Origin of the sequence: Synechococcus sp. LTW-R (genome assembly GCF_014217875.1) — a bacterium.
Lineage (GTDB): Bacteria > Cyanobacteriota > Cyanobacteriia > PCC-6307 > Cyanobiaceae > Vulcanococcus.
Map to the genome: position 1 here is coordinate 2299184 of NZ_CP059060.1, position 54550 is coordinate 2353733.

Annotated in this window: 56 protein-coding genes (2 of these 56 cut by a window edge); 29 read left to right on the top strand and 27 right to left on the bottom strand. The window is 63.0% G+C overall.

The window, feature by feature from the left end:
• Positions 1 to 255, top strand: partial view of a preQ(1) synthase gene (queF, locus tag H0O22_RS12680; protein ID WP_185186972.1) — the 3' portion only. Its footprint begins 150 nt before the window's first position; 255 of the gene's 405 nt are visible here — the last part of the coding sequence; its start codon lies off the left edge, out of view; its stop codon occupies positions 253 to 255.
• On the opposite strand, the gene H0O22_RS12685 is transcribed toward queF, so the two are convergent.
• The 7 genes from H0O22_RS12685 to H0O22_RS12715 form a co-directional block, all read right to left on the bottom strand.
• Positions 243 to 1523, bottom strand: a complete 1281-nt coding sequence (locus H0O22_RS12685) for a cytochrome c biogenesis protein ResB (protein ID WP_185186973.1) — start codon at positions 1521 to 1523, stop codon at positions 243 to 245. The two genes, queF and H0O22_RS12685, sit on opposite strands and share 13 nt — an antisense overlap.
• 46 nt (positions 1524 to 1569) lie before the next feature.
• Complete coding sequence (locus H0O22_RS12690) at positions 1570 to 2280, bottom strand: cytochrome c biogenesis CcdA family protein (RefSeq protein WP_185186974.1); 711 nt, start codon at positions 2278 to 2280, stop codon at positions 1570 to 1572.
• 23 nt (positions 2281 to 2303) lie between these two features.
• Entirely contained in the window at positions 2304 to 3506 is a 1203-nt protein-coding gene (locus tag H0O22_RS12695; RefSeq protein WP_370521453.1) for an FtsW/RodA/SpoVE family cell cycle protein, read from the bottom strand.
• An 82-nt stretch (positions 3507 to 3588) separates the two neighbouring features.
• Positions 3589 to 3789 (bottom strand): phycobilisome linker polypeptide, encoded by a 201-nt coding sequence (locus H0O22_RS12700; protein ID WP_010315303.1) that lies wholly within the window; start codon positions 3787 to 3789, stop codon positions 3589 to 3591.
• Positions 3790 to 3821: 32 nt separating this feature from the next.
• Positions 3822 to 4310 (bottom strand): allophycocyanin subunit beta, encoded by a 489-nt coding sequence (gene apcB / locus H0O22_RS12705; protein ID WP_185186975.1) that lies wholly within the window; start codon positions 4308 to 4310, stop codon positions 3822 to 3824.
• A 43-nt stretch (positions 4311 to 4353) separates the two neighbouring features.
• Positions 4354 to 4839, bottom strand: coding sequence for an allophycocyanin (locus tag H0O22_RS12710; protein WP_185186976.1), 486 nt, complete (start codon positions 4837 to 4839; stop codon positions 4354 to 4356).
• Positions 4840 to 5242: 403 nt separating this feature from the next.
• Positions 5243 to 8173: a phycobilisome rod-core linker polypeptide gene (locus H0O22_RS12715; RefSeq protein WP_185186977.1), complete on the bottom strand. Its 2931-nt coding sequence runs from the start codon at positions 8171 to 8173 to the stop codon at positions 5243 to 5245.
• A gap of 162 nt (positions 8174 to 8335) precedes the next feature.
• Between H0O22_RS12715 and H0O22_RS12720 the strand changes: the two genes are divergently transcribed.
• The 18 genes from H0O22_RS12720 (at position 8336) to H0O22_RS12805 (ending at position 22269) form a co-directional block, all read left to right on the top strand.
• Positions 8336 to 9541 (top strand): class I SAM-dependent methyltransferase, encoded by a 1206-nt coding sequence (locus H0O22_RS12720; protein WP_185186978.1) that lies wholly within the window; start codon positions 8336 to 8338, stop codon positions 9539 to 9541.
• Between the two features lie 266 nt (positions 9542 to 9807).
• The gene (locus H0O22_RS13470) at positions 9808 to 10098 is read left to right on the top strand and encodes a hypothetical protein (protein WP_370521454.1); all 291 of its coding nucleotides are present in this window, start codon (positions 9808 to 9810) and stop codon (positions 10096 to 10098) included.
• A 49-nt stretch (positions 10099 to 10147) separates the two neighbouring features.
• A complete protein-coding gene (atpB, locus tag H0O22_RS12730) occupies positions 10148 to 10876 on the top strand; it encodes a F0F1 ATP synthase subunit A (RefSeq protein WP_185186980.1) in 729 nt (242 codons plus the stop codon).
• A gap of 170 nt (positions 10877 to 11046) precedes the next feature.
• The gene (atpE, locus tag H0O22_RS12735) at positions 11047 to 11295 is read left to right on the top strand and encodes an ATP synthase F0 subunit C (RefSeq protein WP_010315318.1); all 249 of its coding nucleotides are present in this window, start codon (positions 11047 to 11049) and stop codon (positions 11293 to 11295) included.
• A 129-nt stretch (positions 11296 to 11424) separates the two neighbouring features.
• The gene (locus tag H0O22_RS12740; RefSeq protein ID WP_185186981.1) at positions 11425 to 11886 is read left to right on the top strand and encodes a F0F1 ATP synthase subunit B'; all 462 of its coding nucleotides are present in this window, start codon (positions 11425 to 11427) and stop codon (positions 11884 to 11886) included.
• A complete protein-coding gene (locus H0O22_RS12745) occupies positions 11883 to 12401 on the top strand; it encodes a F0F1 ATP synthase subunit B (protein ID WP_185186982.1) in 519 nt (172 codons plus the stop codon). The genes H0O22_RS12740 and H0O22_RS12745 overlap by 4 nt, the downstream gene beginning before the upstream one ends.
• Entirely contained in the window at positions 12401 to 12949 is a 549-nt protein-coding gene (atpH, locus tag H0O22_RS12750) for an ATP synthase F1 subunit delta (protein ID WP_185186983.1), read from the top strand. The genes H0O22_RS12745 and atpH overlap by 1 nt, the downstream gene beginning before the upstream one ends.
• Before the next feature lie 52 nt (positions 12950 to 13001).
• Positions 13002 to 14519, top strand: coding sequence for a F0F1 ATP synthase subunit alpha (gene atpA, locus H0O22_RS12755; protein WP_185186984.1), 1518 nt, complete (start codon positions 13002 to 13004; stop codon positions 14517 to 14519).
• A 31-nt stretch (positions 14520 to 14550) separates the two neighbouring features.
• Positions 14551 to 15504: a F0F1 ATP synthase subunit gamma gene (locus H0O22_RS12760; RefSeq protein ID WP_185186985.1), complete on the top strand. Its 954-nt coding sequence runs from the start codon at positions 14551 to 14553 to the stop codon at positions 15502 to 15504.
• A gap of 96 nt (positions 15505 to 15600) precedes the next feature.
• Entirely contained in the window at positions 15601 to 16302 is a 702-nt protein-coding gene (locus tag H0O22_RS12765) for a putative 2OG-Fe(II) oxygenase (protein ID WP_185186986.1), read from the top strand.
• Positions 16303 to 16343: 41 nt separating this feature from the next.
• Positions 16344 to 16667 carry a 2Fe-2S iron-sulfur cluster-binding protein gene (locus tag H0O22_RS12770; protein ID WP_185186987.1) on the top strand — a complete coding sequence of 108 codons (324 nt, stop codon included), beginning with the start codon at positions 16344 to 16346 and terminating at the stop codon, positions 16665 to 16667.
• Positions 16664 to 16867 (top strand): hypothetical protein, encoded by a 204-nt coding sequence (locus H0O22_RS12775; RefSeq protein ID WP_185186988.1) that lies wholly within the window; start codon positions 16664 to 16666, stop codon positions 16865 to 16867. Before H0O22_RS12770 ends, H0O22_RS12775 begins: the two co-directional genes overlap by 4 nt.
• Positions 16864 to 17910, top strand: a complete 1047-nt coding sequence (locus H0O22_RS12780) for a DUF3326 domain-containing protein (protein WP_185186989.1) — start codon at positions 16864 to 16866, stop codon at positions 17908 to 17910. Before H0O22_RS12775 ends, H0O22_RS12780 begins: the two co-directional genes overlap by 4 nt.
• Positions 17910 to 18329, top strand: coding sequence for a YchJ family protein (locus H0O22_RS12785; protein WP_185186990.1), 420 nt, complete (start codon positions 17910 to 17912; stop codon positions 18327 to 18329). The genes H0O22_RS12780 and H0O22_RS12785 overlap by 1 nt, the downstream gene beginning before the upstream one ends.
• Positions 18330 to 18704: 375 nt before the next feature.
• Entirely contained in the window at positions 18705 to 19784 is a 1080-nt protein-coding gene (gene psbA / locus H0O22_RS12790) for a photosystem II q(b) protein (protein ID WP_185186296.1), read from the top strand.
• A 456-nt stretch (positions 19785 to 20240) separates the two neighbouring features.
• Positions 20241 to 21197: an orange carotenoid-binding protein gene (locus H0O22_RS12795; protein WP_185186991.1), complete on the top strand. Its 957-nt coding sequence runs from the start codon at positions 20241 to 20243 to the stop codon at positions 21195 to 21197.
• Positions 21198 to 21235: 38 nt separating this feature from the next.
• Positions 21236 to 21904 carry a fatty acid desaturase gene (locus tag H0O22_RS12800; protein ID WP_185186992.1) on the top strand — a complete coding sequence of 223 codons (669 nt, stop codon included), beginning with the start codon at positions 21236 to 21238 and terminating at the stop codon, positions 21902 to 21904.
• A gap of 44 nt (positions 21905 to 21948) precedes the next feature.
• A complete protein-coding gene (locus H0O22_RS12805) occupies positions 21949 to 22269 on the top strand; it encodes a hypothetical protein (protein WP_185186993.1) in 321 nt (106 codons plus the stop codon).
• Positions 22270 to 23291: 1022 nt separating this feature from the next.
• Here the strand turns inward: H0O22_RS12805 and ald are convergent.
• The 4 genes from ald to H0O22_RS12825 are packed head-to-tail and all read right to left on the bottom strand — an operon-like array spanning position 23292 to position 28055.
• Positions 23292 to 24425: an alanine dehydrogenase gene (gene ald / locus H0O22_RS12810; RefSeq protein WP_185186994.1), complete on the bottom strand. Its 1134-nt coding sequence runs from the start codon at positions 24423 to 24425 to the stop codon at positions 23292 to 23294.
• Between the two features lie 47 nt (positions 24426 to 24472).
• A complete protein-coding gene (locus H0O22_RS12815) occupies positions 24473 to 26158 on the bottom strand; it encodes an NAD+ synthase (RefSeq protein WP_185186995.1) in 1686 nt (561 codons plus the stop codon).
• Positions 26158 to 26742 (bottom strand): nicotinate-nucleotide adenylyltransferase, encoded by a 585-nt coding sequence (locus H0O22_RS12820; protein WP_185186996.1) that lies wholly within the window; start codon positions 26740 to 26742, stop codon positions 26158 to 26160. The genes H0O22_RS12815 and H0O22_RS12820 overlap by 1 nt, the downstream gene beginning before the upstream one ends.
• Positions 26739 to 28055, bottom strand: coding sequence for a GTP-binding protein (locus H0O22_RS12825; protein ID WP_255439340.1), 1317 nt, complete (start codon positions 28053 to 28055; stop codon positions 26739 to 26741). The genes H0O22_RS12820 and H0O22_RS12825 overlap by 4 nt, the downstream gene beginning before the upstream one ends.
• A gap of 68 nt (positions 28056 to 28123) precedes the next feature.
• Between H0O22_RS12825 and H0O22_RS12830 the strand changes: the two genes are divergently transcribed.
• A complete protein-coding gene (locus H0O22_RS12830; RefSeq protein WP_185186998.1) occupies positions 28124 to 29446 on the top strand; it encodes an aminopeptidase P N-terminal domain-containing protein in 1323 nt (440 codons plus the stop codon).
• On the opposite strand, the gene H0O22_RS12835 is transcribed toward H0O22_RS12830, so the two are convergent.
• Positions 29443 to 30156 carry a TIGR01548 family HAD-type hydrolase gene (locus tag H0O22_RS12835; RefSeq protein ID WP_255439589.1) on the bottom strand — a complete coding sequence of 238 codons (714 nt, stop codon included), beginning with the start codon at positions 30154 to 30156 and terminating at the stop codon, positions 29443 to 29445. The two genes, H0O22_RS12830 and H0O22_RS12835, sit on opposite strands and share 4 nt — an antisense overlap.
• 101 nt (positions 30157 to 30257) lie before the next feature.
• Between H0O22_RS12835 and H0O22_RS12840 the strand changes: the two genes are divergently transcribed.
• Positions 30258 to 30734 (top strand): 30S ribosomal protein PSRP-3, encoded by a 477-nt coding sequence (locus H0O22_RS12840; RefSeq protein WP_185186999.1) that lies wholly within the window; start codon positions 30258 to 30260, stop codon positions 30732 to 30734.
• 56 nt (positions 30735 to 30790) lie between these two features.
• Here H0O22_RS12840 and H0O22_RS12845 read toward each other — a convergent pair whose 3' ends face one another.
• The 6 genes from H0O22_RS12845 to H0O22_RS12870 are packed head-to-tail and all read right to left on the bottom strand — an operon-like array spanning position 30791 to position 35892.
• Positions 30791 to 31726: a hypothetical protein gene (locus H0O22_RS12845; RefSeq protein WP_185187000.1), complete on the bottom strand. Its 936-nt coding sequence runs from the start codon at positions 31724 to 31726 to the stop codon at positions 30791 to 30793.
• A 26-nt stretch (positions 31727 to 31752) separates the two neighbouring features.
• Positions 31753 to 32874, bottom strand: coding sequence for a protein phosphatase 2C domain-containing protein (locus H0O22_RS12850; RefSeq protein ID WP_185187001.1), 1122 nt, complete (start codon positions 32872 to 32874; stop codon positions 31753 to 31755).
• Complete coding sequence (locus H0O22_RS12855; protein WP_185187002.1) at positions 32874 to 33605, bottom strand: tellurium resistance protein; 732 nt, start codon at positions 33603 to 33605, stop codon at positions 32874 to 32876. The genes H0O22_RS12850 and H0O22_RS12855 overlap by 1 nt, the downstream gene beginning before the upstream one ends.
• 3 nt (positions 33606 to 33608) lie before the next feature.
• Entirely contained in the window at positions 33609 to 34931 is a 1323-nt protein-coding gene (locus H0O22_RS12860; RefSeq protein WP_185187003.1) for a protein kinase, read from the bottom strand.
• Complete coding sequence (locus tag H0O22_RS12865) at positions 34928 to 35620, bottom strand: FHA domain-containing protein (protein WP_185187004.1); 693 nt, start codon at positions 35618 to 35620, stop codon at positions 34928 to 34930. The genes H0O22_RS12860 and H0O22_RS12865 overlap by 4 nt, the downstream gene beginning before the upstream one ends.
• Positions 35617 to 35892, bottom strand: coding sequence for a hypothetical protein (locus tag H0O22_RS12870; protein ID WP_185187005.1), 276 nt, complete (start codon positions 35890 to 35892; stop codon positions 35617 to 35619). The genes H0O22_RS12865 and H0O22_RS12870 overlap by 4 nt, the downstream gene beginning before the upstream one ends.
• Positions 35893 to 35908: 16 nt before the next feature.
• On the opposite strand from H0O22_RS12870, the gene H0O22_RS12875 reads away from it, so the two are divergent.
• Complete coding sequence (locus H0O22_RS12875) at positions 35909 to 38215, top strand: transglycosylase domain-containing protein (RefSeq protein WP_255439342.1); 2307 nt, start codon at positions 35909 to 35911, stop codon at positions 38213 to 38215.
• On the opposite strand, the gene H0O22_RS12880 is transcribed toward H0O22_RS12875, so the two are convergent.
• The 3 genes from H0O22_RS12880 to atpD form a co-directional block, all read right to left on the bottom strand.
• Complete coding sequence (locus H0O22_RS12880) at positions 38190 to 39293, bottom strand: rhomboid family intramembrane serine protease (RefSeq protein ID WP_185187006.1); 1104 nt, start codon at positions 39291 to 39293, stop codon at positions 38190 to 38192. The two genes, H0O22_RS12875 and H0O22_RS12880, sit on opposite strands and share 26 nt — an antisense overlap.
• A gap of 74 nt (positions 39294 to 39367) precedes the next feature.
• Positions 39368 to 39778 (bottom strand): ATP synthase F1 subunit epsilon, encoded by a 411-nt coding sequence (gene atpC, locus H0O22_RS12885; RefSeq protein ID WP_185187007.1) that lies wholly within the window; start codon positions 39776 to 39778, stop codon positions 39368 to 39370.
• Positions 39779 to 39794: 16 nt separating this feature from the next.
• Positions 39795 to 41255 carry a F0F1 ATP synthase subunit beta gene (gene atpD / locus H0O22_RS12890; RefSeq protein WP_185187008.1) on the bottom strand — a complete coding sequence of 487 codons (1461 nt, stop codon included), beginning with the start codon at positions 41253 to 41255 and terminating at the stop codon, positions 39795 to 39797.
• Between the two features lie 270 nt (positions 41256 to 41525).
• On the opposite strand from atpD, the gene groES reads away from it, so the two are divergent.
• The 6 genes from groES to H0O22_RS12920 all read left to right on the top strand — a co-directional run bounded on the left by groES (position 41526) and on the right by H0O22_RS12920 (position 48214).
• Positions 41526 to 41837, top strand: a complete 312-nt coding sequence (groES, locus tag H0O22_RS12895) for a co-chaperone GroES (RefSeq protein WP_185187009.1) — start codon at positions 41526 to 41528, stop codon at positions 41835 to 41837.
• Positions 41838 to 41885: 48 nt separating this feature from the next.
• Positions 41886 to 43520, top strand: coding sequence for a chaperonin GroEL (gene groL / locus H0O22_RS12900; protein WP_185187010.1), 1635 nt, complete (start codon positions 41886 to 41888; stop codon positions 43518 to 43520).
• 275 nt (positions 43521 to 43795) lie between these two features.
• Positions 43796 to 44155: a hypothetical protein gene (locus tag H0O22_RS12905; RefSeq protein ID WP_255439344.1), complete on the top strand. Its 360-nt coding sequence runs from the start codon at positions 43796 to 43798 to the stop codon at positions 44153 to 44155.
• A gap of 59 nt (positions 44156 to 44214) precedes the next feature.
• Positions 44215 to 44580 (top strand): MscL family protein, encoded by a 366-nt coding sequence (locus H0O22_RS12910; RefSeq protein ID WP_185187012.1) that lies wholly within the window; start codon positions 44215 to 44217, stop codon positions 44578 to 44580.
• A gap of 126 nt (positions 44581 to 44706) precedes the next feature.
• Positions 44707 to 46032: an ammonium transporter gene (locus H0O22_RS12915; protein ID WP_185187013.1), complete on the top strand. Its 1326-nt coding sequence runs from the start codon at positions 44707 to 44709 to the stop codon at positions 46030 to 46032.
• A 394-nt stretch (positions 46033 to 46426) separates the two neighbouring features.
• On the top strand, positions 46427 to 48214 hold the full coding sequence (locus H0O22_RS12920) for a hypothetical protein (protein WP_185187014.1): 1788 nt from the start codon (positions 46427 to 46429) through the stop codon (positions 48212 to 48214).
• Between the two features lie 519 nt (positions 48215 to 48733).
• Here the strand turns inward: H0O22_RS12920 and msrB are convergent.
• From msrB to gpmI, 3 genes are read right to left on the bottom strand one after another with little or no spacing between them, the layout of a single operon-like run.
• Positions 48734 to 49207, bottom strand: a complete 474-nt coding sequence (msrB, locus tag H0O22_RS12925; protein ID WP_185187015.1) for a peptide-methionine (R)-S-oxide reductase MsrB — start codon at positions 49205 to 49207, stop codon at positions 48734 to 48736.
• Positions 49208 to 49444, bottom strand: a complete 237-nt coding sequence (gene secG, locus H0O22_RS12930) for a preprotein translocase subunit SecG (protein ID WP_185187016.1) — start codon at positions 49442 to 49444, stop codon at positions 49208 to 49210.
• 20 nt (positions 49445 to 49464) lie between these two features.
• Positions 49465 to 51036: a 2,3-bisphosphoglycerate-independent phosphoglycerate mutase gene (gene gpmI, locus H0O22_RS12935; RefSeq protein WP_221625486.1), complete on the bottom strand. Its 1572-nt coding sequence runs from the start codon at positions 51034 to 51036 to the stop codon at positions 49465 to 49467.
• A gap of 239 nt (positions 51037 to 51275) precedes the next feature.
• Here gpmI and pyrR point away from each other — a divergent pair, with 239 nt between their 5' ends.
• The gene (pyrR, locus tag H0O22_RS12940) at positions 51276 to 51824 is read left to right on the top strand and encodes a bifunctional pyr operon transcriptional regulator/uracil phosphoribosyltransferase PyrR (RefSeq protein ID WP_185187017.1); all 549 of its coding nucleotides are present in this window, start codon (positions 51276 to 51278) and stop codon (positions 51822 to 51824) included.
• A gap of 3 nt (positions 51825 to 51827) precedes the next feature.
• Here the strand turns inward: pyrR and H0O22_RS12945 are convergent, their stop codons facing one another.
• The 3 genes from H0O22_RS12945 to H0O22_RS12955 form a co-directional block, all read right to left on the bottom strand.
• Complete coding sequence (locus H0O22_RS12945; RefSeq protein ID WP_010315371.1) at positions 51828 to 52049, bottom strand: ferredoxin-thioredoxin reductase variable chain; 222 nt, start codon at positions 52047 to 52049, stop codon at positions 51828 to 51830.
• A 42-nt stretch (positions 52050 to 52091) separates the two neighbouring features.
• Positions 52092 to 52922, bottom strand: coding sequence for a hypothetical protein (locus tag H0O22_RS12950; RefSeq protein WP_185187018.1), 831 nt, complete (start codon positions 52920 to 52922; stop codon positions 52092 to 52094).
• A gap of 80 nt (positions 52923 to 53002) precedes the next feature.
• Positions 53003 to 54550, bottom strand: partial view of an Hsp70 family protein gene (locus H0O22_RS12955; protein ID WP_185187019.1) — the 3' portion only. It continues 9 nt past the right edge of the window; only the last 1548 of its 1557 coding nucleotides appear in the window; its start codon lies off the right edge, out of view; it ends in the stop codon at positions 53003 to 53005.

Here is a 54550-nt window from a genome sequence, read left to right on the forward strand (position 1 = left end):
GGGTACCCCGATTTCGCGACCCTCCGCCTGATCTATCAACCCGGTCCGCGGGTGATGGAGCTCAAGGCGATCAAGCTCTACGTGAACAGCTACCGCGACCAGTCGATCTCCCATGAGGAGGTCACCAACCGCATCCTGGATGACTTCGTGGCGGCCTGCGCTCCGGTCTGGATGCAGTTGGAGGCCGATTTCAACCCCCGCGGCAATGTCCACACGGTGATCCGGGCCAGCCACGGCACCCGTCAGCCCTGCTGAACCTCAGCGATCAGCAGCGGCAGTTCGTTGGCGAGGGCGGTCAGGTTGCGGTTGCAGAGGCCGGCCACGTGCAGCTTCTGGTTGCCGGCTTCGGCGATCGCCCAGATCTGACGCGTTGCGATCAGGCTCAGGGCGCCGCCGGCCAGGGCGATGGCAAATCCGCCGTAGACCAGGGGAACACCCGGGTCCCGTTTGAGCAGGATGCCACTGGCCGGGATGACCCCCGCGATCCGGAGCGGGATCCCTTCGACCTCAACGGCTTCCCCGCCGGGGATGAGGTTGGCCAGGATCTCGGCCTCGGCCGAATAGGCCGTCACTGGACCCTGCTCACTGGAGAGGGCCAGCAGCACCGGGTTACTGCCATCGGGTCGCGTCGGCAAGACGATCCCCCAGACCTGTTCCCCGAGTTGGGGGAAGCTCTGGAGCGGGAGCTCAAGGATCGGGCTTTTGCCGAGTTGCACCTGCAGGGCGGAGAGGGCCCAATCCGCCTGGTAAAGGGTCATGCCGCGGTAACGCAGCGGATGGTTGACGCTGATCTCGGCGTTGGAGGCCTCCTGGCCCTGGCCGGGGGTCAATTTGAGGAGGGAGCTGAATTGCTCCGGCCGTCCCGCCGGGTCCCGCTCCACGCCAAAGCGCTCCAGGCTGACGCTGACCTGGGTTTCACCGCGGCTGTTCAGCAGCTCCAGTTCATTCCCGGGGGCGAGAAAGCGTTCCATCCGCTGGCCGCCTAGGGAGCCCCAGGCGGCACCGACCATCAGCACGACCAGTCCAGCGTGGACAAGGAGGGGGCCGACTCGTCCCAGTACACCCTTGCGGGCGGCCAGGCGGTCCCCGTGGGGTTGCAGTTCCCAGCCCTGGGATTGGAGCAGTCCCTCAAGCCGCGACAGGCTGGCGTTGGGGTCGCTGACGCTGATGGTCTCGGCCAGGGTCAGCTTGCTCAGCTGTCTGGGCGTTTGGTAGTCGATCCAGCGCAGGGCGGCCTGCAGCGCCGGCCACTGGCGGCGCCAGCTGCACAGGATCAGGGCGAGGCCCAGCCAGGCCAGCAGAGCCAGGAACCAGCTGCTCGAATAGACGTGATCGAGCTGGAGCGACAGGATCGCGTCGCCATCGAAGAGGCCCAGCCAGGGCTCCGCGTCGTAGACCCGGCGGTAGAGCGCGGCGGCTTCCTTCTGGGGCACAAAGGTGCCCAGTCCGCTGGCCGCGGCGATCAGGATCAAGAGGCCGATGGCCACCCGCAGGTCGGAGATCCAGGCGATCAGTCGCTTCATCAGGGGGTAGAAGAGCCGGAGGGAGGGTGTTGGCGGAACAGGAGGTTCAGGTCCAGCGGGCCAAGAGGGTCAGGCAGCCGGTCACGAGCAGAACGACCCCGCTGATGGGCGGGACCCATTGGCCAACGGAGCGCAGAGCGAGCAGTCGGGGTGCCCAGGCTGCGGCGGTGCCGGCCAGCAGCAGCGGCATGACCTGGCCCGCCGCGAAGGCCGTGAGCAAGACGGCCCCGGTCAGGGGGGTGCCCGATTGGGCGATCCAGGCCAGCAAAACCGCCAGGACAGGAGTGGTGCAGGGGGACGCGGCCAGGCCGAAGGCGAGCCCCGCGGCGATCGGGGCGAGGGCCGGCGGGACCCGCTGACGCCATTGCTCTGGGTCGGGGCCCGCCGGAAGCTGCAGCGGCACCAGGCCGAGCAGATTCAGGCCCATCAGGACCGCGAGGAGGGCCACCAGGGTTGGAACCACGCCGGGGACCTGGCCATAGATCCGGCCCAAGGCGCCACTGCCGAGGCCGAGGAGGACCAGGGAGCCGACGATGCCGCTGCAGAAGCTCAGGCTGCGGGCCCAGGGACGCTGAGCTCCTCCGTCAAAGCCAGCCAGGTAGGCCAGCGTCACCGGCAGCAAGGACAGCGAGCAGGGACCCAGGCTCGTGATCAGACCGCCAGCAAAGACCAAACCGATGGTGAGCGGCCCCGGATGGGCCAGGGAATCGCTTAGCAGCTGCTCACCACTGCGGGCCCATTCCGCCAAGGCCAGCATCAAGAGGTCCGCCGCGCAAGGGGTCAGCCTATCGGCATGCTTCGCCGCTTGGCTTGCAGGCGGCGGTTGCGATGGGGCTTGCTGGGCTCTAGTCCCGCTCCTTCCAGGGAGCAGCGCAGCAGCAGACCGGCGGTGAGCAGGCTGGAGAGCAGGGAGTTACCGCCATAGCTGATCATCGGCAGCGGTAGGCCAGTGGTGGGCATCGCACCACTGGCCACGGCGATGTTCAGAATCGACTGCCCCACCAGCAAAGTGGTGCAACCGATGGCCACCAGCCGCTGTTGGTTGCTCCTGCAACTCAGGGCAATGCGCAGGCCAACGAAGCCAAACAGCAGCAGGAAGACGAGCAGGAGCAGGGAGCCGACATACCCGAACTCCTCCGCAAAAACCGCGAAAATGAAGTCGGTGGTCTGGATGGGCAGGTACTGGAGCTTCTGGGTGGAGAGGCCATAGCCCTCGCCCCAGAGCCCACCCGATCCGATCGCGAGCAGGCTTTGCACCAGCTGATAGCCATCACCCTGGGCGTCCTTCCATGGGTTCAGGAAGGACGTGACACGAATGCGCTGGTATTCGTTGATCGAGATACTGCCGATGGCTACAGCCAGACCGGCCCCGGCGGTGCCCAACATCCCCCAGAGCGGCAAGCCTGCGCCCAGGGCCATCAGCCAGAGCAAAATCCCGCAAAGGGAGGCCGTGCTCAGGTTGGGCTGTTTCAGGATCAGGCCCAAGGTCACCGCAAAGACCCCAAGCCAGAGCAACTTTTGATCGGTGGCGATTCGATTCCAGTGGGAGAACAGGACGGCCCCCTGGAGGACGAGAAACGGTTTGATCAGTTCGGTCGGTTGGATCTGAATCGGCCCGAGGACCAACCAGCGGCTGGCGCCATTCACCGTGCTGCCGATCACCAGGGTGAGGGCCACCAGCACGCTGCCCATGAGCAGCACCGGTCCCGCCATCCGTAGCCAGCGTCTCAGGTTGATGCTGATGCCTGCATAGAGCAGGCCCCAGCTCGCCACCATCCAGATGGCCTGCCGTTTCAAGTAGTAGCTGGCGTCCCCCATCTCCCGGGCGGCCACCCACCAACTGGCTGAGCCCAGGACAGCGAGGCCCAGGAGACACCAGATCGCGATCATCCCCAGCAGCAACCGTGCTTCTGCCGGCCAGTGCTCAAACGGCACGGGGAGCAACGGTCGCTTTGCGGCCAAGGACCTGTGGAAATCAGACACTGACTATCCCGTACTTCCAGTTTGCTTGCCAATAAAAAAGCCCGGCTATGCCGGGCTTGTGGGAAGAATTGTCCTGAAGGAATCAGTTACCCAGGTTCACCTGACGGCGACCAGCAACGAGTTCAACTTTCAGGATTTTTCCCCCTTGCTTCATGATCCGCTGCTGCTCAGCGAACCAGCTTTCGTAGGGCACCCACTTGGTGAAGAAGGTGTTCTGCAGCTCGCGCTGAGTACGAGTCTTCTCGGGAGAAGGGATGCAGGCGGTGATTTTGAAGAGGCGCATGGCTTGATCCTCAGGTGTGCCAGAGGCAGGGATCAGTTACCCAGGCCGGAGCTGATGTAGTCGAAGTACACGCCCATTTCACGACCAGCGTCGGGGCCCACCAGGGAGGCGGTGGCTTCCTTCATGGCCTGGATGGACTGGACGGTTGCACCGATGGGCACACCCAGGGAGTTGTAGGTCTCCTTGAGGCCGTTCAGAACACGCTCGTCGAGGATCGAGGTGTCACCAGCCAGCATGGCGTAGGTGGCGTAGCGCAGGTAGTAGTCCAGGTCGCGGATGCAGGCTGCATAGCGACGGGTGGTGTACATGTTGCCGCCGGGACGGGTGATGTCGGAATAAAGCAGTGCTTTAGCGACGGCGTCCTTGATGATGGCGGAGGCGTTGGCGCTGATGGTGGCAGCGGCACGAACGCGCAGTTCGCCGCTGGCGAAGTACTGCTCCAGACGGCCCATGGAGGTGCTGTCCAGATACATGCCCTGAACGTCAGCCTGGTTGATGACGTTGGTGATTGCGTCTTGCATGGAATCTTGTCTGAGGGGCGGTTATGTCAGGGAGAGAGCAGCCTCAGGAGAGGGCGCCAACGACGTAGTCGAAGTAGAAGCCGGCTTCTGCGGCGTCTTCGCCGGTCAGAAGGCCCATGGCGGCAATTTTCATTTCCCGAACGGACTCAGCAAGAGCGTCCAGGGGGGTGCCAAGGGAGCGATACATCTCCTTGGCGCCAATGATGCCGATCTCTTCGATCGGGGTGACATCGCCTGCGATCAGGCCGTAGGTCACGAGGCGCAGGTAGTAATCCATGTCGCGCAGGCAGGTCGCGGTCATGTCCTCGCCGTAGGCGTTGCCGCCGGGGGAGATGACATCAGGACGCTTCTGGAAGAGGGCGCCGCCTGCGGTCTTAACGATGCGCTCACGGCTCTCGCTCAGGACCTGAGCGACGCGAAGACGACGCTGACCACCGCTGACGAAGGACTTGATTTGGTCCAGTTCGCCAGGGCTGAGGTAGCGGGCTTCGGCGTCCGCGTTGATGATCGAGTTGGAGACGATGCTCATGCAGTTCTGCCTCGAAACAAGCGGCCGCCTTGCGGAGACCGGTATCCGGTGGGTGGGTTAAGGGGGTGATCCGATTTGGATCGAGCCTCAGGGTAAGAGCTGAGGGTGACTCGCGGAGTCGGTTGGGCGACCAGGTTTACAACGGTCAACACTGACCCTTGCAAGTGGAATGCCCGCTCTGGAGACGCTGAAGATTCTCGGGCTCAAAGCGACCCTGGATCTGCTGCGGGTAACAGTTCTTCACTCCGGCCTTATTTTTCTGGGACCCCCTGCGGGGCAACGGTTTCCTGGAATTGTTTGTTGATCTTTTCTCCATGAAAAAGCCGCCCTTGCTAGCAGCGAGGGCGGCAACTGTTGTTTAGTTCCAGGCCTCGTAAAGAGGCTCTTGGATGTACTGATGCCGTTAGATCTTGTCCGTCGTAGGCGGGTTCATTCCCGCATTGCCGCGGTAGAGGGCTGCGGTGCGCTGCATGGTGGCCTGGGTCGTGCCAGTCGTGGTTTCCATTCCACCCACCCTCGGGACCGATTGGTCTCGATCAGCCAGCAGCGCTTTGACAGCAGCAGGTTGACCTGCACTTGCCCGCAGTTGGAGGAACGCGGTGGTTTCCTCAGGCGTTGTTGCGCGGCCTAGCAGTGCAAGGCCAGCTGCAGAGGCTGCCCGGAGGGGCGCCATCTTGGAGAGTCGGCTTTGGAAGGCTTCGCCCATGGCAACGGCTTCGATAAAGCCCTTGAGATCGATGTCTCGGTTGCGCAGTTTCGACTCCGCGCTCGCCAAGCGTTCGGACTCAAGAGGAACTTTGTTGAGCAGCTGTTTGTAGGTGGCGTTAATGGCCGCGGTCAGTTCGGACTCGGTGCTGTTCGGCTCGAGTTTGGTGATCGCCGGGATGCCACCGCGCTTGAGATAGCCGCTGGCGTCGCTGGTGCGCAGCGCATTGGCCATCCGCGAGATGGGGGCTGCGCCGGCTGCCGATACAGCCGGCTTCCAGGCGACCTGCGCAGCATTGCTCTGAGCGTTTTTGGGTGCCGACGGTGTCGAGATGGAGAACGGTGTGCCGGTGCCCTGTGTCCGCAGCAACCCAGCCCAGCGTGAATCGGGAGCGTTGGTGCTCACGTCCGCGCTCCAGCTGCCGCGCACGGCCTGCTCACGGTTGACCAGGTTGCGGGCCGTGATGTCCGCCGTGGTTTTCAAGCTGTCCTTGACCCGTGCCATGGGCCTTTGCCCAAGGCTCAGATCGGGCTGGGCAATGTCCTCAAACGCAGTCGCGAAGGACGGGACGCGACGTTGGTTGACATCGGTCGGAGTGATGAAGCGCTCGTAGGGGACGGTGTCCAGGCCGAAGGCTTCTTGATATTCCGGGCTGTTGAGCATGGCGTCGACGACGCCATAGAAGCCCTGACGTGCTGCAACGTCGAAGTAGCTGTCGATTTCCCAGCGTCCGAAGGTCGGCCGTCCGAGAAGTCGGCGGTGCATCACTTCAACGGCCTTACAGATGTAAAGACCACTCCAATAGCGGCGGCGGAAGGCGTCGCTGCGCGCGACCTCACGCACAAAGTCCTTAAGGCCGATGTCGCCGTTTTCGAGTCGGGTTTCGGCGGTCCCAACCCGTTCACCGGCGTAGCCGGCATTGCCCAGGATCTGGACGTAAACAGCCTTGATGACTGATTGGGTGCTCGATTCCGTAAACCGCACGCTCGGACGGGTTTGGAGGCCGCGACGAGGAACCGAATTACCGCCGGTGGCGATTTGGGTGAGGCGTCGGGTCTTGGGACCAACCCGCCTCGGTGTGGCGCTTCTGAACTGAGGGCTATTCATCTGCCCTGGCTGAGCCATGCCGTTGCCGATGAGCAGGCGACGGGTGTCGTAACTCAGTGGTGCAGGACGGGTTGCGACGTTGGCCGTGCCCGAAGGGAAGATTGCGCCGTAGCTGAGCCCTAAGGGATCATTGCCGCCGCCGTAGGGATGTTGGTCGGCGTAGGGCTGGCGGTAGCTGGCGTAAAGGGTGATGTACTGAGGTGCGCCCTCAAACGGTGCACTGAAGCGGAAGAGCTTGCGGTTGGAACCCCAGCCAGCACTTTCTTGGGCTTCTTCGCCGAGATCGCGCAGATAGGGAACCGCCTCTTCACCGAAGACCTGGGCGTACTCCATCGAGTTGACCAGGGAATCAACGAGACCGTTGAGCCCTTGCTCGCTGACGATGCTGAAGTAGCGGTTGAATTCTTCCCGTGAGCTAATGCCACGACCCAGGAAGTGACGGAAGGCCAGCTCAACAGCACGGCTGTTTGAGAAGGGGCCAAAAAACTGGGCGCGGTATTCCTTGCTTTTTCCGAGCGCGCGAATGTATTCGCGCATGCTGATCTTGCCCTGCGTGACCTGCGAGGTTTCGACCGAGCAGGGATCTTGGCTGTAGGCCTTCGCGATGTCCCGTTCGAAGACCTGTCGGTAGGCCGCCCGGATGACCTCGGCCTTCTGAGCGCCACTCATGGCGGGCTTCATGTTGAAGCGCTGGACGTTGCCTTGTGCTGCCAGTGCGTAGATGGCTGGAAGCTGGAGGCCCTGGTTCTCGGGGCTGCCAAGGCGCTGGCGAGCGGAGGGGGTGGGAACGGCCAGCTCCTCGAGCAGGACGTTGAAGCAGCCAATCAGTAGCTGGCGGGCTTCCGGCAAATCCTTCAGCAGTTCGGCCGCACCGGCACGCATTTCCTGCAGCGCGACATTGGTGGCAGCCAGGGAGCAGCCCTTTTCCAGGACATCCCTCAAGCCGCGTGTATTGACGCGCAGGATGCTCGGATCGCCTGCAATCACCGCATACCCGACATAGCGGAGGAACCAAGCCATGTCGCGGACGGACTTGCGCATCCGCTCAGTCCCGTAGATGGCGACTGAAATCGGGTTGAAGCCTGTTGGCAGGATCACGCGGACGTCGGCATCGCCGCCGCCGCCGTCCAGCAGTCGGGTCAGGAAATTGCCGCGTTTCGAGTTGTCGCTCGCGCCCGAGAAGGTTTGAACCGAGCGCTGGAAAGCTGCCTGGTCAGAGGCGAGTGGAGTCGCCGAGCTTGCCGCCGCGGGAGTCAGGGGCGCGTCGAGATAGGACAGCGGGGTGCCACCGGCAAAGATCCGGCTTGCTGCCCGAGCCACGATCGCTTCGGCATTGGCCGACACGCGACGGGCTGCCTCAACCCGAAGTTGACCGCTTTGGAAAAAGGTTGTGAGGTTGCTGAGCTCGCCTCCATCGGGGAAGCGGTCTTGCTGCTCCGCCTGACGGACGCTGGAGAGCGGCAGGGTGTCGAAGCGCTGAGGAGCAACCCTGCTGCTGCCGCTGCTGGCGGTCACAGTCATGGACGAAAGCGAACCTGGCTTAGGCACGTTACGGCTGCCCCTCTGACCTCCCGGGGGGCCATGAACAAATGTTTGCAGCCTGTTGTCGGTTTCCCTTCAACCGGAGAGCAGGCCATGAAATGCTCGGCCACTGCGCACTCGCTTTCCGATTCGCTCCCAGCCATGACTCAGGGCCCTGCTGATGCCGCCACTCCGGTGGTGAGCGACTTTTATGACCGCTTCCCCTACCCGGGGGACCCGCTTCAAGACGGCCCCCCGCCTGGATACAACTGGCGTTGGTTTGTTGATGCGGCTTATTCGGCAGCCACCGGATCGCTGCCCACAGCACGTGTCAACGGAGAGCCCTTACGAATCCTGGATGCGGGGTGTGGGACCGGCGTTAGTACCGACTACCTCGCTCACCTGAATCCAGGGGCCGAGATCCTGGCTGTGGATATTTCGCCTGGAACGTTGGAGGTGGCTCGGGAGCGCTGCCGCCGCTCCGGTGCGTTTGAGCAGGCCCAGCTCTGTATCGAAAACCGGAGCCTGCTGGACTTGGCTGGAGAGGGGCCCTTCGACTACATCAATTCCGTCGGGGTGTTGCACCACCTCAAGCAACCGGAGGCCGGACTGCGGGCCTTAGCCCAGTTGTTGAAACCCGGTGCGCTCCTCCACCTGTTCTTGTACGCCGATGGTGGCCGCTGGGAGATCCATCGCACCCAGCGCGTTCTGAGTGCAATTGGCGCTGGCACGGAGGCCGAAGGCCTTCGCTTGGGGCGTCAGTTGATGGCTGATCTTCCGGCGCAGAACCGGCTCCGTCTCAATTACGAGCAACGCTGGGCCATCGACTGCGCAGCCGACGCGAACTTCGCGGATATGTATCTGCATCCCCAGGAGACCAGTTACAACCTGGAGCGCCTGATGGCCTTTGTGGCCTCTGCTGATCTGCACTTTGCAGGCTTCTCCAATCCAGGGGTCTGGGATCCGGCTCGGCTCCTGAACGGCGAGCTTTTGGAGCGGGCTCAGGCTCTTCCAGCGGAGGCGCAATGGCGCTTGGTGGAGGACCTGGACCCTGACATCAGCCATTTCGAGTTCTTCTTGAGCAAGGGCCCGGTTCAGGTTCAGCGCTGGGATGAGGACAGCGCCGTGCTCGCCGCCCGGGGCTGCCGGAACCGTTGCCTCTGGGGCTGGCCCGGCCGCGCTCTGCTGGATTCCGACATGGCCCCCTTGGACCTGAGCGCCGAGGGATTGAGCTTGCTGGAAGCCCTGGAGCAAGCGAATCCTGAGACGGCCATTGGTCAGCTTCCATTGGACTGGTCTGACGCCCAGACCGCTTCTGTGGCAAGGGAACTACAGCGTCAGCGGGTGCTTCTGCTTCGCCCCGCCTAGGGCGAGGCAGCGTGATAGATTCCGCGCGCCTTTTCAGAGCAAAGGCACCTTTGTTGGCGACTTCCTCTCCCCAGTCAGGTTCGGACGCTCCCCGTGAGCTGCCGAGTTCGCTGGACGAGATGACTAGTCAAGAAACGGCTGCTTCTTCTCCTCTGGAAACAGAGTCCTCAGAGACCTCGCCTGCTTCCGAAACCGATTCGGTTCCCGGAGATGGCGCTGACCTCTCGGACTTTGAGAGGCTTCAACGTCGCCTGATCGTCGCCACCTTGCTGGTCTCCGCCATCGCGGTTCCAGCCACGGCTCTGATCTACGACCTTCACATCGCCAGCAGTGTGCTGATCGGTGGCCTAGCCGGTGCCCTCTACCTCAGGCTTCTTGCCCGAAGTGTTGGAAAGCTCGGCAACGGTTCCAAGAAGGTCAGCAAGTTGCAGCTTCTCGTCCCCGTTGTGCTTGTCATGGCTGCGGCTCGTCTGCCCCAGCTCGAGTTGTTGCCAGCTCTGCTCGGCTTTCTGCTCTACAAGCCCGCGGTGATCCTCCAGGCACTCACAGATCGCTGAGCGCCAAAACCTTTTCAACGTCGCAATCGCGACCCCGAACGTCGACCCGATGGGTTCCTTGCCACTCGTTCTCCCCTTTGCCGAACTGGAGGTTGGTCAACACCTCTATTGGCAACTGGGGAATTTCAAGATCCATGGCCAGGTGTTTCTGAGCTCCTGGGTTGTGATCGGAGCCTTGCTCGCCCTCGTGGTGGTGGGCACCCGCAAGATGGAGCGCGATCCTCGCGGTGTCCAAAACCTCCTGGAGTTCCTCTGGGATTACATCCGCGACATGGCTCGCGAGCAGATCGGCGAGAAGGCCTATCGCGATTGGCTTCCGTTCATCGGCACCCTGTTCCTGTTCATCTTCGTGAGCAACTGGGGCGGTGCTCTTGTCCCCTGGAAGCTGATTCACCTGCCCAGCGGCGAGCTCGGCGCTCCGACCGCTGACATCAACACCACCGTTGCTCTCGCACTGCTGGTGTCCCTGGCCTACTTCTATGCAGGCCTGAGCCGGAAGGGCTTCCGCTACTTCGAGTACTACGTGGAGCCGACTCCGATCATGCTCCCGTTCAAGATCGTTGAGGACTTCACCAAGCCCCTCTCGCTCTCCTTCCGTCTGTTCGGAAACATCCTTGCCGACGAACTCGTCGTTGCAGTGCTGGCGTTCCTCGTGCCTCTCGTGGTGCCCCTGCCTGCGATGTTCCTCGGCCTCTTCACCAGTGCCATTCAGGCGCTGATCTTCGCCACCCTCGCCGCTTACTACATCGGTGAGGCTGTGCACGAAGAGCACCACTGATCTCGCATCAGTCCCCCGCCAGATCGGGGTCCCTCGGTCTGGCAAACTCTCTGCGCGCAGGTCCGGTTCAATCCGGGCCCATCTCGGTCTCATCCAGGTGTCCCAGGCGCAGGGATAACGTCCCGGTCCCAATCCGCGCTCTCCCAGCGCCCCACATCCTTCGTTCCACCATGGATTCCATCACCTCCGCCGCGTCTGTTGTCGCTGCTGGTCTGGCTGTCGGCCTCGGCGCCATCGGCCCTGGTATCGGTCAGGGCACCGCTGCAGGCGGCGCTGTCGAAGGCATTGCTCGTCAGCCCGAAGCTGAAGGCAAGATCCGCGGCACCCTGCTGCTGTCCCTGGCCTTCATGGAAGCTCTCACCATCTACGGCCTTGTGGTCGCTCTGGTGCTGCTGTTCGCCAACCCCTTCGCTGGCTGATCGCGCTTGAGGTGACGAGGGACGGGCGGTTGTCAGTTCGCTGGACCGCCCACCCCCTCATCCCTTGCCTCAGCCTCTAGCTTCCGCCGCCGTTCCGCGGCCCGCTTCAACCGCCCGCACCCCTGCCTCATGACCAGCTGGCTTTTGCTAGGTGCAACGGAGGGAGGTCTCTTTGACCTCGACGCCACCCTGCCTTTGATGGCAGTTCAGGTGGTTCTCCTCACCTTCATCCTCAATTCCCTGTTCTTCAGCCCCGTCGGTCGGGTCGTGGAAGAGCGGGAGGGTTACGTGACCACCAGCCGTGCGGAGGCCAAGCAGAAGCTGGCCCAAGCCGAACGCTTGGAAGCTGACCTCAAGGAACAGCTCAAGGACGCACGTCTGTCCGCCTCGAAGCTGATCCAAGAAGCGGAAGCTGATTCCGACAAGCTTTATCGCGAGGCCCTGGCCGCAGCTACCGCTGATGCCAATGCCGCCCGCGAGCAGGCACGCCGCGAGATCGATGCCCAGCGCGAGTCGGCCATGAGCCAACTCAAGACTGACGCCGACAAGCTCGGTGACCTGATCGTCGACCGTCTGCTGGCAGCCCGATGACCATTCCTTCCCTTTTCGCCAGCCACGGTGGCTTTGGTCTGAACCTCAATGTGTTCGAGACCAACATCATCAACCTGGCCATCGTCATCTTCGGCCTCTACAAGTTTCTGCCCAACTTCCTGGGCAGCATCCTGGAGCGCCGTCGCGCGATCATCCTTGCCGACCTGAAAGACGCTGAAGAGCGCCTCAGCTCGGCAACCGCATCCCTGTCTCAAGCCCAGCAGGATCTGGCCGCTGCCCAGCAGAAGGCTGAACAGATTCGCGTTGATGGCAAGGCACGGGCTGAAGCCATCCGTCTTGACTCTGAGAAGCGCACCATCGAGGAGATGGCCCGTCTCAAGCAAGGCGCCGCTGCTGATCTCAACGCTGAAGCCTCCCGGGTCAGCAACCAGCTCCGCCGTGAGGCGGCCCGACTGGCCATCGAGAAGGCACTCGCCACCCTGCCCGGCAAGCTCAGCGCTGATGCCCAAGCGCAGCTGGTGAATCAGTCCATCAAAACGTTGGGGAACGCCTGATGCCGCTGCTCAACACCGTTACGACCCCCTACGCCGAGGCTTTCCTTCAAGTGGCCGAGAGCCGCAAGGAAGCCGATGAGGTCATGGAACAGGCCAAGGCCGTTCTTGCCCTCTGGAAGGAGTCTCCTGAGCTCCGGGAAGCCATGGGCTCCCCAGTGCTTGAGGTCTCCGCCAAGAAGGCTGCCATTGAGAAGCTCTTCGCTGATCAACTCAAGCCTTCCTTCCTCAACTTGCTGAAGCTGCTGGCCGATCGCCAGCGCATTGGCATGCTCGACGCCGTGCTGGATCGCACTCTCGAGCTCTACCGCGAGCAGCGCAACATCGCTCTCGCCTCTGTCACCTCCGCCGCTGCCCTCAATGAGGAGCAACAGGCTGAGCTCAGCAAGAAGGTTCAGGCCGTGGCCGGTACCGACAAGCTGGAGATCAATCTGAGCGTCGACCCCAATTTGATCGGCGGTTTCGTCGTCAAAGTCGGCTCCAAGGTGATTGATGCCAGCCTCGCGGGTCAGGTGCGTCGCCTCGGACTGGCGCTGGCCAAGGTGAGCTAGCTCCGCACCCGAACCCCTTTCTCACCCCTCGTCCTCAACCCCAACGCCTCCAATGGTTTCCATCCGCCCCGACGAGATCAGCGCGATCCTCAAGCAACAGATCGCTGATTACGACAAGTCGGTTTCCGTCAGCAACGTCGGCACCGTGCTGCAGGTCGGCGACGGCATCGCCCGCGTCTACGGCCTCGAGCAGGTCATGGCTGGTGAGCTGATCCAGTTCGAAGACGGCACCGAAGGCATCGCTCTCAACCTCGAAGACGACAACGTCGGCGCGGTGTTGATGGGTGAGGGTCGCGGCATTCAAGAGGGCAGCACCGTCAAGGCCACCGGCAAGATCGCCTCGGTGCCCGTTGGCGACGCCATGCTCGGCCGTGTGGTGAATCCCCTCGGTCAGGCCATCGATGGCAAGGGTGACATCCCCACCAGCGAGACCCGCCTGATCGAGTCGATGGCGCCTGGCATCATCCAGCGCAAGTCGGTGCATGAGCCCATGCAGACCGGCATCACCGCCATCGACTCGATGATTCCCATCGGTCGTGGCCAGCGTGAGCTGATCATTGGTGACCGCCAGACCGGCAAGACCGCCATCGCGATCGACACGATCATCAACCAGAAGGACGAAGACGTTGTTTGCGTCTACGTCGCGATTGGTCAGAAGGCCGCTTCCGTGGCCAACGTCGTCGAAGTCCTGCGTGAGAAGGGCGCCCTCGATTACACCGTGATCGTGGCTGCCAACGCCTCTGAGTCCGCTGCTCTGCAGTACCTGGCTCCCTACACCGGCGCCGCCATCGCTGAGTCCTTCATGTACAAGGGCAAAGCCACCCTCATCATTTATGACGACCTGACCAAGCAGGCCCAGGCTTACCGCCAGATGTCCCTGCTGCTCCGTCGTCCCCCCGGTCGTGAGGCCTACCCCGGCGACGTCTTCTACTGCCACAGCCGTCTGCTCGAGCGTGCCGCCAAGCTGAGCGACGCCATGGGCAAGGGCTCCATGACCGCCCTGCCGATCATCGAAACCCAGGCTGGTGACGTTTCGGCCTACATCCCGACCAACGTGATCTCCATCACGGACGGTCAGGTCTTCCTGAGCTCTGACCTCTTCAACTCCGGTCTCCGCCCCGCCATCAACGTGGGTATCTCCGTGAGCCGGGTGGGTGGTGCTGCCCAGACCAAGGCCATCAAGAAGATCGCCGGAACCCTCAAGCTCGAGCTGGCTCAGTTCGACGAACTGGCCGCCTTCTCCCAGTTCGCGTCTGACCTCGACGCTGCCACCCAGCAGCAGCTGGCCCGCGGTAAGCGTCTCCGCGAGATCCTGAAGCAGCCCCAGTTCAGCCCCCTGATCCTGGCTGAGCAAGTCGCCGTCGTTTACGCCGGCGTCAAGGGCCTGATCGACGAAGTTCCCGTTGAGTCCGTCGTTCAGTTCTGCCGCGAACTCCGCGAGTACCTGAAGACGAACAAGCCTGAGTTCATCACCAAGATCCAGACCGAGAAGGTCCTCAGCGAAGACGCCGAGGCCACGCTCAAGGCCGCCATCAACGAAGTGAAGTCTTCGATGCTGGCTGCGGCCTGATCCCTGACGGTTACCCCGGAGAGTCCAATCCATGGCCAACCTGAAGGAGATCCGCGACAGGATCAGTTCCGTCAAAAACACCCGGAAGATCACCGAGGCCATGCGCCTCGTGGCAGCCGCCAAGGTCCGCCGGGCCCAGGAACAGGTTCTGCGTAGCCGTCCGTTCGCCGATCGTCTTGCTCGCGTTCTGGAGAATCTTCAGACCCGCATGCAGTTCGAGACCGCCGACGCACCGCTGCTCGAGAACCGCGACGTCCGCACGATCACCCTGCTCGCCGTTACCGGTGACCGGGGTCTGTGCGGCGGCTACAACGCCAACATCATCAAGCGAACCGAACAGCGTCACGCTGAGCTGAAGTCTCAGGGCTATGACGTGGATCTGGTGTTGATCGGCGGCAAAGTCGCCTCCTACTTCCAGAACCGCGCCAGCCAGTACACGATTCGCGCCACCTTTACGGGGCTCGAACAGGTTCCGAGTGCTGCCGAAGCCGGCAAGATCGCCGACGAGGTGCTTGCCGAATTCCTCTCGGCCTCGACCGATCGCGTGGAGATCATCTTCACCAAGTTCATCAACCTGGTGAGCTCCAAGCCCGTCTCCCAGACGCTGCTGCCCCTGGATCCCCAGGGCATCGCCAGCGCGGACGACGAGATCTTCCGTCTCACCACCCGTGACGGTCAACTCGGCGTCGAAACCGGCACGGTCAACAATGACCAGCCTTCCCTGCCCTCTGATCTGGTCTTCGAACAGAGCCCTGATCAGCTGCTGAACGCCCTGCTGCCTCTGTATCTGCAGAACCAGCTGCTGCGTTCGCTGCAGGAAGCGGCCGCTTCCGAGCTCGCTAGCCGGATGACCGCCATGAACAACGCCAGCGATAACGCCAAGGCCCTCGCGAAGTCCCTCACCCTGGACTACAACAAGGCCCGCCAGGCTGCCATTACCCAGGAGATCCTGGAAGTGGTTGGTGGCGCCGCCGCCATGGCCTGAGCGTTCTTGCTCAGCTTTCTTAAGCCCTCCCTATGGGGAGGGCTTTTTTTGTAGCCGGTGTCCGGCATCGCAGGATGACTAGAGCGCCTGCGCGTCATGACGCTTTCCCTGCAACCGCTGTTTCCGTTGGCGCTGGCCACGGCGCAGCTGCCCTTGGATCCGATGGATTCTGTCCTGTTGCTCCAGGACGTTTTGGCGTTGCGCGGCGAGGACAGCGGTAACCCCAATCCGGGCTGTGCCTGGACCGGTGACATCAACGGCATCTGGCAGGTGCACCAGCTCCCCGCTTTTGCGGCCATCAGTGAGCTGGTGCGGCGGCACGCCTGGGAGTACCTCACGCAGCTCGGTTTCCAGTGCGATCAAGTCGCCCTTCATATCCAGCGGGCCTGGCCCGTCGTCAGTGAACCCGGGCAGGTGGTTGGGCGGCACCACCATCCCAATGCGCACCTGAGCGCCATCGTCTATCTCAACGGGGATGGCTCAGGCCGCAGTGGTTGCCTGCGGCTTTACCCCGCTACCCAAAGCAATGAATTGGTGCCGGGTCTGGCCGTGGGCCATGGCGGGCCCCTCGACGGTGCGATCAGCTGGAATGCGCCCCATTTCGACCTGGCCCCCCGGGCTGGACTGCTGGTTCTCTTCCCGGCGGCGACCGACCACGCCGTGACGGCTAATGAGGATGACGACGACCTTCGGGTCTCCTTGGCCTTTGATTTGGCCCTCAGCGCACCCCTAGGCGGGGCTCCCCCCGAATACCTGGCCCCGCACCCGCAGCAGTGGACCCCCCTCGGCGGGCCGTGATCCTGGACAATGGGGAGCTTCTGGACTGAGCAGCTCCATCCATGGGCGAGACCTACACCGTTGTCTGTGAACTCAACGGCGCTAGCCACAGCTTCAGCTGCGCCGCCGACCAGACCGTTCTCGCTGCTGCTGAAGCCGCCGGCGTTCCCGTCCCCAGCTCCTGCTGCTCCGGTGTCTGCACGACCTGTGCGGCCGTCGTCAAAGAGGGTTCCGTGCATCAACCCGACGCCATGGGCGTCAAGGCAGAGCTCCAGGAGCAGGGCTTCGCGCTGCTCTGTGTGGCCTTCCCCCGCAGCGACCTCAAGGTGGTCGCCGGCCAGGAGGATGCCCTCTACGAAGCCCAGTTCGGTCAGTACCAAAAGTGAGCCCGGGGCTCTCTGGTTTTCGCTCCCTGGCGCTCACGCTCGTCTGTGAACCCGGCCCGCTGCTGCCCCAGATCGAGGCTGCGCTCCGGACCCATGGCGTGCCCCTGCGCTGGGCGATTACCGAGGCGACCTGTCTGCCCAATGGCGGGCGCCAGCTGACCCTCGAAGCGATGGTTCACCAGCCCGCCCTGCTCGTATGACCCGTTCTGGGGAGCCCCTGCCCACCTTGATGGTTTTGCCCACGGGCATCGGCTGTGAGGTGGGTGGCTACGCCGGTGATGCGGTGCCCGCCGCTCGGCTGTTGGCGGCCGCCAGTGGCTGTCTGATCACCCACCCCAATGTGATGAATGGGGCCTCGCTTTATTGGAGTGACTCCCGCATTCACTACGTCGAGGGATCGAGCCTCGATCGTTTTGCGGCTGGAGAACTGGCGCTCGAACCGGTGCGCTCCCAGCGCATCGGTCTGCTGCTGGATACCGGCATCGAGGAGGACTTGCGCCTCCGGCACCTGCAGGTCGCCGACGGTTGCCGGGCCAGCCTGGGCCTCACGCTTGGCCCTGTTGAGACCACAGCCGCGCCCATCGGCGTGAGCCTGAGCCAAGGGGAGAGTGGCGCGAGCTGGGGCCAACTGGAGCGCCCTGATGTCCTGCTCGCGGCTGGAGAGCGCCTGCGGGATGCCGGTGCCACCGCGATTGCCGTCGTTGCCCGTTTCCCCGATGATCCCGATAGCGAGGCCCTGACGGCTTACCGCCAAGGGGGCGGCGTCGATGCCTTGGCTGGTGCGGAGGCCGTCATCAGCCACTGGCTCAGCCGTCAACTGAACCTGCCTTGCGCCCATGCCCCAGCCCTGAGCCCCCTAGAGATTGACCCCCAGTTGGATCCTCGGGCGGCTGGAGAAGAGCTGGGCTACACCTTTTTGCCCTGTGTCCTCGTGGGCTTGAGCCGGGCTCCGGCGCTCTGGCCCGCGGCCGAGGCCCCTGCGGGATCGATTCGGCCCGATCAGATTGGTGCCGTGGTGGCCCCGGCTGGTGCCCTGGGGGGGGCGGCGGTGTTGGCCTGCGCGGAGCGCGGAGTTCCGGTGATCGCCGTGGAGAACCCATGCGTCCTGTCGGTCACGTCCGAGGCCTTGGGGATCGAGGTGCTCCCGGCGTCCAGTTACAGCGAGGCGGCGGGCTTGCTGCTGGCCCTGCGGGAGGGGATCAACCCTGAAGCCCTGCAGCGTCCCTTGGGGCGGCTCGGCTGATGGCTGGCTTTGGCTCCTCCGCTGAGCCCTGTCCCTGCGGGGGGGAGTGCTACGCCACCTGTTGTGAGCCATTTCACCTGGGTACGGCACGGCCTGAGACCGCCGAGCAGTTGATGCGTTCGCGCTACAGCGCCTTCAGCAGGAACCTGATCGATTACTTGATCGAGACCCACCCCTCCCCAGAGCCCATGGCCGAGCGTCGCCAAGCCCTGAAGGCGAGCAACCGCGGCGTGCGCTGGACTCGGCTGCGGATCAGCGCCAGGGAGGCTGGGGGGGCGACCGACCTCAGCGGCACGGTGACCTTTGAGGCCCACTACCGCCAATCCGGCCAGACGCATGTCCTGCGGGAGTGCTCCCGTTTTGGCCGCGAGGGTGAGGATCTAGTCGGCCGTTGGCTCTATCTGGCGGCTGAGGGTTAATGGCTTCCTCTCATTAGAAGCAGCGAAAAAAGCCCCCGTCCGTCAACGGGGGCCGCCTGCTCTTCGGTGCCCCCTCCCTGCGGGCTTGGATCTCTTTGCTTCTGCGCCTAGCCATCCCCCAAGCCCCAAATGGGGGCAATCCAGCCGCTGACGGCCGTGTCCCCATTTGGGGGCGATTCAGCCTCAGATGATCGCAAGAGCTCAGTCATGACGGGGCTGATCAGCTCTGGTTATCGCTGTGATCGCCAGAGGCGATCGCCAAAAGGGTTCCCAGTTCTTGGTCGATGCCCATAAGTTCAGTTGCAACAGCCCAACAGGGCCGTTTTGCATCCCCGCTCTGACGGCTAGTCCGTTGAGCCTTTCTTTCCCGTACTCATGACGACCACCATCCAGCAGCGCCAAGGCGCTTCTGCGTGGAACCAGTTCTGCGAGTGGGTCACCAGCACCGACAACCGCCTCTATGTGGGTTGGTTCGGCGTTCTGATGATTCCCTGCCTGCTGGCCGCCACCATCTGCTTCATCGTTGCGTTCATCGCAGCACCCCCCGTCGACATCGACGGCATCCGTGAGCCTGTTGCTGGCTCCCTGATCTACGGAAACAACATCATCTCTGGTGCTGTTATCCCCTCCAGCAACGCCATCGGCCTGCACTTCTATCCCATCTGGGAAGCCGCCAGCCTCGACGAGTGGCTGTACAACGGCGGTCCTTTCCAGCTGGTTGTTTTCCACTTCCTCATCGGCATCTACGCCTACATGGGTCGTGAGTGGGAACTCTCCTACCGCCTCGGCATGCGCCCCTGGATCTGCGTTGCTTACAGCGCACCCGTGGCTGCTGCTTCCGCAGTGTTCCTGGTGTATCCCTTCGGTCAGGGCTCCTTCTCGGACGCCATGCCCCTGGGCATCTCCGGCACCTTCAACTACATGCTGGTGTTCCAGGCTGAGCACAACATCCTGATGCACCCCTTCCACATGCTTGGTGTGGCTGGTGTGTTCGGTGGTTCCCTGTTCTCCGCCATGCACGGCTCCCTGGTGACCTCCTCCCTGGTGCGTGAAACCACCGAGAGCGAGTCCCAGAACTACGGCTACAAGTTCGGCCAAGAGGAAGAGACCTACAACATCGTGGCTGCCCACGGTTACTTCGGTCGCCTGATCTTCCAATACGCCTCCTTCAACAACAGCCGCAGCCTGCACTTCTTCCTGGCTGCCTGGCCTGTGGTTGGTATCTGGTTCACCGCCCTGGGCGTTAGCACCATGGCGTTCAACCTGAACGGCTTCAACTTCAACCAGTCGATCCTGGATTCCCAGGGTCGTGTGCTGAACACCTGGGCTGACGTGCTGAACCGCGCCAACCTCGGTATGGAAGTGATGCACGAGCGCAACGCTCACAACTTCCCCCTCGACCTGGCTGCTGCTGAGTCCACCCCCGTGGCTCTGACTGCTCCCGCCATCGGCTGAGGCTGAACCCCAAGATTCAGCTTCTTCTCGAACTTCGAGGAGTGTTGAATCAAAAGCCCCCGCGAAAGCGGGGGCTTTTTGTTGCTTGGGCTTGCAGTTGTGAGGTCACCGGAGCCATAACCGCCGAGGAGATGTCCGAGAACATTCCGCCGTTGTCCGAGCAGGGGAGACTTATCCGACCCCCCGACCCAATCCCCTTGGCACCAAGAAGAAGGCCGCTGAACGAGTGAAGTCCATAAAAAATCCCCCCGGGCAGGCGTCCGAGGGGATGGACTGACGTTTCGATGCCAGCTTCATTCAATCTTCCTGAGCAGAAAACCCCCATATGGGGTCAATGATGTGGAGTCGCGAGTAGTTGATCACCCAGGTCGGGCACAATCAGAAAAGCGACTGACGCGTTTAGCAAGAACAAGGCGAGGCTCGTGCTATTGTGTAACAACTTGTAAGTGAGAACGAATGTTCACGATCGAGAAGGCTGCTCAGATATTCCCAGAGACGAAGACCGCTGATGTTATTCCCGCTATTACTGCTCGATATCAGCTTTTAAGTGCCGAAGACCAGCTGGCGCTGATCTGGTTTGCATACACAGAGATGGGTAAAACCATCACTGTTGCAGCACCTGGGGCCGCGCGCATGCAGTTTTGCCAGCTCGCTCTCAAGGAGATCTCTGAGATGTCTCCTGATCAGCAGAGCAAGGTCATGTGCGACTTGGCGACCAAGGTGGACATGCCGATTGGCCGTCAATATGCCAACTGGTCGATCAACGTCAAACTCGGCTTCTGGTACGAGCTTGGCGAGCTAATGAGAAAAGGTGCTGTCGCGGGTATACCGCAAGGCTACAAGCTTTCTGCTAACGCAAACTCGGTCCTTGAATCCCTTAAGAAGGTCGAGCAAGGGCAGCAGATCAGTATTCTCAGAAACTTTGTTGTTGATATGGGCTTCGATCCTGCTAAGGACGAAGACAACCTTGCTAGCGAGCCAGAGGTGATCCCTACACCTCAATCAGAACGTCAGCAAATTTTCATTCCCGGTGTGCTCAACCAAACGGTTTTGAGTTACATGGAGCTTCTCAACTCGAATGACTTCGATGCTCTTATTGAGTTGTTCCTGCCCGACGGCGCACTGCAGCCTCCGTTTCAGAGGCCAATTATTGGTAAAGAAGCAATCCTTAAGTTCTTCAAGAGAGACTGCCAAAATCTAAAGCTTATGCCCCAAGGTGGTTTTGGTGAGCCTGCAGAGTCTGGCTTTAACCAGATCAAGGTCACGGGAAAAGTGCAGACACCGTGGTTCGGCAGTGAAGTCGGCATGAACGTCGCTTGGCGCTTCTTGCTCGATGAAAATGACAAGATCTACTTCGTTGCCATTGATCTTCTGGCCAATCCAGCCGAACTCCTAAAGCTGGGCAAGCGTTGAAATCGGTTCAACGAAGCACGACCGGTCTCTTTCATGCCATGGCAATCCTATTGCCATGGCTGGGCGTTGCGATCGTGACTATCAACGTAGAGCCTGTTAAAGCCAGTGTTGGGCTGACTTTGTTGCTGATTTGCGCGAAGTGCTATCTGAATACTGGCCTTTTTATCGTTGCGCATGACAGCATGCACGGCACTCTTTCTCCAAGTTGGCCTCGCATCAACAAGGTAATTGGTGCTGCGGCTTTGTTCCTCTATGCAGGACTAAGCTATTCATCCTGCAAGCGCAAGCATCTGCTTCACCACCTTGCGCCCGAGACTTCTCTCGACCCCGATTACCGAAAGGAGCATGAAGCTTCTTTTGTTAAATGGTTCGCGAGGTTTCTTTGTTCGTACACCAGCGTTGGCTCGCTCGTCATCCTGGGTATGGGCTGGGCTCTTGTCTATTCTCAATCCGTTGACCCGTTCCGAAGTGTAATTCTCTTTGGTGCTGTTCCTTTGGTGCTTAGTTCGATCCAGCTTTTCACTTTTGGGATATGGATGCCGCACAAACCCGGGAAAGACTCTGCTCGGAATACCCCCAGAAGTAATTATTTCTCGCCATTCGTATCTCTGTTGACTTGCTACAACTTTGGGTATCACAGAGAGCACCACGAAAACCCACATATTCCTTGGTATCAGCTCTATAGACTGGCAATGGCAAAAATATAGTCCCTTCCTGAGCATCCTCCACCTGTTGACCGCACCCCAATCCAATGAACAACGCAGAATGGACTTCAACGGAGATTGAAATAGCAAAACAGGCCTTTGCGGCTGGGAATAAAAATGCTGAGCTTCAACTTATCTCACTTGTTCAGGACAAAGCGTCCGACTTGCCTGACATTGAATCCCTTTACGCTCTACATGACTATCTCAGCATCGAGCGTCATGAGCTAGAAGGGCGGTCGCAGTTTGATCCAGAGACGGCTTTGTTTGCATTTGCAGAAATGGTCAAGCGAGGATTGGTGTCATTGAGCCAGCTTGAGGGACTTGATGCGAAAAAGATTGCAAAGGTCAAAGCAATGTCGATGTTCTAGGTCATTAGAATCTGCTCTCCAGGTGGAGAAATGTATTTATGACTAATTCGACGCCAACGTTGGCTCTGCTTATACCTCAATATGTAGAGTATCTCCGCTGTCTCGACTCAGCACACATCATCGAGCAAGAGATCCACGAATCGTTGAAAGCTGCTGGCCTCACTTGGGGAGACCTAGAACAGGCTGCTGCGAGCGCTGAGCAATCAGGTCAAGCGCCCGGATGAGCTAGGTGAAGTGAATATCGAGTCTCTGGAGAAACTTGCCGCCATCATCGTTGCTGTCGGATTAGTGGCTGGAAATCTCTTTATGTTTTCACCTTTACGCACAGACAATCGGCATCTTCCTGATTCCCTTGGGGAAGATAAATTGCCGGCAAGTAGTAATTAATATTCTTTCCACAGGCTATTCGTGGTGGTTCTCAGCTGCAGTTGAGTTGCTTGCGCGAGGTTGATTGGCCGCTGATCCATGGAAGAGGCAGGGCGGACCTGCATGCTTCTTCAGCCAATTCAGTATGAGTGTGGCGATCCCTGATGGCCCCCAGCAAGCCTTCCAGCGGCAGATCAGATCCGCTCGGAGTCTGTTCTAGTCGAAAAAAATCCCCCTGCCCACCGGAAAGTGTCAGGGGGGATGAGCATCAGGCCCCTCCTTTCGGAGTTGGCACCACTTAACTGTGATCGAGTGAATTGGGGATAGCCCCAAATGGGGGCAACTGAGGTTAGGCCTGCTCTTGGGTCTCAGGGTGGGCCTGATCTCCTTGGCGAGACTCACGAATAAAGCGCTTCCGCTGGGCGCTGTCCTCAGGACTTTTGTCCAAGGGAACAACGTGCCAGCCACCCTGGAAGCGTGTGTCTCTCTCAGGTGTCGTCATACGAAAAACCCCCCGATCCAAAAGAAGTGCGGGGGGTCGTCTTTCAGGCACCCCCCTTTCGGGGTTGTGCTTACTTTCGCCGTGTTCGGGGTGATCGAGATAGCCCCAAATAGGGACATCTCTTCTCTTCGGCAAAACCGAGGCAAGCCGAGGCCTAGTTCAAGCAGGCCATCGGATGACGGTTGCCCACGCCCAGGGCTTTGGCCACGCCGGGATGGCAGACGGAGCCGCCGACGGTGTTTAGGCCGGAGACCAGTTCGGGCCGGTCGGTGACCGCTTCGATCAGGCCCCGCCCGGCGATCGCGAGGATGTAGGGCAGGGTGACGCTGACCAGGGCTTCGGTGGAGGTGTAGGGCACGGCGCCGGGCATGTTGCCGACGGCGTAGTGCTGCACGCCGTGGATCGTCACCACCGGATCGGTGTGGGTCGTCTCCCTGCTGGTGGCGATGCAGCCCCCCTGGTCGATGGCGACATCGACGATCACAGAACCGGGCTGCATCTGTTTGACGAGCTCTTCGCTCACCAGGGTCGGGGTGCGATCACCTGGACGCAGCACCGCGCCGATGACAAGGTCGGCGCTGGGAATCAGCCGCTCCAGCCGGCCGACGCTGCTGACCAGGCTCACCATCCGCCCCTGCCGCGCCGGCTCCAGTTGCCGTAGCCGCTCGGGGGAGAGATCCAGCAGCAGAACCTCCGCGTCCATCGCGGCCGCGACCCGGGCTGCGTTCCAGCCGACGCTGCCAGCCCCCAGGACCACCACCCGGGCGGGACGAACGCCGGTGCAGCCTCCGATCAAGACACCACGCCCGCCGTGGGGTTTCTCCAGCAGGTGGGCGCCCACCTGGGCCGCGAGCCGGCCGGCGATCTCGCTCATGGGCGCCAGCAGGGGCAGGCTGCCGTCCGCGAGCTGGACCGTTTCGTAGGCGATGGCGGTGGTGCCGGCCTTGATCAGGGCTTCGCCGACATCGGGGTAGGCGGCGAGGTGCAGGTAGGTGAAGAGCACCTGATCGGCGCGGAGGAAGGGGAATTCCTCCACCTGGGGTTCCTTGACCTTGACCACGAGGTGGGCGCCCCAGGCGTCTTCGCGGCTGACCAGCTCGGCCCCGGCTGCCACGTAGGCCGCGTCCTCAATACCAGCCCCGGACCCGGCGTTCTGTTCCACCCGCACCGAAAGGCCATGGCTCACCAGCTCGCGTACGGCATCGGGGGTTAGGGCGACCCGCTGCTCATCGGGTTTGACTTCCCGTGGCACCCCGATGCTGGAGATCGGTGCGATGGAGCCGGCCATGGCAGACCTTCGATCATCTCCACGATGGCGGGGTTCGCCGCCTCTGGCTACTGGCTGGCCGCCGCGATCGGCATCCGCCAACCGCTCCCGAAAGCCCGTTGGCTGAGTTTCAGCACTGGTGGTGCCTGGCGCCGCTTGAACTCGGCGCGGCGCAGCAGACCCATCACCCGTTCGGCGAGAGCAGGATCCGTTCCCTGTTGGCTCAACTCTTCCGGGCTCTGGTGCTCTTCGAGTAGGGCCTTGAGCAGCGGATCCAGCACGGCGTAATCCGGGAGTGAATCGCTGTCTTTTTGATCGGGGCGCAACTCGGCGCTGGGCGGTTTCTCGCGAATCGCCGCTCCAATCAATTCCCCTTGTGCCGGCAGTCCCAGCTCCTGGCGCACCGCCTGGGCGGCCTCGGAGTCGATCCAGTTGCAGAGATGAAACACGGTGGATTTGTAGAGGTCGCCGATCACGGCGAGCCCCCCATTCATGTCGCCGTAGAGGGTGCAGTAGCCCACGGCCAGCTCGCTCTTGTTGCCCGTGGTCAGCAGCAGTTGCCCCTGTTGATTGGCCACTGCCATCAGCAGGGTGCCTCGGATGCGGGATTGCAGGTTCTCCGCCGTGACGCCCGCTGGCGTTCCCCCCAAGGGAGGGCTCAAGGCGGCATCAAACCCTCCCATCAACCCTTCGATGGGCACCGTTTGGGTGTGGATGCCCAGCCGCTTGGCGAGGTGCAGGGAGTCGTTGATCGATCCCTCGGAACTCCAGGGGGAGGGCATCAGCAGCGCTTGCACCTTCTCGGCGCCGAGGGCCGCCGCCGCCAGCACCGCCACCAGGGCGGAATCGATGCCGCCGCTCAGGCCCAACAGGGCTTTGCCGAAGCTGCATTTGCGCGCGTAATCCCGCACCCCCAGCACCAGGGCCCGCAGCAGCAGCTCCTCATCCGAGGGGATGGCGGCCGCCTCAGCGGCCTGGCCGGGTTCCCAGCAGGCCAGATCCGCGGCACCGAAGGCCAGCTGGGCGCCCACGGCGCCGCTGGCAGTGCTGACGAAGCTGCCGCCATCGAAGATCAGCTCGTCATTGCCTCCCACCTGGTTGACGTAGATCACCGGAGCGCTCAGCCGCTGGGCCGCGCTCTTGGCGAGCTCCCGCCGCAGGTGCGGTTTGCCTTGGCCGAAGGGCGAGGCCGAGAGATTGATCAGCAGGTCGGGGGCCATGGCTGCTAAGTCCCCGACGGGATCTCCGCCGAGCAGCCGTTGGCTGTGCAGGTGCTCCTCGACCCAGAGGTCCTCGCAAATGGTTAGGCCCAGCCGCCAGCTGCGTCCGTCCCGCTCGAGCTCCAGCAGGCAGGGCTCTTCGGCGGGGCGGAAGTAGCGCCGTTCATCGAAGACGTCGTAGCTGGGGAGCAGGCGTTTGCGCGCCACGATCCGCCAGCGGCCCTTCTCCACGAGGGCCACGCTGTTGAACAGATCGGGTTGCTGGCCATCGCGAACCGTTTCGCTGACCCCCAGCAGCAGCGCCTGCTCCGCCGGGAGGTCGCGGGCGAGCGCCTCGAGCACGTCCTCCTGCCGTTGCCGCAGGGACGGCCGCAGCAGCAGGTCCCGCGGGGGATAGCCCCAGAGCGCCAGTTCCGGCGCGACCATCAGATCGGCTCCGTCTGCTGCGGCGCGGCGGCACGCCGCCAGCAGTTGGGCGCCATTGCCGCTCAGGTCCCCCACCAAGGGATTGATCTGGGCCAGGGCGATGCGCATTAGGGAGCGATCTTTGCGGTGAGGCCATAGAGATTGTGCTTGAGCAGTTCCGGCCAGAGCACCTCGGGAATCGAGCGGCTCTCGTGTCCGCCGCGAATCGCGGAGCTGGCCGTGGCAGGGACAGGCAGCTCCAGCAGCTCAACCTCGGCCCCCAGCTCCCGGAGCCGCTCGAGCGCGCCATCCGCGATGGGGTGTCCCTGGCGCGGCACCACCGTCAAGCGGCAGCGTTGCAGCAGCGCTTGGGCCTGAAACCAGCTGGGGATTTGTCCGGCTAGATCGCCACCGACGACAAACACGAGATCCAGATCGGGCCACCGCTGGGCAGCGCGATCGAGGGTCTCAATGGCCTTGGGACTGCTCAGGTCCTGGGCGAGTTCGATCTGGGAGTTGCCCAGGCTGTCGATCAGGGTGCCCAGCAACTGGGCCCGCAGCTCCAGGGGAGCCCCGTGCTGTTTGAAGGGGTTGTCGCTGGCCCAGGCCGCCACCTGGCCGTAGCGCTGGGCGAGGCCAAGCAGCAGCGCCCGATGCCCCTCGGTCGGCGGGTCGGCACTGGTGCCGAATAGGGCCAGCTCGCGCCTGTTCACGGCAGCAGGTTGCCGGAGGCGATTGCGCCCCCACCCATGCGCTGCCACTGCTGCAGCCAGTCGCGCACCTGCGGGTCCTGGCCCGCTAGACGCCTCAGCAGGGATGCGGGCCGAAAGCGACCCCGTTGGGCGCTGCGCAACAGCTCCGCCGCCGCCAAACGTCCGGTGAGACGGGTGCTGTAAACGGCAAGGGCGGCCTGGGCCATCGCGACTGGCGCGGCGGGGGCCAGGCTCAACCCACCACTGAGAGGGGCCGCCAGGAGCAGCACCTGCCGCAGTCCCCCCAACAGCAGTTGGATGCCCAATTGCGTTCCCCCCAGCAGGGCGTTCTGGGCGGAGAGCCGCGTCAACAGGGCCCGAGCCCCGCTGCTGCTCATCTCCAGGTCGTAGAGCTTGCAGAGCTGCAGCACCAGGGCGGTGTCGATCGCAAAGCCGCCGGCGAGATCCAGCAGCAGCAGCGGGTTGGCCGCCACTCCCGTCGCCTTCATCGCCGCATAACGACCGATCAGTCCCTGGGCGGCGGCCTTGCCGCGCTTCAGGCGCCAGGCGTGCAGGCTTTGGCTGAAGCGATCGGCGGCCCTGAGCCCATTGAGGCCGAGCAAGAGCGAGCCCTGGTCCTTGAGCAGCTCCAGCAGGGCCGTGCGCAAGGGGGCGATGCGGGCCGGTTGCACTTCGCTGCGCACCCGGCCCCCCTCCAGCAGGACCGCCCGCCGCGGGGCGGCGGCCACCGGCAGGATCTCCAGGTGCTGGGCCTGGCGGGGCAGGCGGGAGCGGATGCTCTCGATCAGGGCCGCCCGCTCGTCGCTCGGCCAGTTGTCGATGCGATTCAGCACCAGCAGCAGCGGTTTGCCGGCGCTGAGCAACTGCTCGATCGCCTCGGCTTCCGGGGTGGTCAGGTCGCTGTCGAGCACGAGCAGGACCAGGTCAGCCCCAAGGGCGACCCGAGCCGCCAAGCGGTGCCGGGCCCGGGCGGCGATTTCATCAATGCCTGGGGTGTCCACCAGCTCGATCCGGCTGAGCTCTGGCACCTGGACCCCCCAGGCTTCGCGCTGCTGGCGGCGGGTGCAGCCGTGGGCCACATCCGTGGCGAAGACCGGCTTCTCCAGCAGGGCATTGAGCAGGCTGGACTTGCCGACGCCCACCCGACCAAAGACCGCCACCCGCAGCCGCCGCTCTTTGAGGGCCAGTAGCTGTTGATCCAGGGTCCGCAGTTCCGGCTCCAGCAGGGAACGCTCCCGGTCGCTCAGGCGCAGGTCTCCCCGCCACTGCGAGAGCAGCAGTTCGCAGCGTTCAGCGGTGGAGGGCTGAGGCACGGGCGCGGACCTGGTCGCCATGCATTGAAGCGGTTGTGCCATCGTCGCGCTCAGCACCGCTCGCTTCCATGTCGCTCGCTCCGGACGTCTTTGCCCAGCGCCGTGCTCGTTTCTTTGAGGCCCTCGGTGGTGCCGCTGCGGTGATTCCCGCCGCTCCGCTGGTGACCCACCACGCCGACTGCGAGTGGCCGTTTCGCCAGAACAGTGACTTCTGGTATCTGACGGGCTTCGATGAGCCCGACGCCGTCGCCCTGTTTCTGCCCCACCGGCCGGAGGGGGAACGGTTCGTCCTCTTCGTCCAGCCCAAGGAACCCAGTGCCGAGGTCTGGATGGGGTTCCGTTGGGGCTGTGAAGGCGCTGTGGAGCGCTTTGGCGCTGATCTGGCCCATCCCCGTGAGGAGTTGGCTGAACGGCTCGCGGACTACTTGCGCGGTGCCGAGGGCATTGCCTTCCGGGTGGGCCAACACCCCAAGGTTGAACCCCATGTCCTGCAGGCCTGGGCCGGCCAGCTCGATCGGGCGCCCCGCACGGGTGCGGCCGCCCTGGGCCTGGTGGCGCCCTGCCCGCTGCTCCATGCCCTGCGGCTACGCAAGAGCCCTGAGGAGATCGTGCGCATGCGCGAGGCGGCGCGCATTTCCGCGGAGGCCCATGAACTGGCCCGTCAGGTGGCGCGCCCTGGGCTGAACGAGCGTCAGGTGCAAGGCGTGATCGAGCAGCACTTCCTTGAGCAGGGAGCGCGAGGTCCGGCCTATGGCTCGATCGTCGCCGGCGGGGACAACGCCTGCGTTCTGCACTACACGGCGAACAACGCGGTGCTGAACGACGGCGATCTGCTCTTGATCGACGCCGGTTGCTCCCTGAACGACTACTACAACGGAGACATCACCCGCACCTTCCCGATCAACGGTCGCTTCAGCCCTGAGCAGCGCGCCCTCTACGAGCTGGTGTTGGCCGCCCAAGAGTCCGCCGTGGCCGCCGTGGCTCCGGGGCAAACCGCTGAAGCGGTCCATGACACCGCCGTTCGGGTGCTCGTGGAGGGCTTGGTGGACCTGGGCCTGCTGCGCGGTGAGGTGGACGGGATCATCGAGCAGGGCGCCTACCGCCACCTCTACATGCATCGCACCGGCCATTGGCTGGGCCTCGATGTCCATGACGTCGGCGCCTATCGCCTGGGTGAACACCACGTGGGCCTCGAGCCCGGGATGGTTCTGACCGTTGAGCCGGGCCTCTATGTCAGTGACCGGCTGCCTGTCCCCGAGGGCCAGCCAGAGATCGAAGAGCGTTGGAAGGGCATCGGCATCCGGATTGAAGACGATGTCGCCGTGACCGAGCACGGCCACGAGAACCTGACGGCGGCCGCCCTCAAGGCTCCAGCGGCGCTGGAGCGCTAGGCGATCGCCTGCTCCAATGCCGCCAACACCGCTGTGGTGCCAGGAATGACCACGTCCGCTCCGGCTTGGCGCAGCTGGCCCTCATAGGCCGCGCGCCTGGGGGTGCTGTGCAGGTGTGGCGGGGCCACCGCGAGGCTGATGAAGCGCTGATCGGGTTTCGCCTGGCGCGCGCGCACCACGGTGGTGACATCGGCCACGGTATCTCCGAGATAGGCCACAGGCACCGACGGGGGCGCCAGGGCATTGGCGAGTCGCAGAAAGCCGCTGGGATCAGGTTTGTCGGGGGCCTCCCCCATGGCAATTAGGGGCGGCTGCTCAAGCCCCAGACGGGTTTGGAGCACGAACCGTGCCGATGGCGGTTCGGCGCCGCTGACAAAGCCCCAGGCCACATCGGCCGCCGAGAGGGCGGAAAACAAGGCCGCATCCACCAGCAGGGGTTCATTGCGGATAAAACCAGTCCAGGCCGCGGGATCCCCCTCTGGATCCCCACCGAAATAGAAGCCGTTGAAGACCTCCACCAGCGCCTCAAAGGCCGGGAGGTCCTGCTGACCCTGCCGGCGCAGCAACTCCAGGGAGGCTTCCCAGTCGTTGTTCCAGCAGCCCTCGGCCTTCAGGGCATCGATGCTCTCGGGGCTCGGGCGCTGGCCGCTGTAGTGATGCACCGTCTCCACGATTGCCTTGCGGTAACTGCCCCCCACATCGCGGATCACGCCATCGATGTCGAACAAGAGAACAGCGCGTGGGTTCAGGGGACTGGAGAACAGCGGCTGGTAGGTTAGTTGTTTGTCATTAAGCCTTGAGCGCGGACACCATGAGCACCGAGAGCGCTGAAAGCGCCGCGGCGACTGCTGCTACGACTGCCTCGACAGACGCTCCCGCGACGGAGACCACTGAGGCTCGTCCGGTGCTGAGTGGTGCCAGCGCTGCCCTGGCGACCGCCACCATCGACGAGAACGGCGTTCCCTCCGGCCGTACCCCCAAGGCCGATGAGGGCCGCTTCCTGCTGAAGATCCTCTGGCTGCCCGACAACGTGGCCCTGGCCGTCGACCAGATCGTCGGTGGCGGCCCAAGCCCCCTGACCTCCTACTTCTTCTGGCCCCGTGAGGACGCCTGGGAAACCCTGAAGACCGAGCTGGAAGGCAAGAGCTGGATCACCGACAACGAGCGCGTTGAAGTCCTCAACAAGGCCACCGAGGTGATCAACTACTGGCAAGAGGAAGGCAAGGGCAAGAGCCTGGAAGAGGCCAAGCTCAAGTTCCCCGACGTCACCTTCTGCGGTACCGCTTGATTTGCGGCTGCCCCATCTCCCCAGCCCCCGCAGAGCGGGGGCTTTTTTGTACCTGTTTAGCGGCGTGGACTGACCACCTGACCAAAGCTGCTGGCGGTGATCAGACCCGGCTGGCTCGCGATGTCCACCGTGAAGGAGCGGGATTCCGCCTGGCTGGTGCCATCGGGATAGACGAAGGTCACGACCCCCTGCAGGGTGACCTTCGAGCCATCGCGGTTGACCTCCTGAAGGCTGTCCACCGCCACCCGTTGGAACTGGCTGAAGAAGGCGGGATCGAATTGATCGGCGGCCTGGGGGCCGAACAGTTGCTTGGCGGCAGCGGTGTTCCCCAGGGAGATGTCGTCGTAGAGCTGTCGCACGGTCTCGACGGCCTGGTTCAGCTGCAGTTGCGCTGGATCCGGCTTGGGCTCAGTGGTGGCGGGCTCCGGTTCCGTTGTGGTGGGCTCAGGCGCACTCACCAGGGCAGGTGCGCTGGCAGTGGAGGGCGTCATCGAGCGGTTCAGCAGCACCATCCAGGTGAGGGCGCCGACGACCCCCACCACGAGCACTCCGGCGATGAAGCTCAGCACCGCCACCAAACCGCTGTTGGAGCGTGGCGCGGTGCTCAGCGGCGCATCCACGTGCTGCTCGTCGTCCTCCTCGATGGAGCTGGGGATGCTGGGGATCGCCTGCCCATCGGGGGCTAGGCCGAGTAGACCCCGGAGGACGTCGGCCATCCGCAGGCAGAGGGCCGGGGCGAAGAGGGCATCGAGCTCCTGCTGCAGCCGCAGGTTCAGTTGGGTTTCGCTGGGTAGGGGCGGCCGCTCCGCCACGGCCTCCTGGAAGGCAGCGGTTTGCACCAGGTGCTTCAGGGCCGGCAGCAGCAGCAGTTCGTTGTCTCCGCAAAAGTCGCTGAGCAGGGCCTGGTAGCGGCGCACATCACTGCTGATCCCCCGCTCAAAGTCCGCCAGGATTTGGCGCCGCAGCTTCACGCCGAGCTGGTAGTCGTTCATGGTCGCGCCGTGGCGCGGGATGGCTCCTAAGTCTCGCGCGCCGCCTTCCATTGCGCCCGCAGGGCCTGCTCCAGGGCGGGGCAGAGCTGCAGCTTTGATGAAGCCTCAGGGGCACTGCCGGCAATGAGTGCGCCCAGGGGATCGACCTGGGGTTGCTCCAGCAGCGCTTGCGCTTTGGAGGGTGTGGCTAGGAGGGCCAGGAATTGTTGCCGCCGTTGCTTGAGGCTGGCCTCGATGCGCTCGGGATGACGGCAGAGCTGCTGGATCTCGAGGGCCAGTGGATCAGCGGGCTTGAGCCACCACCACAGACCGGCGCCGACCGCCGCCGCGGCCACACCGAGCGCAGCCAATGCGGTGCCCCTGCCGCTGCGGGTTGGGAGGCCCCGCTGGGCGATCGCCACCGAGACGTCATCACCGCTGCCGCGGGCCGTGATCTCCGCCAAGCCCTCAGCCAGGGCCTCCCCCTGGATCTCCAGCATTTGCACGCAGAGCTGCAGAAAGTCCGCGTCGGTGGCGCAGGACTTGCGGACCCCATCGGTGCAGAGCACCAGGGCGGTTTCGCTGGGTTGGGGCTGCAGCTGAGCCCGCGTCGCCCAGGCGCTGAGGGCGCCGCTCTGGCAGAGGCTGAGGGTGGCCTCGCCTGAGGCTTGGCTCAGCTGCTCTTGGTTCACCAGGCTGGCGTCCCCACCGGCTTGGATCGCCACCAAATCCCAGTCACCGATGCCGGTGCAGCCCCACCACTGGGGCGTGAGCAGGACCACCCCCAAGGTGCAGCCGTAGAGCGTGCTGGAGAAGGACTCCTCGCCCGTCTTGAGCTGGCTGCTCCAGTGGGTTTCGATCGCGCGAAGCCAGCGCTGTTCAATGGCCGCCGGCAGCTCGCGCTCGAGCTGTTTGCGCCACCCCGCCTGGTCCTGGAGGGACAGCGTGGCGGCCGTCGCGCCGATGGCCTCTTCTGCCGCCACGCAGGCCAATCGACTGCCGACGTCGCTGAGGCGATAGCGACTGCCGCCATGGCCGTCGGAGACCAGCAGCAGTCGCAGATCAGGGCTGATGCGGCAGACCCGGGAGGCGTCTTGGCAGGGCTTGTTCTGACGCCGGTGGGCCGCACCGATGACGCTGCAATGGCGGCCGGCGGACCAGGTGCGCATCACCAGACCAAGGGCCCGACATCGTCGACGGGATCCAGCAGGGTCGGGGGCAGATCCGGCAGGGGGATGTTGCCGCCCTCGTCCGCGGCCTCATTGAGGCGGCTGGCGGGCATCGAGGCGGCCCCGACCACGGCGGTGGACGCCCACTGGATGTACTGCGCCAGGGTGGTGGCATTGCTGGCCTGCAGGGGGCGCCGCGGCGACTTCCCGCCGCCGCTGGGCTCGGGCCCGATGAAGTGCTGCAGCACCTCCAGGTCCGCGTCGTGGCCCATGGCGATCGCCAAGCGCACGGCCTTCTGGGCCCAAGGCTCCCGCATCAGCTTGGCCAGGCCCGCATCGAAGTCGTCGGTGGGTTGGCCATCGGAGATCAGGACCAGGACCGGCGGCAGCGCCCGTTCCTCCATCGGCGGGGACTGCAGGACGCCAGCCACCAGCTCGAGGGCTTCCCCCATGGCCGTGATGCCCCCGGCTTCCAGGTCACGCCACTGCAGCTCCTGCACCGGTGTGGGGTCGGCCAGGTGCCATGCGGCGCCATCGGCGAAGCGCACGGCCCGCACCAGCACCCGCGCCTCCGGGTTGTGCTCGGCCACCTCCGCCATGCCCGGGAGGGACTGGCGGATCGCCTGGTTCAGGGCCTGCATCTTGCCCTGGGCGGCCATCGAGCCGGAGCAATCGCAGAGGTAGATGAAGTGCAGCGGGCGGTTGCTGAGGCGAACGTTGGGGAAGGGCATGGCTTATGTGCGGATCGGGGTGATCGGCCCGGCCGGGGTGCTGAGCTGCTGCAGGGCCGCGACATTACAGGTTTTGCCCGGCTCCACTTCGAGCCGTTGGCCGTTGGGCAACTGGCCCTGCCAGGGGGCATCGCTGAGGTTGCGGAGGCCCACCAGTGCGGCATCCGTGGGGTGGGCGACGAAGACCGCCAGGGGGTGATCGAGGCGTTCACCCTGGAGGCCATCGAAGTGATGGCGGTAGAGGGCATTCCCTGGGTGGGCGGCCACCTGTCCCTGGGGCAGTTGCAGCTGCAACCCCCCTGCGTTGCCCTGACTGCAGCTCCAGCAGGGGCCGTCTTGGAAGACTTCTTCGCCGCAGTGCTGGCACAGCCGCCGTTGATCCAGGCAGCGCGCGAGCTGCTGTTTCCACTGCCCGGTTAGGGGGCGTTGGCTGGGTTGCCGCAGTCCGGCGCCAAAGATCGTCTCAAAGAGCTGCTGGAGGCTGCGCGGATAAATCGGCCAGGTGACCAGGGCCGCGGCATGGTCCTCGGGGTCGGGACGGTTCGCGGGGTTGTTCGGGTCAAAGATGAACAGTGCCTCCTCGCCGTAGAGCCGGCGCCGGGCGGGCTCATCGAGGCAGCGGATGGCCAGTTCCTGTCGACCGCGGAAGGGGTCGTGGCGGGTGAGCAGCCGAAAGAGCAGGATGGCCAGGCTGAATTGATCGGTGCTGGCACTCGGCTTGGCGGCACCCAGCAGCACCTCGGGGGCCATGAAGCCCGGGGTCCCGAGCACGCTTCCGGCCCCCTGGCCATCGACCGCGACGTTGTCGTTGTCGCAGATCAAGATCGCCCCATCGCCGGGCCGAAGAAAGAGGTTGCCCAGGGAGATGTCCTTGTAACAGAGCCCCTTGAGGTGGAGTTCGTGGAAGGCCGTGGCCAGGAAGAAGCAGGCCCGCAGGATGTTCTGCAGGCTGATCTCCATCCGCCCGCCGGCGTGGAGATGGGCCCCCTTAAAGCCACTGGGCCGCAGGGGCATCAGGTAGCCGAAACCGGGCTCTTGGCTCCGGAGCAGCGGACGACTCTCCGCACTGGGCTCCAGCAGGGCCATCGGCCAGAGGAAGTCGCCGTTGGGGGCCCCCAGGCGAATGCTTTGCTGCAGGCGCTGCCGCAGCAGCGGGTCCCGGGCGATGCAACTCGGGAAGTACCACTTCAGGGCCAGACCCTCAGTCCCGCAGCGCACGGCGTAGACCTGTCCCTGGGTGCCGCCGCCGAGGCAGCGTTCGATCTCGAGGGGCTGCTCGAGGCCGTCGAAGGCGAGGCGGCTCCCCAGCGGCAGCAGGGTGTTCATCGGGCCTGGGCTCCGAGGGCTTTGCGGATGCCGTTGCGGTGGGCCAGGGCGGTGCGGCGGTTGGCAAAGCCATGGCGCAGGGCGCGTCCATCGCGGAGCACCACCACCAGGCTGTGGTCCTTGCGGGACCCCAGCACGATCCAGCCGGCCAGGGCGCCGAGTTCCAGGGGCCAGAAGATCAGGGGGAAGGGCAGCAGCAAGAGGCCCCCAAGGCAGAGCAAGAGCCACCAGCTGAAGACGTGGGGATGGCGAGGCAGGCTCTGCACTCCCGCCGAGAGCACCGCGGCCAGCTCGACCGCTTCCCCATCCACATCGATCCGGCGGGGCGCGGCGGGTTTGGGTTGGGTTGGGGTGGCCGCTGGCTTGGTCGGAGTGGCCGCGATCAGCTCGAACTGCAGCACGGGGCCCTGGAGTCCGAGCCGGATCTCATCGCCGTCCTCGAGCTGGCGGCACTGTTGAATCCGTTGCCCTTCGTGGAAGGTGCCGTCGTTGCTCTGCCACTCGCAGACCAACCAGCCCTGGGTTTGCGAGAACCGGACGACGGCGTGGTGATCGGAGACCCCGGTTTGGCTGGCGAGGCAGAGCCGATTGCTCGGCGCCTTGCCGATGGTCAGGGGCTGTTTGGGATCGAGGGGCGCGGCTTTGCTGGGATCGCTAGCGAGCAGCAAGCGCGCTTTGGGGGCACTCATCGCTCCCCTCGGCGGCGCGCCCACCACAGCCTCCAGTCATCGCGGAGGTCGTTCCAGAGGCCGCCATCCCCCTCGCGATAGGGAAGGACACGCCCGGGGAAGAGGACCGCTTTGCTGGCGAGGGCCAGGGCCACGAGCACCATCAGCAGCAGGATCCAGCCGGGGATCGCCCCCACCCAGGTGTAGGCAAAGAAGGCCCGCAGGGCATAGAGGCCGATCGTGATCGCCAACCAGAGGCGGAAGGGCTCCCAGGGATCCCGTTGACGCTGCACCGAAGGGGGGCTGACGTTGGCTGGTCTTAGCCTATGGCTGGACTGCAACACCCGCCTGAGCCCCTCCCCTCGCTTGGATCGCTTTGCCTCGCCGGCCGTTCGTGAGGCGTGGGCAGCCTTCGCCCGGGCAGCCTTCCGCGGACCCTGGCGGGCGCGTCCTGATGCAGTCCGCCGCACCCTGCCGGCGCTGCTGCAGCACCAGGCTCGTCTTGAGCTCTGGGTGAAGGAGCAGAAGCTCCTGGAGCTCGACCTCGAGACCCAGCGCTATCGCCTCGGCCGGGACCCCTCCTGCGAGCTGCCCCTGGCGGACCCGAGCTTGAGCCGGATTCACGCGATTCTCGAGCGCGAGCGTCCCAGCGACCGGGACTTTGCCTTGGAGGACTTCGGCTCCTCGAATGGACTCTTTCACCGGGACCGGCGCATTCGCTGGATTCAGCTGCGCGACGGTGATGCGGTCCAGTTGGGTTCGCCCTTGAAGGGAGAGGCGCCCGAGTTGCGCTACGTCCATCCCCGCAGCCCCTTGGAGCAGGCGGTTCGCCTGCTGGGCATCGGTGCCTTGGCGGGTTCAGCCCTGTTGGTGAGCGGCATGCTCCTGGCGGCCAGCATCGGCGGCGGCTCGAGGATACGGAGCATTGAAGGCCCGGTCAAAATCTTTGCCGCCAATGGCCAGCAGGTGGATGCCAAGGAGGGCTCCTCCACGGCGCTGCCCTCGCTGCAGTCCTACCCCTTGCACCTGCGCCAGGCCCTGATGGCCTCAGAAGAGGCGCGGTTTGGCTGGAACAGCGGCATCGATTTATTCGGCACGCTGCGCTCGGCGGTGTTGGGGAGCGGTGGCGGCAGCGGCCTGACCCAGCAGGTCGCCCGCATGGTTTATCCGGAGGTGGGACGGGACCTGAGCCTGACCCGCAAGCTCCGGGAGTTGTCGGTGGCGCTCCAGCTGGAGGTGGGCTTCAGCAAGAACCAGATCCTCAAGCTCTATCTCGATCGCGCCTATCTCGGCCTTGGGACCGAGGGGTTTGAGCAGGCCGCTCAGCTCTATTTCCGCAAGTCCGCCAGCGATCTGGATGTCGGCCAGTCGGCCTTCCTCGTGGGACTGCTCCCCAGCCCGAATGGCTACAGCCCCTGCAACCTCGACGACCCGGGGGCGGGCCTCGAGCGCCGCAACCTGGTGCTGAAGCTGATGCATGAGCAGGGTTGGCTGAGCGATCAGGGCTTGATCGATGCCCGGCGCCGGCCCCTCAACATCGATCCCTCGGCCTGCCGGGAGTCGAGCTTCAGCAGCTACCCCTTCTTCAGTGACTACGTCGTTGGGGAGCTGGAGGGCACCCGTTTTGGCCTGAACCTCCGGGGTTCCGATGCGGCTGGAAATTATGCGGTGGAGAGCACGATCAACCCCAAGCTGCAGCAGTTGGCGCAGGAGCAGCTCAAGCGTTTCTTGGATGGACCGGCGGCTTCGGCGGGTTTGACCCAGGGGGCCCTGATCAGCCTGAACACCAAGACGGGCGACATCGTGGCCTATGTCGGCGGCGGGGATTACAGCCGCTCGAGCTTTGACCGGGTGCAGGCCCTGCGGCAGCCCGGTTCGACCTTCAAGCTCTTTCCCTTTCTGGCGGCCCTCGCGTCGGGGGTCTCCCCGGCCGAGTCCATCTCCTGTGCCCCTTTGGACTATGTCAGGGGCTGCCGCCATCACACGGGGCTCATCAGCGTGGCGGCCGGCCTGGCCGGCTCGGAGAACGTTGTGGCCTTGCGCCTGGCGGAGCGGGCGGGGTTCTCCCAGGTGCTGAAAATGGCGCGACGACTGGGGATCACGACGCCGCTGGACGCCGACTACAACACGATGCTGGGGGGGCGCGAGACCTACCTCTATGAGATGGCCCGGGCCTATGCCGTCGTGGCCAATGGGGGGCGCTCGGTGCCCGTCCATGGGGTCAGCCGGATTTATGACCTCGGCATTTGCCGCTCGGTGAAAAGCCTGGACCGCTGCCCGGCCCGCGGGGTGACGACCCCCATCGGAGAGCGATCCCGTCAGCTGATTCGGCCGGAGGTGGCCGCGGCAATGGACCAATTGCTGGCGGGCGTGGTGCAGGGGGGGACGGGCCGCGCGGCCGCGGTGATTCCGGATGCCCGCGGCAAAACCGGGACCACGAACAACGGGGTTGATGCCCTTTTCATTGGTTATTCCCCCGCCTTGAGGCTGTTGACGGCGATCTGGATGGGGAACGACGACAACCGGCCCGCCTCCGGTGCGAGCGGAGGCCTTGTGGCAGACCTTTGGGGTCGTTACATGCAGCAGGCCGCTAAAGCGCTGCCAGCAGCCGGCTGATCAGGGCCCAGCCCACACCGAGGAGGAGTCCCCAGCTGCAGCTCGAGGCCAGCAGGCGTTGCAGGGCGATGCTCGCTTCGCCGGGGTGTTGCCGGGGCAGTTGCCAGCCCAGTTGCAGGGCTCCCACGACGAGCAGCAGGACCCAGGCCGGGATGCTGAAGCCCAGGGGGCGAAAGACCAGCAGCTTCCACTGCAGGAGGCTTGAGCCCGCCGCCAGGCCAATCAGGGCACAGACCGGCCCCGCGGATCCGCTCCAGGTGCGTTGGATGGACCAGCGTTCGGCGGCAATCGCGGCTAGGGCCAGACAGGCCAGCGCGGTGAGGCTGTAGCGCAGGATCACCTGCCCCAGGGGAAGGGGGGAGCCCCCCAAGATGATTAGTAGGACGGCCAGATTCAGCCCTGCCTCTGCCCGGTTGCGATGCACCCAGGGGGCACTGATCCAGCGCCAAACCTCCCGCGGTCGGCCGGCCTGCTCGCTGCTGAGACTCCAGTGCTCCCGCAGCCTCTTCCCCCAGGGGCCGACGCCGAGACCGGCGAGGCCGAGGACCAGGACAACGCCCCCGCTCCAGCCCCAGCCCTCGAAGATCAGCCGATCCAGTTCTTGACCCAACCAGCTCAGCACCAGGGCGCCGCAGGCCGAGAGGGCCAGTCCAGGTGCCAGGGGTTCCAGACGGCGCAGGCTTGGCGTGAACCCCGCAAGCGGTTCGGGTTGTGGCGCTGGAGCGGTTGGGCGTGGTGCGGCTGTTGAAGCAGGAGCAGAGCGTTCGTTTACCGGCGACTCTTGGCCGCAGACCGCGTCGAGCAGATCCTGCAGCTCGGCTTGCACCTCGGCGGAGTAGGTCTGGCGGATGTGTGCGCCCAGGCTGGCGCGGGCACTGGCTTGGCTGGCGCCACTCCCATGCAGGAGTTGCAGCAGTAGGGGCTGATTGGCGAGGTCCCGGATCGGCCCTTTGAGGCCGTCCTCCGCGCCGATGGCATCAATGAGGCGGTTGGCGATCGCCCGACCGCTCTGGAGCGCCTCAGGGTCCTGGATCAGCCATTGGCGCAGCTGCCTGCCGAGAGTGGTGCCGAGGCCCATGGCTTGGGATCTGTGGGCTGAGCATAAAAAAGCGCCCCCGCGGGGGCGCTTGAGCGATCAAGGTGAGCCTGGACTCACTTGTTGAGGGTTGCGGCCTGCACCCGGGCGCGGGCACGGGAAAGGGCTTGTTGGGCCTTCAGCTTTTCGGTGCTGGCGGCTTGACCTTCGAACTGATTGGCGGCCGCGGTGGCTGCTTCCAGTTCTTTGTTGGCTTCATCAGCATTGATGGAGCTGCCGAGTTCAGCGGTGTTCACCAGAACGGTGACTTCATCCGCTTCGATCTCAGCGAAACCACCCTGAAGGGCAATGGCTTTCCAGTTGTTGTTCTCGCGAACCCGCAGCACCCCGTAGTCGAGGGCGGTGAGTAGGGAGACGTGACCGGGAAGGATGCCCAGTTGGCCAGTGGTGGAAGGAAGGATGACTTCGTCGGCGGGGCCGTCGAAGACGCTCTGGTCTGGAGCCAGAACGCGGAGGGTAAGAGACATCAGCTAACGCTCCGGATCAACCTTTGGCGTCGGCTTGGATCTTGGCGGCCTTGGCCTTCACTTCATCGATGTTGCCAACCAGATAGAAGGCAGCTTCGGGGAGGTGATCCAGTTCACCGGAGAGGACCATGTTGAAGCCCTTGATGGTGTCCTCGAGCTTCACGTACTTACCGGGCATGCCGGTGAAGATCTCAGCCACGAAGAAGGGCTGGGAGAGGAACTTCTCGATCTTGCGAGCGCGGTCCACGGTGCGACGGTCTTCCTCGGACAGTTCGTCCAGACCCAGAATCGCGATGATGTCCTGGAGCTCTTTGTAGCGCTGCAGGGTGGACTGCACGGCGCGGGCGGTGCGGTAATGCTCGTCACCCACGACGGAGGGCTGAAGCATGGTGCTGGTGGAGTCCAGGGGATCCACAGCGGGGTAGATGCCCTTGGAAGCCAGGCCGCGGTTCAGCACGGTGGTGGCGTCCAGGTGAGCAAAGGTGGTGGCAGGTGCGGGGTCGGTGAGGTCGTCCGCAGGCACATACACAGCCTGAATCGAGGTGATCGAACCCTCGAGGGTGGAGGTGATGCGCTCCTGCAGGCCACCCACGTCGGTGCCCAGGGTGGGCTGGTAGCCCACAGCGGAAGGCATGCGGCCGAGCAGTGCGGACACCTCGGAGCCGGCCTGCACGAAACGGAAGATGTTGTCGACGAACAGCAGCACGTCCTGCTTGTTCACGTCGCGGAAGTGCTCAGCCATGGTCAGAGCCGAGAGACCCACGCGCATGCGGGCGCCGGGGGGCTCGTTCATCTGGCCGTAGCAGAGGGCCACCTTCGACTTGGAGAGGTCGTCGGCGTTGATCACGCCGGACTCCTTGAATTCCTCGTAGAGGTCGTTGCCCTCACGGGTGCGCTCACCCACGCCACCGAACACGGACACACCGCCGTGCTCCTTAGCGATGTTGTTGATCAGCTCCTGGATCAACACGGTCTTGCCCACACCGGCGCCACCGAAGAGGCCGATCTTGCCGCCCTGGCGGTAAGGAGCCAGCAGGTCGATCACCTTGATGCCGGTTTCGAAGACCTTGGGCTTGGTCTCGAGGTCGGTCAGCTTGGGAGCTTCGCGGTGGATGGGAGCGGTGGCGGTGGCCTTCACCGGACCCTGCTCGTCGACGGGCTCGCCGAGCACGTTGAAGATGCGGCCGAGGGTGGCTTCACCCACGGGCACGGAGATGGGGGCGCCGGTGTCCAGGGCTTCCATGCCGCGAACCAGGCCGTCGGTGCCGCTCATGGCCACGGCGCGGACGCGGTGGTCGCCGAGCAGCTGTTGAACCTCAGCGGTCAGAGCAACGTCTTGACCAGCGGGGTTTTTGCCCTCGATGCGGAGAGCGTTGAAAATCTTGGGCAGCTTGCCGGCCGGAAATTCGACGTCGATCACCGGTCCGATGACCTGCCGGACGAGGCCTTTAGTGCCGGTGGCAGTAGCAGCAGCCATTTAAAGGAGAAGTAGCAGGGCGCGCAGCGGGACCAATCCCACTTGAAGCGGCGCAAACATACCACCGCGCCCCGTCGCTCCGTCACCCCTCCCCAGCCCTGTTCGGTCACCCGCCCCGCTAGGTGGTTGTGGACGAGGGAAGCGCGCCCATAACTTGGCACTCAAGGGATGCGAGTGCTAACTCGCGTTCCCAGGCGTGATTACGCCGCGACCCTGGCAGCGTCTCTGGCGCCATGCCAATGGTTTCGCCACCCAACCCGAATTCCATCCATGGCTGCTGTTTCCCTCAGCGTTTCCACCGTCAAGCCCCTGGGCGATCGCATCTTCATCAAGGTCTCCGAGTCCGAAGAGAAGACCGCCGGCGGCATCCTTCTGCCTGACTCCGCCAAAGAAAAGCCCCAGGTGGGTGAAGTGGTGCAGGTGGGCCCCGGCAAGCGCAACGACGACGGTTCCCGTCAGGCTCCTGAAGTGAGCGTTGGCGACAAGGTCCTCTACAGCAAGTACGCCGGCACCGACATCAAGCTCGGCAGCGACGAGTACGTGCTCCTGTCTGAGAAGGACATCCTGGCTGTCGTCAGCTGAGTCCGACCCGTTTTTTCCTAACCCCACTTTTCGCGAGAACCGCCTCCCATGGCTAAGCGCATCATTTACAACGAGCAGGCTCGCCGCGCTCTGGAAAAAGGCATTGACATCCTGGCCGAGTCCGTTGCCGTGACCCTCGGCCCCAAAGGCCGAAACGTCGTCCTCGAGAAGAAGTTCGGCGCTCCTCAGATCATCAATGACGGCGTCACAATCGCCAAGGAGATTGAGCTCGAGGATCACATCGAGAACACCGGTGTTGCCCTGATCCGTCAGGCCGCCTCCAAGACCAACGATGCCGCCGGTGACGGCACCACCACCGCGACCGTCCTGGCCCACGCCATGGTCAAGTCCGGTCTGCGCAATGTCGCTGCTGGCGCCAACGCCATCACCCTGAAGAAGGGCATCGACAAGGCTGCTGAGTTCCTGGTCGAGAAGATCAAGGAGAACGCCAAGCCCATCAGCGACTCCAACGCGATCGCTCAGGTCGGCACCATCTCCGCTGGCAACGACGAGGAAGTCGGCCGCATGATCGCCGACGCCATGGACAAAGTCGGCAAAGAGGGTGTGATCTCCCTCGAGGAAGGCAAGTCGATGACCACCGAACTGGAGGTCACCGAAGGCATGCGCTTCGACAAGGGCTACATCTCCCCTTACTTCGCCACCGACACCGAGCGGATGGAAGCGGTTCTGGAGGAGCCCTACATCCTGCTGACCGACAAGAAGATCGGTCTGGTGCAGGACCTCGTGCCCGTGCTCGAGCAGATCGCCCGCACCGGCAAGCCTCTGCTGATCATTGCTGAGGACATCGAGAAGGAAGCCCTGGCCACCCTCGTGGTGAACCGTCTGCGTGGCGTCCTGAACGTGGCCGCTGTGAAGGCCCCTGGTTTCGGCGATCGCCGTAAGGCCATGCTCGAGGACATCGCTGTTCTCACCAACGGTCAGCTGATCACCGAGGACGCAGGCCTCAAGCTGGAGAACACCAAGCTGGAGATGCTGGGCACCGCCCGCCGCATCACCATCAACAAAGACACCACCACCATCGTGGCCGAAGGCAACGAGGTGGCAGTGAAGGCCCGCTGCGAGCAGATCCGCAAGCAGATGGACGAAACCGACTCCACCTACGACAAGGAGAAGCTGCAGGAGCGTCTGGCCAAGCTGAGCGGCGGTGTGGCCGTGGTCAAGGTGGGTGCCGCCACCGAGACCGAGATGAAGGACAAGAAGCTGCGCCTCGAAGACGCCATCAACGCCACCAAGGCGGCCGTTGAAGAAGGCATCGTTCCTGGCGGTGGCACCACCCTGGCCCACCTGGCTCCCTCCCTCGAGGATTGGGCCAAGGCCAACCTTTCCGGCGAGGAGCTGATCGGCTCCACCATCGTGGCTTCCGCCCTGACCGCTCCCCTCAAGCGCATCGCTGAGAACGCTGGTGTGAACGGCTCCGTCGTCGCGGAGCACGTCAAGAACAAGCCCTTCACCGAGGGCTACAACGCCGCCACCGGCGAGTACGTCGACATGCTGGCGGCCGGCATCGTTGACCCCGCCAAGGTGACCCGCTCCGGTCTGCAGAACGCGGCTTCGATCGCCGGCATGGTTCTGACCACCGAGTGCATCGTGGCTGACCTGCCCGAGAAGAAGGAAGCAGCTCCTGCCGGCGGCGGCATGGGCGGCGGCGACTTCGACTACTGAGGTCGGTCGGGGAGCGGTTGACCTTCTCCCCTTCGACTCTTCAGTCATTGCAACGTATCTGGGGCACATCCGTGCCCTTTTTTTGTGCCTGTCGAGCCGGCCGATCCGAGGCGGCCCGGTTCTTCTGTATAGGTGGCGCAATGCAGGTCTATGTAGGTGGAGCCGTTTTCTGTTTGCGGGAGGGCTCAGTGGTGCAGGTGCAACGTCTTCGTCGCTGAGCCGGGAAATGAACCCAAGCGGAGAGACGTATTGTTCTTGCTATACGAATCTTGGTTGTGTCGCGTCCTGGTGCCTTCGCTGCGAACTTCAAGCCTGAGGTCTTGGATCGCTTTCGGGATCTCTGCCGGCGTCAGGGCCGGCAGTACACGAAGGTTCTCGAGCGTCTCGCTGAGGTGTATCTGGAGACCGACGGTGCCGTGCTGGATGGAACGGCCTCTTCTGGGCCTGCGGATCCCGACAAGAAGAAGCGGCTTGTTCAGGTGGAGTCACTCCAGAACAAACTCCTGGAGGATCTCTTGAAGCGTGTCGAGGTCCTGGAGAAGCAAAAGGTGAAAACGGACTATGAGATCGAGCGTGTTCAAAAGAGCGTTGCCTTTCTGCGCTCCGGTCTTCAAGAACCTGGTTCTCAGGGCTGAACGGTTAAGGGCTTGCTGTATCCCGTGTTCGAATGAAAGTCTGAGTTCTCTGGTCTTTCATGCTCGCTTTTCGTCGCTGGTTGCGGGAATTCACGGAGTTCTTCTTTCAGAAGGGCAATGCCCTGAATCTGGCCATCGCGGTGGTCGTGGGCACGCAGTTTCAGCAGATCGTCGATGCCCTCACGAAGGATCTCTTGATGCCTTTGCTGAATCCCCTGATTCGCAATGGCGGCTGGGAAAAGTGGGTGATTCCTTATGCCGGTGGGCAGCTTCTGATCGGACAGGCCCTGAATGTGCTGCTCAATTCCCTGATTGTGGGCTGGGCTCTCTTCTTGATTGTTAAGGCGATCAATCGCTCCCAGCGCATGGCTTCCGCGGGGATGGACCGCCTGCGCGCTGAACAGGGCGGGGATTCCGAGGTCTGAACGGATGCGGACCGCTAGGAGGAGGTAAAAATGTTCATTGTGAACAGTCTGGGCTCCCTGTTGCCTGAAACGGTAGCCGTCATTACCGAATGAACTCGCGTGCGGTTTTTTTCGAGACAGCGCCGATTGCTGATCGCTATTCTCACTGTTCCTGCGCTTCAGCTCCTGCTGGGTGCCTTCCTGCCAGCCCAGGCCGCTGAGGCCACGCTGGACAGCTCTGACAACACCTTGCTGCTGATGTCGGCAGCGATGGTTCTGTTGATGACCCCTGGTCTGGCCTTCTTCTACGGCGGCTTTGTTCAGGGGCGGAATGTCCTCAACACGATGGCGATGAGCTTCGTGATGATGGGCATCGCCACCTTGGTCTGGGCCACCTTTGGTTTCAGCTTGGCTTTCGCTGATGGCGGCGCCGCTCAGGCGGTGGTGGGGAACCCCTTCACGTTTGCTCTGTTGGAGCGTCTGCCGGAGGTCTGGGATGGCTTGGCCGTTCCCGGCTTGACCTTCGCCCTGTTCCAGGGCATGTTCGCGATCATCACGCCGGCTCTGATTTCAGGCGCCTTGGTGGAGCGCATCAGCTTCCGCTTCTGGTGCCTGTTCACGCCGATCTGGCTGCTCCTGGTTTATTCCCCGCTGGCCCACATGGTCTGGGGCGGCGGCTTCCTGGGCAAAGACCTGGACTTCGCCGGTGGCACCGTGGTGCACATCAGCTCCGGCGTCACCGCATTGGTCTTGGCTGGTCTGATCGGCGCCCGGCGCCAGTGGCCCAAGGCGATCCGTCCTCCCCATGACGTGACCCAGATCCTGCTCGGCACCGGTCTGCTCTGGTTTGGTTGGTTCGGCTTCAACGGCGGTAGCCAGCTTGCCGTTGGCGGCGCTGAGATTCCGTTCACCACCACCCATGTCGCGGCTGCGGCCGGTTTAGTGGCCTGGTCGGTTGTGGAGACCTGGCGCGATGGCAAGCCCACTGCCGTGGGAATGGCCACCGGTGCTGTCTCTGGCTTGGTGGGTGTGACCCCTGCCGCTGGTTTTGTGACCATCGGCTCGGGCATGGCGATCGGCGCGATCACCGCCGTCCTTTGCTATTTCTCGGTCCAGGTCAAGGTGAAGCTGCGCTTTGACGATTCCCTCGACACCTATGCCGTCCATGGCGTGGGCGGCACCGCCGGTGCCCTGTTGACGGGTGTCTTTGCCAACGCTGAGCTGATCTCCGCGCACCCTGCCGGTCAGGTTCTGGCGGAACAGGGCCGCGGTGCCCTGGTTCTCGGTCAGCTGCAGGCCGTGCTGGTGGCCTATGGCCTGGCTGCGATCGGTACCTTCCTGATCGCTGGTGTTCTGCGGGGTCTTGGCGTTCAGTTCCGCGTGACGGAAGAGGCTGAGAACCTCGGTGTGGATGTCGCCGAACATGGCGAAGAGGCCTATGCCGAGCGCGTCGGTTCTCCGCAGCTGTACTGAGCACCGTCTCCATGAGCAAGCCCGGGGTGCAGAGCATCCCGGGCTTTTGCTGTTTTGTTTCAACAGAAGGGCAAAGGGTTTGCAACTTCCTTGTCCGAAGTCTTTAGAGGCTAAGAATTATCGAGAATACCCCTCGATTACAGTCATTGATGAGTGACCTGAATGTTTCCATTGGTTCTAAGTTGATGTACACAAGTTTTTCATCGCCATTTCGGCTTCGTTAATTATTCACCCTACAATTGTGAATGTATTTATGCAGTTCTGTTGACTCCTCTGAAAGACTTGTTTTGGGCGCCTCCGGCTATTGAGGCTTGCTGCAGTTTGGTGTTAATATTTTGGCAAAAATGTTTTGGTGAAGATGCGGAAAGAGCTACGAGTCTCTCTGCTTTGCCACTTGGTGATCACTTCGATACTCGCTACTGTTGTTTCGTATCAAGTCCTTGCCCCGCTGTTTGGCCCTGAGGCTTGGGTTCTAAATAATGATCACTTGATGCCATTTGATCATATTAGATTAATTCTCTCCGGCAAAGGTTTCGGACTGCGTGATATTACCTGGGCACGTATACCAAGCTTGTTTCCAGATTATTTCCTCGCCTTTGTTTCCGGTATTTTTTCAGGGAACTGGATTGAACAGTTTTCATTCTACTGGCATGTTCAAATATTCTTTTGTGTGTCTGCGTTTCTTTTTCTAGCTCAATTTTCTTGCGGTGTGGCCGGATTGTATTTGTCTGCTGGTGTTTATTCTTTCCTTGTTTGGTTCTTTCCTGGGTATGCTGAAATAATTTTTTATTCGGGTGTTCCCATTTACCACGGAGGCAACTTTGTTAATGTTGCGCTACTTATTTTCCTGGTTTCTTGTTTGCTTTCGGGCGAGTGTCGTGGCTTCAGGGGTATAGGAATCTATGTTTTATTTGCTTACAGTCTTGTTGCATCCTTCTCGAGTAGATTGTTCTTTGTTCAGCTGATAGCTCCTCTATGGGTTCTGTTTTTGATAAACATCAGGATTGGCAATGTTTCTGCTTATTCAGTCGATTGGCGAAGGTTATGGACAAGTAAGGTTGCCCGTTTTCTTGGTTTGATCAGTATTGCTTCAATAAGCGGTCTTGTCTCTTATGTTCTCGTCATTCATCAATGTACTGATGTTGGTATTAGTGCTCACTTCGACGTCTTCGTGGCACATTTCCGCCGCATGGGTGAGAGAGGGCTTCTAGTTTTCTGCCTGCTCTCTTATCTTCCGTTGATTCTTGCTTGGTGTGGGCCGGGAAGGGTTTTTCCTCTTGGGAGGTCAGTCAACACTTTGAATGGGAGAAAGCGCGAGATCTTTATTTACTCGCTTATTGCTATCTCGAGTCTATTTACAGTCTTTGTCTTTTATATTTCCGCTGTGGACTCGTGGAGTGGGTATGGAAGATACTTGATTACTCCTGCTTATTTTCTTCCCGTTGCTGCTGTTCTGGCTGTCCGAACTTTGTCTAGGTACTGGCCTCGAATAGTTATTGCTTTCGGGGAGTATCTTCCTGGCTCCGCTTATCTGTCTTGTCAAGACCTAAAAATCTTTCTTTCATTTTATCCGCTAATAATTTCTCTGCTCTCTTTGTGCGCTGTATTTGTTTTTACGTTTTTTGATTCAGCTGTTTCGTCCGCTATCTTGATCCGCAAAAGCCATCGTGCGCCTATTCAATGGCTTGTCAAAGTCTTAAGATCTAACAATCTTCTTGGTGAGCTAGGTTATGTTGCTGATCCCCCTTTTGAGAGTCGTGCGTTGCATGCATTGTCGAATATGAAAATTCGCGCACTATCTGTGTCGACAGATGGAAACCCTTTGATGTTTCCTCATTCGAGAACCGAATATCTCTCTCGGTGGGCTAGATCCAATAGGGCTCTTTATCCAATGAGTGGCGATGTACTGCCTCCGAAATGGGTCTTGGCGAGGCAATCTAATACTCGACGTCTTTTTGAAAGATTCGGTCATCCAATTCGTACATTCGATTGCAATGGTAATGCATGTGTCTATGAATTTGATCAAGCTAGAGTCGTGGAGAATGGTGCGACCTACTTTCAGACGATAAGGTTTGATGTGTATAAATGCAAGAGTGATACATTTAAGGGGATTATTATTTCTAAGTTGCATCCCTTTTATCGTCAGATTAGGGGGAGGTTGTCTTTTGTTTTTCAAGGGTGACGGGCTGCCCGTGTCCTTTGTTCAAGTGCTTGTTTCTTGGCTGTGGAACAGGAAGAAGTGGAATAAATAGTCGTTGTCAAAAAGTCTTGTCGGCAAGCTGATGATCATTTGGTAAGAGTGCCAGGCAGGTTGTTGGTAGGTCTTCAATGAACTCGATCGTGCTAGCCCTCCAAGGCTAGATGGAGCATTAGTGGTGGCGGTATCTGCTGTTGTATCAAGCAGCGGTCAGGTAGGCGAACAGAAGAGGTGTTGGGGCCCTCGTCGTCTTCCCAGTAAACGACCGGGCTGTCGTGAAGAGATGATCCTGAGGTCGTTCAAGCGGTGAGGTGTCGTTCGTAACTAGCTGAACGCTGTGAGCGGATGTGCTCACCTGATTGGTTCGACCTTTTCTGGCAATTTGTACGAGTGAGTTAGAGCTGGCCTCTCTTTCCTGCTGAGTACAGTGGCTTGTGATGTGGTCAGCTCTGGCTATAGCTGTGATGAAAGTTGTTGACCCTTTTCTCCTGAACCCCTGTGTTGTCAGGAGTCCTCGGGCTTGAACGTCAACGCAACTCCGTTGTTGCAGTAGCGCTTCCCGGTGGGGCGAGGCCCGTCGTTGAAGACGTGGCCCTGGTGACCGCCGCAGCGCCGGCAGTGGTATTCCGTGCGGGGCACGATCAGCTTGAAGTCGACGCTGGTGCCAATGGCATTGGCCAGGGGTTCCCAGAAGCTGGGCCAACCGGTGCCGCTGTCGTATTTGGCCTTGGAGCTGAACAGCGGCAGGTCGCAGCCGGCGCAGTTGAAGATCCCAGCGCGCTTTTCGTTGTTCAGTGGGCTGGAGAAAGGCCGCTCAGTGCCCTCTTGCCGCAGCACTTGGTAGGCGGCGGGGGAAAGCCGTTGCTTCCATTGGGCGTCACTGAGTTGCCACTGGGGATCGCCGGCCTTGGCGGCCGCCTCCGCTGATTTGCCCCCTACAAGCAGAGCCAGGGAGGCGAGCAGTCCTCGACGTGTCATTTAGAGGCCCTTGAACCAGCCAGCGCTGAGGGCTGTGGCCAGTCCCAGGAAGATGGCCAGCAGGGTCCATGTGATGCGGTTCAGGGTTGCCTCGGCGCTGCGGGCGCTGGTGAACATCGAGCTGCCGCTGGAGGCCAAGCCACCCATGCCATCGCCCTTCGGGCTGTGCAGGAGCACGGTGATGACCAGCAGTGCGCCACTGCTGAGCCAGATCCAGGTGAGGACGCTTTGAATCATCGGTGCAGCCTAGGCAGTGACTAGACGCCCAGGGTCTGGGGAATGCGACTGGACTGAGACGGGCTGCCGAGGGGATGGATGAGAGAGGTGCCGCTCATCCGGCTCGGCTGCTCCAGGCCCAGGATCTCCAGCAGGGTCGGCGCGACATCGGCCAGGCCGCCGCCACTGCGCAGTTCCACCGCGGTGCCATGACCGGGAATCTTGCGCTTCTCACCTTCCACCAGGATCAGCGGCACCGGGTTGGTGGTGTGCGCAGTCCAAGGCAGGCCGTCGGGGCCTTCCATCAGCTCGGCGTTGCCGTGGTCGGCGGTCACGATCAAGGTGCCGCCCATGCGGTTCGTTGCCTCCAGCAGGCGGCCGACGGCCTGGTCGACGGCGCCAATGGCTTCCACGGTGGCCTCCATGGCTCCGGTGTGGCCGACCATGTCGGGGTTGGCGTAATTGATCACGACCAGGGAGTAGATGCCCTTGTTGATGGCGGAGATGCAGTTGTCGGTCAGCTGCTCGGCCGACATCGCTGGTGCCTGGTCGTAGGTGGCGACCCGAGGCGAGGGCACGAGGTGACGGTCTTCACCGGGGTAGGGCTGCTCGATGCCACCGTTCATGAAGTAGGTGACGTGGGGGTACTTCTCGGTTTCGGCAGTGCGGAATTGACGCAGGCCGGCCTCGGAGACCACCTGACCGAGTAGGCCGTCGAGGGACTCGGGCGGGAAGGCCACGCTGACCGGGAGCCCGGCCTCGTACTGGGTGAACGTGACCACGTTCAGATCGGGAATGAAACTCCGCTCGAACCCGTCGCAGTCCTCGAGGACCAGGGCCTTGACCAGCTGGCGCACCCGGTCGGGGCGGAAGTTGAAGACCACCAGGCCATCGCCGGATTGGATGGACCCGGAAGCCAAGCGGGTGGGCTCCAGGAATTCGTCGTAGATCTCCTCGCTGTAGGAGGCCTGCAGCACCTCCTGCGGGGTTTGCTCGGTGATCGTGCCGTCTTCGGTCAGGAGCCGGTAGGCCTTCTCGGTGCGCTCCCAACGGCTATCGCGGTCCATCGCCCAATAGCGCCCGCAGAGGGTGCTGATCCGGCCAACGCCTGCCGCTTCGATTTGGGCTTCGATCTTGGTCAGGAACGGCTCGGCGCTCTGGGGAGGCGTGTCACGGCCATCGGTGATGGCGTGAATGCACACATCCTTGAGCCCGCGTGCCTTGGCCCAATGCAGGAGGCCGCCCAGGTGGTCGATGTGGCTGTGGACGCCGCCGTCGGAGCAGAGTCCGATTAGGTGCAGGGTTTTGCCGCTGCTCTGCAGTTGCTCGGCTAAAGCGTTGAGTTCTGGGTTCTCCGCGATGCTGCCGTCCCGCACGGCCTGGCTGATGCGAACGAGCTCTTGGCGGATGATTCGACCGGCACCAATGGTGAGGTGGCCGACTTCGGAGTTGCCCATTTGATCGTCGGGCAGGCCGACATCGGCTCCGCTGGCTTCGATCAGGGTGTGGGGATAGGCATGCCAGAGGGCATCCATCACCGGGGTTTGGGCAGCCCGGATGGCGTTATGAACGTCGTCGTGCCGGTAGCCCCATCCGTCCAGGATGCACAGCACGACCGGTGAAATAGCACCCTTCCGGGAGGGATCTGAAGGCCCGGCGGTGGATGCCGCCTTGTGCGAGCCCGATTCGGTGGACGGTACGACTGTCACCCGATAAAACCCCGCCTTTCCCTACACGACCAGATAGGTCCAACCTACCTCTTGCCTTGCCCGAAGCCAGTCCTCAGCATGGTTGCGTCAGCTTTTGGCTACACCGGGGATTCCCACTACCATCGCGCCCTCCGCTTAGACCCATGGCCGCCGATCGCGTTGAAATTCTGTCCGCGGTTGAGCTCGGAAGAACCCTGAACCGTCTGGCCTCCCAGGTGCTGGAGAGCCTGGATGACAGCCGCGATCTGGTCCTCCTGGGGATTCCGACCCGGGGGGTGGCTTTGGCGGAGGTCCTGGCTCAGTTGCTGGAGCAGCTCTCGGGCCATCCCGTGGACTGCGGCAGCGTCGACCCCACCTTCCACCGAGATGACCTCGATCGGGTCGGCACGCGACTGGTGACACCGACTTCCCTGCCCTCCAGCCTCGATGGCAAGGAGGTGGTGCTGGTGGATGACGTGATTTTCACCGGCCGCACCGTGCGCGCCGCGCTTGAGGCCCTGCAGGCCTGGGGCCGTCCTCGCCGCGTCTCGCTGCTGGCGATGGTGGACCGCGGTCACCGGGAGCTGCCGATTCAACCCGACTTCTGCGGCCGGGTGGTTCCGACGAACCGGCAGGAACTAATCGCCCTCTGTCTCAAGGGCATTGATGGTGAGGAAGGGGTCTTCCTTTTAAAAGGGGAGCCCGAAGGCTGACCCTCAGGCCACCGCTTCGAGTTCGTCCGCGCGGAAGTGGGCCCGGAATTTTCCGAAGGCCACGATCACGGGCATGGTCGGGCTGATGGTGCGGCCCTTGTAGTCGTTCAGGACCTGGAAGACTTCACCCTGCTGGCCCTTGAGATCGAAGGCCTGGCCGCGATGTTGCGGGTGGTGGAAGACCACAACGCTCTGGCTGACCGTGACTTGATCTCCTGCCTGCATGAAGGGGGGCCTTAGACGTGGAGCCCATCCTGTCACGCGTGATTAACGCCTGCAGGCCGTTTCGGGACCGTCTTCAACGACCTGTCCCCCGAGCTCTGCGCAGGCCTGGCTGAAGGCTTGCCAGTCATCGAGTCCCTGCTCGAGCTTCTGGCCCACCAGGCGGTTGAGCTGGGCCTCGGGGACGTTGGAGCCCAGGCCGCCGTGGGAATCGTGCTCGCCATGGTCCCGTTGGCGGAGCCCTTCGATACCGGCTTCCACCTGCTGGCGCAGCCCCTGGGTGCGGGTCCTCCACCAGGGGTGTTCGATCCGGTTGAGGGCATCGAGGGCTTCCCACCAGCGCTCCTGGGGGATCAGCCGGGCGGCCCGCTCCTTCTGAAACCGGTTGCGGCTCCAGTCTTCGCGGAGTTGATCGCCCAGCGCTGTGCCCTGGGGGTTCTGGTCGGCATTGAGGCTCTTCAGGACCGCGATCGCCTGCTCCAGTTGACCGCGGCGATAGAGGCTGAGGGCTTCGTTCTCCAGTTGCTTTTGCCAGGCCAGCAGGCGCTGCTGGTCCTCCGGCGTGCTGTTGCCGGAGTTGACCAGCAGGCGCTGGAGTTGCAGGGCCTGGGCCCGCTGGTTGGCCTGCCAGAGCTGATCGGCTTTCAGCCGGCGGCAATGGCTGAGTTCCAGTGGCGCTTGGCCCCCCAGCCAGCGCAGGGCGGAGAGCTGCTCGCCGTAGAGCAGGCAGTCATCCAATCGCCCGGCTTTGGAGGCCTGCTCGAGGCGAGCCGGAAGTTGTTTTTCCCACCAATAGGCCGCACCGACCCCCGATGCCACCAAACCCAAGGTGAGCACCAGCCAAAAACGTGGAAGCCGGTGTCGGCGGAGGGCCAAGTGGCGGGTCTGGAATCCGCTTCCGTTCTATGCAGCCGCCCTCCGGCGATCACGCGGCCAGGGGCAGCGCCTGAGCCGGCCTAGCGAACAGCGCCCAGATCGATGGCGTCTTGGCGCATTTGGGTCTGCAGATCCAAGGCCTCGACCTGCAGGTGAGCCGCCCCATCAATCCAAAAGCGCAGCTCGATGCGGTCCTCCCCGGGCTCGCCGGCGGGGCTCAGCGGAATCTGGATGGGGGCCTGCGGCCAGGTCTGGACCCGGGCCTCTCCTGCCCGTTGGCGGCGCAGGACGGGCAGCCCATCCACAAAGACCACCTCGCTGCGCTCTTCCGCCTGGGGTTCCCCGAGCACCAATTCCAGGGCTTGCTGATTGCTCTGGCTGCAGGAGAGGCGAATTACCAGGGGTTGCTCGATCGGCCAGCTCTGACCGGCCACGAAGAGCGGATGCCAGCGGTGTTCACCGCTGCGCTGATCCCAGCAACGCAGGGAGACCCCCTGGCTGAGGACGTCCTTGATGCGAACGCCGGGGGTGAGGCTCAAGGCCCCTAGGGCGACGGCTTCCACGGGACGGCTGTCCCGCAGGGGCGTGCCCGGGAGCCGTTGCTGAAGCCAGCCGCGAATCAAGGGGATTTGAGCGCTTCCCCCCACCGGCAGGATCGCGTCGATGTCCTCGCTTTGAACGCCCGCGGCCCTGGCTCCGGCCAGCACGGTTTCCAGCAGTTCATCCAGCAAGCGCAGCAGCCCTTGCTCCAGCAGCAGTTGCTCGAAGCCGGCCCGCTGCAGGCGCAAGGGGATCGGGGTCGATGCTCCCGTGGAAGTCCAAAGGGCGAGGACTTCCTCCTGGGTGCTGAGCTCGCATTTGAGCCGCTCACAGACCTGCAGGAGTCCCCGTGGCGGATGGGGAAGATCCGGGCAGAGGTGCGCGGCGATCCAGCGGTCTAAATCGCGTCCCCCGAGTGCCAAGCCGGCCTTACCCAGCACCTCGGCGGTGCGCATCGTTTGTTGGCTCCCGCTCAGGTTGCGGCCGCCAAAGCGCAGCAATTGGGCGATGGGGGCGGCGCGCCCTTCCCCACCGGGAAGGGCCACCAATGAGAGGTCCGTGGTTCCACCGCCGACATCGACGACCAGGACGCGGCTTCCGGGGGGGAGGCCTGCGCCGATGGCGGCCGCGGTGGGTTCATCCACCAAGGCCACATCGGGGACATCCATGGCTTCGACGGCGTCCAGGAGCCATTGGCGGTAGCCCCGGTAGCCATCGATGGGGGCGGTCAGCACTAGCCGATCCGGGCTGACGCTCGCCGGGAGGTGCGACCAGATCTGCTCGAGCAGCAGGCGTCCGCTTTGCTCCGGGGTCAACCAGCTGTCGCTGCTCTCACGGCTGGGTTGGGCAATCAGCCGTTTGAAATCCCGCTGCAGTTGGGGGCCTTCGCGCTCCAGCAGGCCCCCTTCGACAACCTGGCGACCGATCAGGGGTTGATCGCTGTCCCGGTCCGCGAGCCAGATCAGACTCGGGATGGCCACCGGCTCGGCGCTGCTGAAGGGCGGCAGGGGCAGCAGCTGGGCCTCGGGATCATTGGCGCCTTGATGGGCCACCACCGTGGTGGTGCTGCCGAGGTCAATGGCGAGGGT

Excerpts from the sequence above, each read along its gene's own strand:
- H0O22_RS12685 (WP_185186973.1), bottom strand. The coding sequence starts at position 1,523 with ATGAAGCGACTGATCGCCTGGATCTCCGACCTGCGGGTGGCCATCGGC.
- H0O22_RS12690 (WP_185186974.1), bottom strand. The coding sequence starts at position 2,280 with ATGCTGGCCTTGGCGGAATGGGCCCGCAGTGGTGAGCAGCTGCTAAGC.
- H0O22_RS12700 (WP_010315303.1), bottom strand. The coding sequence starts at position 3,789 with ATGCGCCTCTTCAAAATCACCGCCTGCATCCCTTCTCCCGAGAAGACT.
- apcB (WP_185186975.1), bottom strand. The coding sequence starts at position 4,310 with ATGCAAGACGCAATCACCAACGTCATCAACCAGGCTGACGTTCAGGGC.
- H0O22_RS12710 (WP_185186976.1), bottom strand. The coding sequence starts at position 4,839 with ATGAGCATCGTCTCCAACTCGATCATCAACGCGGACGCCGAAGCCCGC.
- H0O22_RS12715 (WP_185186977.1), bottom strand. The coding sequence starts at position 8,173 with ATGACTGTGACCGCCAGCAGCGGCAGCAGCAGGGTTGCTCCTCAGCGC.
- H0O22_RS12720 (WP_185186978.1), top strand. The coding sequence starts at position 8,336 with ATGACTCAGGGCCCTGCTGATGCCGCCACTCCGGTGGTGAGCGACTTT.
- atpB (WP_185186980.1), top strand. The coding sequence starts at position 10,148 with ATGGGTTCCTTGCCACTCGTTCTCCCCTTTGCCGAACTGGAGGTTGGT.
- atpE (WP_010315318.1), top strand. The coding sequence starts at position 11,047 with ATGGATTCCATCACCTCCGCCGCGTCTGTTGTCGCTGCTGGTCTGGCT.
- H0O22_RS12740 (WP_185186981.1), top strand. The coding sequence starts at position 11,425 with ATGACCAGCTGGCTTTTGCTAGGTGCAACGGAGGGAGGTCTCTTTGAC.
- H0O22_RS12745 (WP_185186982.1), top strand. The coding sequence starts at position 11,883 with ATGACCATTCCTTCCCTTTTCGCCAGCCACGGTGGCTTTGGTCTGAAC.
- atpH (WP_185186983.1), top strand. The coding sequence starts at position 12,401 with ATGCCGCTGCTCAACACCGTTACGACCCCCTACGCCGAGGCTTTCCTT.
- atpA (WP_185186984.1), top strand. The coding sequence starts at position 13,002 with ATGGTTTCCATCCGCCCCGACGAGATCAGCGCGATCCTCAAGCAACAG.
- H0O22_RS12760 (WP_185186985.1), top strand. The coding sequence starts at position 14,551 with ATGGCCAACCTGAAGGAGATCCGCGACAGGATCAGTTCCGTCAAAAAC.
- H0O22_RS12765 (WP_185186986.1), top strand. The coding sequence starts at position 15,601 with ATGACGCTTTCCCTGCAACCGCTGTTTCCGTTGGCGCTGGCCACGGCG.
- H0O22_RS12770 (WP_185186987.1), top strand. The coding sequence starts at position 16,344 with ATGGGCGAGACCTACACCGTTGTCTGTGAACTCAACGGCGCTAGCCAC.
- H0O22_RS12780 (WP_185186989.1), top strand. The coding sequence starts at position 16,864 with ATGACCCGTTCTGGGGAGCCCCTGCCCACCTTGATGGTTTTGCCCACG.
- H0O22_RS12785 (WP_185186990.1), top strand. The coding sequence starts at position 17,910 with ATGGCTGGCTTTGGCTCCTCCGCTGAGCCCTGTCCCTGCGGGGGGGAG.
- psbA (WP_185186296.1), top strand. The coding sequence starts at position 18,705 with ATGACGACCACCATCCAGCAGCGCCAAGGCGCTTCTGCGTGGAACCAG.
- H0O22_RS12795 (WP_185186991.1), top strand. The coding sequence starts at position 20,241 with ATGTTCACGATCGAGAAGGCTGCTCAGATATTCCCAGAGACGAAGACC.
- H0O22_RS12800 (WP_185186992.1), top strand. The coding sequence starts at position 21,236 with ATGGCAATCCTATTGCCATGGCTGGGCGTTGCGATCGTGACTATCAAC.
- H0O22_RS12805 (WP_185186993.1), top strand. The coding sequence starts at position 21,949 with ATGAACAACGCAGAATGGACTTCAACGGAGATTGAAATAGCAAAACAG.
- ald (WP_185186994.1), bottom strand. The coding sequence starts at position 24,425 with ATGGCCGGCTCCATCGCACCGATCTCCAGCATCGGGGTGCCACGGGAA.
- H0O22_RS12815 (WP_185186995.1), bottom strand. The coding sequence starts at position 26,158 with ATGCGCATCGCCCTGGCCCAGATCAATCCCTTGGTGGGGGACCTGAGC.
- H0O22_RS12830 (WP_185186998.1), top strand. The coding sequence starts at position 28,124 with ATGTCGCTCGCTCCGGACGTCTTTGCCCAGCGCCGTGCTCGTTTCTTT.
- H0O22_RS12840 (WP_185186999.1), top strand. The coding sequence starts at position 30,258 with ATGAGCACCGAGAGCGCTGAAAGCGCCGCGGCGACTGCTGCTACGACT.
- H0O22_RS12845 (WP_185187000.1), bottom strand. The coding sequence starts at position 31,726 with ATGAACGACTACCAGCTCGGCGTGAAGCTGCGGCGCCAAATCCTGGCG.
- H0O22_RS12850 (WP_185187001.1), bottom strand. The coding sequence starts at position 32,874 with ATGCGCACCTGGTCCGCCGGCCGCCATTGCAGCGTCATCGGTGCGGCC.
- H0O22_RS12855 (WP_185187002.1), bottom strand. The coding sequence starts at position 33,605 with ATGCCCTTCCCCAACGTTCGCCTCAGCAACCGCCCGCTGCACTTCATC.
- H0O22_RS12860 (WP_185187003.1), bottom strand. The coding sequence starts at position 34,931 with ATGAACACCCTGCTGCCGCTGGGGAGCCGCCTCGCCTTCGACGGCCTC.
- H0O22_RS12865 (WP_185187004.1), bottom strand. The coding sequence starts at position 35,620 with ATGAGTGCCCCCAAAGCGCGCTTGCTGCTCGCTAGCGATCCCAGCAAA.
- H0O22_RS12880 (WP_185187006.1), bottom strand. The coding sequence starts at position 39,293 with ATGGGCCTCGGCACCACTCTCGGCAGGCAGCTGCGCCAATGGCTGATC.
- atpC (WP_185187007.1), bottom strand. The coding sequence starts at position 39,778 with ATGTCTCTTACCCTCCGCGTTCTGGCTCCAGACCAGAGCGTCTTCGAC.
- atpD (WP_185187008.1), bottom strand. The coding sequence starts at position 41,255 with ATGGCTGCTGCTACTGCCACCGGCACTAAAGGCCTCGTCCGGCAGGTC.
- groES (WP_185187009.1), top strand. The coding sequence starts at position 41,526 with ATGGCTGCTGTTTCCCTCAGCGTTTCCACCGTCAAGCCCCTGGGCGAT.
- groL (WP_185187010.1), top strand. The coding sequence starts at position 41,886 with ATGGCTAAGCGCATCATTTACAACGAGCAGGCTCGCCGCGCTCTGGAA.
- H0O22_RS12910 (WP_185187012.1), top strand. The coding sequence starts at position 44,215 with ATGCTCGCTTTTCGTCGCTGGTTGCGGGAATTCACGGAGTTCTTCTTT.
- msrB (WP_185187015.1), bottom strand. The coding sequence starts at position 49,207 with ATGACACGTCGAGGACTGCTCGCCTCCCTGGCTCTGCTTGTAGGGGGC.
- secG (WP_185187016.1), bottom strand. The coding sequence starts at position 49,444 with ATGATTCAAAGCGTCCTCACCTGGATCTGGCTCAGCAGTGGCGCACTG.
- pyrR (WP_185187017.1), top strand. The coding sequence starts at position 51,276 with ATGGCCGCCGATCGCGTTGAAATTCTGTCCGCGGTTGAGCTCGGAAGA.
- H0O22_RS12945 (WP_010315371.1), bottom strand. The coding sequence starts at position 52,049 with ATGCAGGCAGGAGATCAAGTCACGGTCAGCCAGAGCGTTGTGGTCTTC.